Consider the following 51,909-nt stretch of genomic DNA (forward strand, 5'->3'; position numbering starts at 1 on the left):
GGTCGGCTCGTGGGACGAGAACGCCGAGCCGTCCACGGAGATCCAGTTCACGCCTGCGCGCGTGATCATGCAGGACTTCACGGGCGTGCCCTGTGTCGTCGACCTCGCCACGATGCGTGAGGCCGTCGCAGACCTCGGTGGCGACCCGGCCCGGATCAACCCGCTCGCCCCGGCCGAGCTCGTCATCGACCACTCCGTCATCATCGACGTCTTCGGTCGTGCCGACGCCTTCGAGCGCAACGTCGAGATCGAGTACCAGCGCAACCGCGAGCGCTACCAGTTCCTGCGCTGGGGACAGACTGCCTTCGACGACTTCAAGGTCGTCCCCCCGGGCACCGGCATCGTGCACCAGGTCAACATCGAGCACCTCGCCCGCACCGTCATGGTCCGCGAGATCGACGGCGAGCGCGTCGCCTACCCCGACACGTGCGTCGGCACGGACTCGCACACGACGATGGTCAACGGCCTCGGCGTGCTCGGCTGGGGCGTCGGCGGTATCGAGGCCGAGGCGGCCATGCTCGGCCAGCCCGTCTCGATGCTCATCCCGCGTGTCGTGGGCTTCAAGCTGAGCGGTGCGATCCCGACCGCGGCCACCGCCACCGACGTCGTCCTCACGATCACCGAGATGCTTCGCAAGCACGGTGTCGTCGGCAAGTTCGTCGAGTTCTACGGCGAGGGCGTCTCCCAGGTGCCGCTCGCAAACCGCGCCACGATCGGCAACATGAGCCCAGAGTTCGGCTCGACCTGCGCGATCTTCCCGATCGACGAGGTCACCCTCGACTACCTGCGCCTCACCGGCCGCTCCGACGAGAGCGTCGCCCTCGTCGAGGCGTACGCCAAGGAGCAGGGCATGTGGCTCAAGGCGGGTCCCGACCAGCCCGAGTCGCGCTACAGCGAGTACCTCGAGCTCGACCTGTCGACCGTCGTCCCCTCGATCGCCGGCCCGAAGCGTCCGCAGGACCGCATCGCCCTGACCGACGCCAAGGAGGCCTTCCGCAAGGTGCTGCCGACCTACGTCGCGCACGACGAGGGTGACGCGGGCGCCGCCTCGTCGTTCCCCGCCAGCGACCCGTCGCCCCAAGGCACGACCGACGGCACCAACGGCGGCTCGAAGCCCGCTGACGAGGGCGACGGCAACGGCCGCCCGTCCAAGAAGGTCTCGGTCACCGACGCCGAGGGGCGCGAGTTCGAGATCGACCACGGCATCGTCTCGATCGCCTCGATCACGAGCTGCACCAACACCTCGAACCCGTCGGTCATGATGGCCGCCGCGATGCTCGCCAAGAACGCTGTCGAGAAGGGCCTTTCGGTCGCCCCCTGGGTCAAGACGTCGATGGCGCCGGGCTCCAAGGTCGTCACCGGCTACTACGACAAGGCCGGCATGTGGCCCTACCTCGAGAAGCTCGGCTTCCACCTCGTCGGCTACGGCTGCACGACGTGCATCGGCAACTCGGGCCCCCTCAACGACGAGATCTCCAAGGCGATCAACGACAACGACCTCGCGGTCACCTCGGTCCTCTCGGGCAACCGCAACTTCGAGGGTCGCATCAACCCCGACGTCAAGATGAACTACCTCGCGAGCCCGCCGCTCGTCATCGCCTACGCCCTCGCCGGCACGATGGACTTCGACTTCGCGTCGCAGCCGCTCGGCCAGGACACCGACGGCAAGGACGTCTTCCTCGAGGACATCTGGCCCGCCCCGACCGACGTCGAGCGCGTCATCGCGAGCTCGATCAGCCAGGAGATGTTCACCGAGGACTACGCCGACGTCTTCGCCGGCGACGAGCGCTGGCAGTCGCTGCCGACCCCCGAGGGCGACACGTTCGCCTGGGACGGCGAGTCGACCTACGTGCGCAAGCCGCCGTACTTCGACGGCATGTCGATGGACACGACCCCGGTCGCGGACATCGAGGGCGCCCGTGTGCTCGCCAAGCTCGGCGACTCGGTCACGACCGACCACATCAGCCCGGCCGGCGCGATCAAGAACGACAGCCCCGCCGGCAAATACCTCGCCGACCACGGCATCGAGCGCAAGGACTTCAACTCCTACGGCTCGCGCCGCGGCAACCACGAGGTGATGATCCGTGGCACCTTCGCCAACATCCGACTGAAGAACCTCCTCCTCGACGGCGTCGAGGGCGGCTTCACGCGCGACTTCACCAAGGGTGGCGAGCAGTCGACGATCTACGACGCCGCGCAGAGTTACGCCGCGGCCGGCACCCCGCTCGTCATCCTGTCGGGCAAGGAGTACGGCTCGGGCAGCTCGCGTGACTGGGCGGCCAAGGGCACGAGCCTGCTCGGCGTCAAGGCCGTCATCGCCGAGAGCTACGAGCGCATCCACCGCTCCAACCTCATCGGCATGGGTGTCATCCCGCTGCAGTACCCGGCCGGCCAGAACGCCGACTCGCTCGGCCTCGACGGCACCGAGACCTTCGCGATCACCGGCATCACTGCCCTCAACGAGGGCACGACGCCCAGGACCGTCAAGGTCGTCGCCACCAAGGAGTCGGGCGAGACGGTCGAGTTCGACGCCGTCGTGCGCATCGACACCCCCGGTGAGGCCGACTACTACCGCAACGGCGGCATCCTGCAGTACGTCCTGCGCTCGCTCGTCTCGAGCTGAGGCCAGCTCGGACCTCCGGGCCCCGCACGCCGCATCACGCGGTGTGCGGGGCCCGTCGCTTCTGGCCGGACGCCGTCCGATGGCGTATGCCGTGCGCCCGGGTGGGGCGTGAACCAGCCCTTCCCGGCGCCGGGGCGCCTTCGGGACCCGGCCGGGCGGCATACGCAGGTGGGTGGCATGCTCGTCCGGTGACTGAGCGACGCAGCGTCCTGACCGTGTGGGAGACCGGCTTCGACTGGTCGCCGACGCCCGACGTCGTCTATGCGGACGTGCACGTCGACGGGGCCGAGCCGGCGGTCTACGCGGCGCGCGTGTGGGAGTCGCCGGTCGTCGAGTCGCCTTTCGCCGCAACGGAGCTCATCCCGTCGTGGAATGCTCGGACACCACCGGGAACATGGCTGCACATCGAGGGCCGTGTCGGCGAGGGGGATGGCTGGGAGCCGTGGTTCACGGTCGCCCGCTGGGCCGAGGACGACCCGACAGGGGAGTCGCCCATCACCCGCACGACGGTGCGCGACCAGGACTTCGACGCGGGGCACGTCGAGACGGACACGTGGCTGACGGAGGACGGTCACGGAGTCGACCGGTGGCAGCTGCGCGTGACCGCACTGGCCCGGCCGGGCGACGAGATCGCCTGGCCCGTGGTGACCCTCGTCGCCGCGGCGGCGTCGCGCTTTGCCATCGCGTCCGACGAGCCGACGAGCGCCCCGGCCGGCCGGGGGCACGAGGTCGCCGTCCCGCCGCACTCGCAGCGCCTGCACGTCGGCACCTTCCCCGAGTGGGACAACGGTGGGCAGTCCTGGTGCTCACCGACATCGACGACGATGGTGCTCCAGCACTGGGGCCTGGCCCCCAAGCCGGACGAGGTGGCCTGGGTCGGCCACGACGTCGACCCGGAGGTGGTCCACGCCGTGCGCCGCGTCTTCGACCGTTCCTACGGTGGGGCCGGCAACTGGGCCTTCAACACCGCCTATGCCGGCGCCCGCGACCTGCGTGCCTACGTGACGAGGCTGCGCGACCTCACCGAGGCGGAGTCGTTCGTCGAGGCCGGGGTGCCGCTCGTGGTGTCGGTGACGTTCCGCGAGGACGAGCTGGACGGTGCCGGCTACTCGACGCAGGGCCACCTGCTCACCGTGGTGGGCTTCACGCCGGAGGGCGACGTCGTCTCCAACGACCCGAACTCGCACCGGGTGGCGAGCAACGACGAGGTCCGGACCGTCTACCGTCGCGACCAGTTCGAACGGGTGTGGCTCGGCTCGAACGGCGGCCTCACCTACGTCATGCACCCGCGCGACGTGTCCCTCCCGGCCCCTCCGGCTGAGGCCAACTGGCGGTGACCTCGGTCAAGCGCACGTAAATTAACTGCGCGAGGTGTTCGTATCGCGAGAATATTTCACGTGAGCGCCCCATCGGCGGACGGCTCGGTGTTGACTGACCGCGCCCAGCCCCGACCGGAAGGTGTGTGTCATGTCGCGTCCCCCCGCCCCCGAAGCCTGCTCCCCGAGCCGTCGCCGCGTCCTCGGCTCGGCCGCCGGTGCCACCCTGGTCGCCGCGGCCGGCGTCGGGTCGGCGTCCGCCGCTCCGTCTGCCGCTTCGTCCGCGGCGCCGTCCGCACTCGAGTCGGCGTCCGACACCGGTGACCGCCACGTGTCCTACCGCGAGTGGAGCGGCCGCGACGTCGTCGTCGGTCGCTTCTCGGGCCGGCGGGACCACGTCGACCCGTTCGACGACACCGCGACCTCGCGCTCCTACGACGTCGCCACCTGGGTCTCGCCCGTCGTGCGCCCCGGGTTCGGCCTGACCGAGCTCGTCGCGTCGTGGAACGCGGACACCCCGGGGCGCTCGTGGGTCGAGGTCGCGGTCCGCGGGCGCACTGACGGCGTGGCCACCATGGAGTACGTCCTGGGCCGCTGGTGCCGCTACGACCCGACCCAGGGCGGCGGCATCCACCGCACGTCGGTCAAGGGGCAGGGGGACTCGGTGGCCACGGTCTACACCGACACCCTGGCGACCCGCTCGGGACATGTCCTCGACGAGTGGCAGCTCGTCGTCCGGCTGATGCGCCCCACGGGGACCCGCGAGACGCCGCGCCTGCGTTCGGTCGGGGCGATGGCCTCGGCACTTCCCGACACCGAGCGGGTGCCGCGCAGTCCCCAGGGGCGTGCCCGCGGACAGGTCCTCGACGTGCCGACGTTCTCGCAGGAGACCCACATCGGGCACTTCCCGCAGTGGGACAACGGGGGAGAGGCCTGGTGCTCACCGACCTCGACGTCGATGGTCCTGGCGTACTGGGGCGTCGGTCCTCGTCGTGACGAGACGGCGTGGGTGACCGAGGCGATGCCGTCCGAGGCCGACCCGCAGGTCGACTTCGCGGCGCGCAACGTCTACGACTACACCTATGACGGCGGGGGCAACTGGCCGTTCAACACCGCCTATGCCGCGACGCGCCCGCGGATGCGCGCCTTCGTCACCAGGCTGCGGTCGTTGACCGAGGCGGAGGAGTTCATCGCCGCCGGCATCCCGCTGATCACGTCCGTCTCCTTCGAGAAGGGGGAGCTCGACGGCGCGGGCTACGGCACGAACGGCCACCTCATGGTCGTCGTCGGCTTCACCCGCGACGGCGACGTCGTGTGCAACGACCCCGCGTCGCACCTGGTCCGGGACAACGGCGAGGTGCGGGTCGTCTACGACCGGGAGCAGTTCGAGAACGTCTGGGTGCCGCACAGCGGAGGCATCGTCTACGTCATCCACCCCGAGCGGCACCGACTGCCCCGGGCACCGCGCCGCGAGCCCAACTGGTGACGTCGGGTCCGGCCCGCGCACCCGGGGTCAGCGGCCGAGGCCCGAACGCGGGTCCCGGTCGGTGATGCAGTAGAGCGCGCCGGCGGGGTCGCGCAGCGTCGTCCAGCCACCGTGGTCGGCGACCACGGTCGCACCGAGTGCCTCGTGCCGCGACACCTCGGTGGGCCGGTCGTCGCAGGCCAGGTCGAGGTGGCCGGTCACGGGGCCGTCCGCCGAGGACTCGAGCCGCTGGAGCAGCAGCCGGATCGGGATGCCGTCCGGGCGCACGAGATGCCGGAACTCGGGCCGGCTCACCGAGCCCCGCACGGGCCATCCGGTCAGCCCCGACCAGAAGGCGCACTCGGTCTCGAAGCTCTCGGCCGGGATGTCGAGACACACCTGGTCGACGACGCTCTCGTGCTCCTGCGGCCACCGCGTGGGCCAGGGGCGCTCGGCGAGGACCTCGTGCACGAAGCAGAAGACGAACCCGCCGGGCGAACGGAGCACGACGAAGCCGTGCTCCGAACGGTGCGTGACCTGCGCTCCCAGGCTCTCGGCGCGAGCGGCCGAGTCGGCCGCCGAGGTGACGTGCAGGTCGAGGTGCAGGCCCGGTGGCCCCGACACGCTCGACGTCCGCTGGATCTTCAGGAACGGGTCCCCGACGGGAGGCAGCAGGGTCGTGAACTCGGCGTGCTCCCCACGGGGCGGGGACACGGCATACGCCGTCACCGCGGACCAGAAGCGCGTGCCCGCCTCGTGGACGGCAGGCGGAAGGTCGATGAAGGCCGTCACCCAGCTGACCGTCGTCATGGTCCGAGACTAGGCGAGGCAGACTGGGAGCATGCCGTCCCCGCCCCCTGCCGCTGCGACCGGGCACACCCCTCCCGGGTGGCCGCCGGGCGTCCCCCCGGCGCACACGCCGGGCTGGGAGGAGCGTGCGGTGCTCTGGCTGCTCGACCAGTGCCCGCCGGACTACCGGGCGTATGCCGGGTGGCGCCGTCACCCGATCGCGCTCGCCTGGCTGGCGGGCCGGCACATCGACGGCCAGGTCGTCGCGATGCGTGACGCGTGGCGCGAGGCCCGTGTCGCGATCGGCCCGCACGTCCCGGCGGATGCCCTCACCGAGATCCTCGGGCAGATCGAGGCAGAGGGGATCCGGCTCCTCGCCGCCTCACGGTCGGCGCGCCTGCTGCACGAGGCCATGCAGGGCAAGGTGTTCGCGCCCCGACTCTGAGGCGGCGGTGGGGTCGGAGTGTGAAGGTTGCGTGAGGAGGTCGGTGCGGCCGGCCTCGCACGGTTGGGACCGCCCGGACGTTGACCCGTAGACTCGACCGACCGACCGTGTGGGTCGAGGACCCACCACCGAGAGGACGACGCAGCGTGGCCCTGCTGGAGACGATCACGAGCCCCGCGGCGCTCAAGGCGCTGTCGGCGGACCAGCTGCCGGCGCTGGCGGAGGAGATCCGCACCTTCCTCGTCACCGAGGTCTCAAAGACCGGTGGACACCTCGGCCCCAACCTCGGGGTCGTCGAGCTGACGATCGCCCTGCACCGGGTCTTCGACTCGCCCCGCGACACGCTGGTCTTCGACACCGGCCACCAGTCGTACGTGCACAAGCTGCTCACGGGTCGTCAGGACTTCAGCAAGCTGAAGAAGCAGGGCGGTCTCTCGGGCTACCCGAGCCGCGCCGAGTCCGAGCACGACGTCGTGGAGAACTCGCACGCCTCGACGGCGCTCTCGTGGGCCGACGGCATCGCCAAGGGCCGCCGCCTGAACGGGGAGACAGACCGGCACACCGTCGCCGTCATCGGTGACGGCGCCCTGACCGGCGGCATGGCCTGGGAGGCGATCAACAACATCGCCGTCGACAAGACCCTGCCGCTCGTCATCGTCGTCAACGACAACGAGCGCTCCTACGCGCCGACGATCGGCGGCCTCGCCGACCACCTCGCGACCCTGCGCACGACCCGCGGCTACGAGCGGTTCCTCGACTGGGGCAAGCGGTCGCTCGCCCGGACCCCGGTCGTCGGTGGTGCGATGTTCGAGACGCTGCACGGCGTCAAGAAGGGCATCAAGGACATCGTCGCGCCCCAGGGCATGTTCGAGGACCTCGGCCTGAAGTACCTCGGCCCCGTCGACGGCCACGACGAGCAGGCCCTCGAGCGGGCGCTGCGCAAGGCCAAGGACTTCGGCGGTCCCGTCATCGTCCACGTCATCACCCAGAAGGGTCGCGGCTACCAGCCGGCCATCGACGACGACGCGGACCAGTTCCACAGCGTCGGCAAGATCAACCCGGAGACGGGTCTGCCGTTCGAGGTCGGCGGCCGCATCTGGACCGACGAGTTCAACGACGAGATGGTGGCGGTCGGGCGCGAGCGTCCGGACGTCGTCGCCCTCACGGCCGCCATGCTCATCCCGGTGGGCCTCGACGGGTTCGCAGCCGCCTACCCCGACCGGGTCTTCGACGTCGGGATCGCCGAGCAGCACGCGGTCACGATGGCGTCCGGCCTCGCCTACTCAGGCCTGCACCCGGTCGTCGCCGTCTATGCGACCTTCCTCAACCGCGCGTTCGACCAGCTCCTCATGGACTGCGCGCTGCATGGGGCGGGGATCACCTTCGTCCTCGACCGGGCCGGCGTGACGGGCAGCGACGGCGCCTCGCACAACGGCATGTGGGACATGACGCTCACCTCGATCGTGCCCGGCCTGCGCCTGGCCGCGCCCCGGGACGGCGAGCAGGTCCGCAAGCAGCTGCGCGAGGCCCTCGACGTCTCCGACGGCCCGACGGTCATCCGCTTCCCCAAGGGCGACGTCGCCGACCCGCTGACCGCCGTGCGCACCGTCGGTGACGTCGACGTGCTCTTCGAGAACGCCGGGGACGAGGTCGACCTGCTCGTCGTCGGGGTGGGCGCCTTCGCTGGACTCGCCATCGAGGCGGGCGAGAAGATCGCGGCGCACGGCCGCAGCGTCAGGGTCATCGACCCCCGCTGGGTGATCCCGGTCGGTGACGACGTGGTCGCCCTCGCCCGTCGAGCGGGCGCGGTCGCAGTCGTGGAGGACAACCTCGTCAGCGGCGGCGTCGGCGCAGCCGTGACGCTCGCCCTGCGGGAGGCCGGCGTCGACGTGCCGGTGCACACCTACGGCATCCCCAAGCGCTTCCTCGACCACGCGTCGCGCCTCCAGATCCTCGAGGAGCTCGGCCTGACCGCCGACCAGCTCGTGGTCGACCTCGAGAAGCGTCTCTGACCCCAAGGTCGCAGCCCCGGAGGGGGGTCGGGCGGCGTCGGGCTCCCGTCCAGTTCTCGCCCAGAACCCCTGCCTAGGATCGACCGCATGCAGCTTCGAGACGCAGCCGACGTGACGACCGCGCCCATCGCAGCCCTCGGGCTCGTCGGCGGCTACGTCGTCGCCCGTGAGAGCGGTGTGCGTCCGCTCGGCGGGGTCGTGCTCGGCGCGGCCGGGCTCTACGCGGGACGCACATGGGTCGCCAAGGCAGGGGGAGCCGCCGCCGCCGGTCTGGCGGCGGTCTACCTCGGCGGCTTCGGGGCCTCGCACGTGCTGGCGAGGAAGATCGGTGCGTGGCCCTCCGTCCTCGTCGTCTCGGCCGTCAGCGCCGCCGCCTCGTGGGCCGTGGCGGACCGGCGCTCACCCGCGCTGAAGCCGCGCTGACGGGGTCATGCTCGGCGCGAGCCGTCACCCGCGTGCGAGTCGCGGCTCAGACCCTCCAGCTCGTGCTCCATGCCGAGCAGCAGCAGCCCGAGCCCGTCGTGGAAGAGCCGCTCGCGGACGGCGGGGTCCGTGACGGAGTCCTCGGAGGCGAAGGTCGCCATCGTCCATCGGGCGCCCGCCTCGATGGTGCGCCGGGCCGGCTCACGGGGGACCCCTAACCTGATCAAGGCGGCCAGCTCGGGCGGCTCGAGCGTCTCGTCGCCGCCCCCGACGTCCTCCATGCGGGCATGGTCGACCACCGCGCGGGCCAGGCCGGGGTGGGAACGATAGAGGGCGCGCAGCCGGATGATGTCGTCCCGCACGACGACCGTCCACTCGGCCAGGGTCGAGACCCGCTCGTAGGCGCCTGGGGACCGGTCGAGTGACCTGAAGGCCGCGGCGGAGATGAGGTCGAGCAGGGCGGCCTTGTCACGCACGTGGTGGTAGAGGGTCGGCGCCTGGATGTCGAGCGCGCGGGCCAACCCTCGCATGGAGAGCTTGGCGACTCCGTCGGTGCGCACGATCTGCAGCGCCGCGTCGACGATGGCGCCCTGGGTGATGCCCACCGGGCGCCGGGAAGGACGGTGAGGCGTCGCGGCCGGTGAGATTCCGTCGTGGAGGGATTCGTGCACACAGGCACTCTAACAGTGTTAGAGTCCGGGTTCATGACCGCAGCAGAGATCCAGGACCTGACCATGGCCGAGCGGGACCGGCTCGTCGCCACCCTCGGCTCGCTCGCGGACGAGGCGTGGGGCGCTCCGAGCCTGTGCGCCGGATGGACCGTGCGCGACCTGACCGCGCACCTGCTCATGCCCTACGAGCTGTCCGCCCTCTCGCTGCTCGGCGGCCTGGCTCGCACACGCTTTCGCTTCGACCGGCTGGCTGACGAGTGGGCCCGCCGCGACTCGCGGTCGCCCGAGCAGCTGCTGACCGCCCTGGGCGGGATCGACGGCAGGCGCTTCGGTGCTCGGGGGGTCCCGCAGGTCGCGGGCCTGAGCCACCTCGTCGCCCACGCTGCCGATGTCTACCGACCGCTCGGCATCGACCACGTCATCGAGCCCGAGGTCGCGACCATCGCGCTCGACGAGCTGGTCGGGCGTGGCCGCAGCAGCCTCCCGGACGGTCTGCTCGAGGGGCGCCGCTTCACCGCCACGGACGTGGAGTGGAGTCACGGCGCCGGCGAGCAGGTGGCGGGGCCGGCTTCTGCCCTCATCCCCACGCTGCTCGGCCGCGACGTGGCCCTCGGCGAGCTGACGGGGCCAGGCGTCCCTGGCGTCGCCGAGCTCATCGCCGCCCGCTGACGCCGCCCGACCCTCCCGGGGAGGATCTCAGCTGCCGGGTCGAACGCCGCCCATCCGACGGATGAGGGCGTTGGCGTCGCCGACCGGGCCCAGGTGGACGAGCTTGTCCGGGTTGACGACCGCGCGGACGCCCGCGACCTGGCTGCCGCGGATGTCGAGAGCCCAGACGGCGAGCAGCCTGCCCTCGACGAGGAACGTCGCGCCGGGGTCACCGTTGACCTCGGTGAGCCGGATCTCCATCTCGGGCAGGCGGCTCAGCGCCCGCAGCCAGTTGGTGAGGGTGTGCGCGACCCGGCTGCGGCCGTGCTGCGAACGCGCGAGCGAGGGCGCCTTGCCCCCACCGTCTCCGACGAGCTCGACGTCGTGTGCGAGCAGGGACTCGAGGGCGGCAAGGTCGCCCGTCCTGGCTGCGGCGAAGAAGCGGCTCGCCAGCTCGCTCTGCTGCTCGGGAGTCGTCGTGAACCGTGGTCGCTGGTCCTCGACGTGTCGTCGGGCGCGCACCGCGAGCTGGCGCACGTTCGCCTCGCCCTTGCCGACGATCGCCGCGACCTCGCCGTAGCCGTAGCCGAACACGTCGTGGAGGAGCAGGACCGCCCGCTGCTCCGGCGACAGGCTCTCCAACAGCACCAGCAAGGCCATCGACAGGGAGTCGGCGGTCTCCGCCTCCCGGGCCGGGTCCTGCCCGGCCCCCTGGCCGTCGGTGAGGATCGGCTCGGGGAGCCAGTCCCCGACGTACCGCTCGCGGCGCACGCGCGCCGACCGCAGCTCGTCCATCGCGAGGCGCGTCGTCACGGTGGCCGTGAAGGCCCGCGGAGACTCGAGCTGCTCGCCCGACTCGAGCGCGCGGTGAACCCGGAGCAGCGCCTCCTGCACGACGTCCTCCGCCTCGGTGACGCTCCCCAGCATCCGGTACGCGATGCCGAAGGCCACGGGCCGCAGGGCCGCCAGCAGCTGCTCCCGGTCGGGAGCCCCTGCCGGCGAGCCCTTCTCGTCGGTCACGCCGCCGCACCGCTCTCGGCGCGCGCCTGCGCGCCCAGCTCCCGGAAGCCGTCACGCCACGTGGCGTGCGTCGGGGTCCAGTCCAGCTCGCGCCTGGCCTTGGCGTTGGATGCGCCCCGCAGCTCGGTCATCATCACGGTGCCAGTCTCGCCCGCCAGGAGCCTCCCGACCAGGCGTGGCACGCGCATCGGCGGCTTGGCGCCCAATGAGTCGGCGAGGACCGGCAGCCACGTCGCCACGGTCGCCGGCTCGTCGTCGACGACGTTGTAGACGCCGGCCGCGCCGTGCTCGATGGCGGCCACGGTCGCGTCGGCCGCATCGGCGATGTGGATGAACGACCACACCCCACCGCCGTCACCGACGACGGGGAACTTCCTCCGGCGGACGGCTTCGGTCTGTTCGCCACCGGCGCCGAGCGAGGTGTTCGGGCCGTAGAACCCGCCGTACCGCAGCACGATGCCCTGCGTCCACGACGCGGCGAGCACGCTGTCCTCGACGTGCCGGATGGCGCCCACGGTCTGCTCCATCCCAGCCGGCGGCTCGGTGCCGAACGGGTCGTCCTCGGACTTCACGGCATCGCCGACCCGGTCGTAGCCGGCGAAGAAGCTCTGGGCGACGAAACGCCCCACCCCGACCGCGCGGGCCGCCGAGAGCAGGTGGTCGGTGCCCTCGGTCCGTAGCCGGTTGGTCTGGGCGAACGCCCGGTCGAAGTGCCTCATGTCCATCGGCCCGATCGAGGTCAGCTGGTGCACGACAACCTCCGGGTGCGCCTCGGCGACCGCCCGCGCGACCTGGTCGGGGTCGAGCGCGTCAGCCACCACCGGCACCGCTCCCAGCCCGCGCAACAGCGCCTGCTTCGACTCGCTGCGGGTCATCCCGTGGACCTCGTGTCCGGCTCGCACCAGACGCGGCACCAGCTGCCGCCCCATCGCACCGGTCGCTCCCGCCACCAGAACCCTCATGGTCTCCTCCTTCGCTCGAATCCTGCGTACACCCATCCAGACGAGACAGCAGCCCGTCCTGTGACACCTCGCTGCCGAGCAGATGTGCCGCGGGAGAGACAGGGGGAGGCGCCGACTCCGGCGAGCGTTCCGCGCCGGACTGAGTGGCGGCGAGCCACATGCCGCCTGCGTCTTTGTGGTCTCCGGTCCCACCAACGTCCGTTCGAGGCTGAACTACTTTCGCCGAAACGGTTGGGCGTCAACGAATCTCGTTGCAGCAAAGGCGCGAGCGCCCGCCAGAGGTGGAGGACATCGGTGTCCAAGCGGTGGAGTCTCGCGCTCGCGAGCGTCATGATCACGCTGTCGGTCGCGGCCTGCGGCTCGCCCGGGCAGCCGGGAGCGCCGGCTGCCGATGGCGGCACGGGAGGCGCCACGGGCGGTTCCGGTGCGGCGTACAAGGTCGGGCTCGTCTACTCCAAGTCGGGCCCGCTCGCGAGCTACGGCGCGCAGTACCGCCAGGGCCTCACGGCCGGCATCGACTACGCCACCAAGGGGACCGGCGCGGTCGCCGGGCACACGATCCAGATCACCGAGCAGGACGACGCCGGCGACCCGGCCAAGGCCGTCGCGTCGGCGACCGACCTCATCGGCCAGGGCAACACGATCATCGCCGGTTCGACCTCGAGCGGCGTGGCACTGCAGGTGGCGCCGCTGGCCAAGGACAACAAGGTGCTCTTCATCTCGGGCCCGGCGGCGGCCGACGCGGTGACGGGCGCCAACCGCTACACCTTCCGCTCGGGTCGCCAGACCTACCAGGACGTCGCGACCGCCGGCAGCATCCTCGGGGACGTCAAGGGCAAGAAGGTGACGGTCCTCGCGCAGGACAGCGCGTTCGGCAAGGCCAACGTCGCTGCCGTCACCGCCGTCCTCGGTGCCAAGGGCGCGACGGTGAGCTCGGTCGAGGTGCCTGCCGCCGCCACCGACCTGACCCCGTTCGCGACCAAGGTCAAGGGCGCCGCCCCGGACCTGCTCTTCGTCGCCTGGGCCGGCGCCAACGCCACGGCGATGTGGACGACGCTGGGACAGCAGGGGGTCTTCGACTCCACGAAGGTCGTCACGGGACTCGACATCAAGGCGACGCATCCGCTCTTCGGCGAGGTCGCGACGAAGATCAACTTCCTCTCGCACTTCTTCGAGGGTGCCGCCGACAACGCGGCCTACCAGGCGCTCGACGCCGGACTGAAGAAGCAGGGTGCCACCGTCGACCTGTTCACCAACGACGGGTTCGTGGCCGGCCAGATGATCGTGCACGCCCTCGAGGCGGGCGGCGGCGACGTCGAGAAGATGGTGACCTCGCTCGAGGGCTGGAAGTTCGACGGTCCCAAGGGGTCGCTCGAGATCCGCGCCGAGGACCACGCGCTCCTGCAGCCGATGTTCACGGCGACGTTGAAGGACGGCGCCAACGTCGTCCCGCAGCTCGTGGACACGCTCGGTGCCGACGTCGTGGCACCGCCCGTCACCCCCTTCAAGTGATCGGACACCCTCCGTCGTGATCAGTGCAGAGGCGGTCGGCTGGAAGGTCGGCGGCGCCCATATCCTCGACGACGTGTCGTTGACGGTGGGGGCCGGTGAGCTGCTCGGCATCATCGGTCCCAACGGGGCGGGCAAGTCGTCGTTCGTCAACATCCTCAGCGGGGTGACTCGTCCGTCGAGTGGCCGGATCACGCTGCAGGACAGGGACGTCACGGGATCGAGCGCGACGCGCCGGGCCCGCATGGGTTTGGCGCGGTCGTTCCAGACGTCGGCCCTCTTCGACGGGCTCTCGGCGGGGGAGAACGTACGGCTGGCGGTGCAGGCGGCGGGGACGGCGCCGTTCTCGCCGTTCCGTGCCGCTGGTTCGGCCACCTCGACGGTGATCGAGTCGCTCCTCACGCGGGTGCGTATGCCGGGTCGCGTGCGGACGCTGGCCCGTGACCTCTCGCACGGCGACCGTCGCAAGCTCGAGCTCGCCATGGCCCTGGCGTCCGAGCCGGCGGTGCTGCTCCTCGACGAACCGATGGCGGGGGTGTCGGCCGAGGACGTGGACGGGCTGACCGAGATCATCGGCGAGGTGCGCGACTCGGGCGTCGCCGTGGCGATGGTCGAGCACCACATGCACGTCGTGCTCGGTCTCGCCGACCGCGTCGCGGTGCTGCACCACGGGCAGCTGCTCGCCGTCGGTGTGCCGACCGAGGTGACCGCCGACGAGCGGGTCCAGCAGGCCTACCTGGGAGAAGCACTGTGACCGAACAGAGCCCGTCGACCCGCAGCGCAACGGAGTCCCCTCCGGTCCTGGAGCTCGACGACGTCCACGTCCGCTACGGCGGGTCGCACATCCTGCAGGGTGTCTCGTTCGACGTGCCTGCGACCGGCGTCACCGCCCTTCTGGGACGCAACGGCGTCGGGAAGACCACGACCCTCAAGGCAATCATAGGTCTGGCTCCCAGGGCGGGCCGGATCCGATTGCAGGGCAGAGAGATCCAGAGCATGACAACGGCTCGGATCGTCCGGGGTGGCATCGGCTACGTCCCCGAGGACCGCGAGGTCTTCGGTGGCCTGACCGTCGACGAGAACCTCCGACTGGTCGCCCCCGACGAGGGCGTCGAGGCCCCGGTCGTCGGTCGGCTCTTCCCGGACCTCGTCGCGCGTCGTGGACAGCGAGCGGGCACCCTCTCGGGCGGCCAGCAGCAGATGGTCTCGCTGGCCCGGGTGCTGCTGCGCGAGAACGCGCTCCTGCTCATCGACGAACCGACCAAGGGCCTTGCGCCCAAGCTCGTCACGGAGGTCGCCGACGTGCTCGCGGAGGTGGCGCGGACCACCCCGGTCCTGCTCGTCGAGCAGAACCTGCCGCTGGTGCGACGGATCGCCGACCGGGTCGTCGTCCTCGACGCGGGCCAGGTCGTGCACCGCGGGGCGGCCGCCGAGCTCGTGGCCGACGTCGACCTGACGCGCGAGCTGCTCGGGGTCTCGATGCGGCGGGAGGGGGCGGCATGAGCGACCTCGTCCTGCTGCTCGCGACCGGACTCGGCCTGGGCGCCCTCTACTTCATCGCCGCGAGCGGGCTGAGCCTCATCTACGGCCTCATGGGCGTGCTGAACTTCGCTCACGGCGCGTTCATGACCGCAGGGGCGTATGCCGCCTGGCTGACGATGGGCGCCCTGCCCGCGGACTGGCCCGTGGTGGGGCGGCTCATCGTCGGGATCGTGGCGGCCGTCTGCGTCGGGGCCCTGGTGGGTCTCGTCGTCGAGGTGGTGCTCATCCGCCCCCTCTACCGTCACCACATCCAGCAGGTGCTCGTGACCGTCGGCCTGTCGCTGGCGGGAGTGGCTGCAGCACAGGGCATCTGGGGCGCCGATCCCAGAGCGATCGACAAGCCTGCCTGGATGAGCGGGACGACCGACGTGCTCGGCGCCCGGCTGCCGAACGACCGCTTCGTCTACGTTCTCGTCGCCGGTCTGCTCTTCGGCGGGCTCCTCGCCCTGCTGCACCTGACGCGCCTCGGACTCGTCATCCGGGCGGGCGTCGAGAACCGGACCATGGTCGAGGCACTCGGCATCAACGTCCACCGGACCTTCACCGTCGTCTTCGCCCTCGGTGGCGCCGCGGCAGGTCTGGCCGGAGTCCTCTACTCCCAGTACGCCGGGGCGGTGTCCCCGGCCCAGGGTGGCTCGCTCCTCATCTTCGCCTTCATCGTCGTCGTCATCGGCGGCATGGGCTCGCTGACGGGCACCGCCGTGGCTGCCGTGGCGGTGGGTCTCGTCCAGCAGCTGGCCAACTACTACGCGGCGAGCGGGGTCGGCGACCTCTCGGTCGTGCTGCTGCTCGCCGTGGTGCTCCTGCTCCGTCCCACCTCCCTGAAGGGAGCAACGGCATGACGCCGCCGACCGACCACGTGACCGAACGATCCACCGCACAGCCGAGCACCACGCATACACCCACCGACGTCGTCGTCGTGGGCAACACCACCGCCGCGCCACGGAACGAGGAGGTGGCGCGAGCCCGCGGGCCGCGTCGTCTGCTCGGCACCGTGCCGGTCCTCGTGGTCCTCGTGGTGCTCGGCTACCTGCCCTACGTGCCCGTCGAGCTGCCCGGCATCCTCCCCGGGCGGGTCAACGGCCCCGGCTCACTCCAGCTGCTCGCCACGTGCCTCGTCATCGGCGGCATCGCCCTCAGCTACGACGTCCTCTTCGGTCGCACCGGCCTGCTCAGCTTCGGGCACGCGCTGTTCGTCGCAGCCGGGAGCTACCTGCTGACCATCTCGCTCTCGACCTGGGCGCTGCCCCTCCCTCTGGCCCTTCTCGCGGCGCTCGGTCTGTCGACCCTGCTCGCGCTCGTCGTGGGTGCCGTCGCCCTCCGGGTCGGGGGCATCGCCTTCGCGATGGTGACCCTGGCCTTCGCGCAGGCCGCGTCGATCATCGTCATGCGCAACCCCGGGGGAGTCACCGGTGGTGAGGAGGGTCGCCCCCTCGACCGCGACGCCGTGCCCGACCTGCTCGTCGGGGTGGCCAACGCGCCCTACCGCTACTGGCTCGCCCTCGGCTTCGTCGTCGTCGCCTGGGTGGCCGTCACCGTGCTGGTGCACTCGCGGGCGGGCCACGCCATGGCGGCCGTCCGCGAGAACGAACAACGGGCCGCCGTGCTCGGCCTCGGCACCTACCGGGTCAAGCTGCTCGCGCTCGTCGTGGGATCGTTCCTCGGCGCTCTCGGTGGCGTCGTCCACGCCCTCGTGCTCGGTGGCTCGAACCCGCACCTGACCACCTCCGAGTTCACGCTCTCCCTCCTCGTCATGGTGGTGCTCGGCGGGGCCGGCAGCCGGTGGGGGGCCCTGCTGGGCGGGGTGCTCTACACCTACGCCGACGCGCGGCTCGTCGAGGTCAGCAACGCCGGCTTCCTCCAGGGGATGCCCGACGTCGTGCGTCAGGTGCTCTCGCAGCCGCTCTTCATCCTCGGCGTCTTCTTCATCGTCGTGGTCTACTTCGCTCCCTCGGGCCTGACCGGCCTCGGCGGGAGACTGATCAGGAGGTCAGGGTCCCGATGAGCACCACACCGTCCGCCTTCGTGATCGAGCTGCCGGAGGGCAGCCTCGCCATCCACGACCTCAGCCTCGGGACACCCGCCTCCGACGCGCCCGTCGTGCTTGCCGTCCACGGCATCACCGCCAACGGCCTCTCGTGGGGGCGGGTCGCCGACGAGATCGGCCGGCGCCACGGCCCCGGGGCGGTTCGCTTCCTCGCCCCCGACCTGCGCGGCCGCGGTGACAGCCGCTCGGCTCCCGGCCCGTACGGTCTCGGCGTGCACGTGGACGACCTGACCTCGATCGCCACGGTCTTCGGATCGGCACCAGTGCTCCTCGGCCACTCGATGGGCGCGTTCATCACGGCGCTCGCTGCGGCCCGGCACCCCGACCGTTTCCCCGCCACCGTTCTCGTCGACGGCGGACTCGCCTTCCCGGTACCGGAGGACCTCGACGTCGACGCCGCGCTCCGGTCCGTGATCGGACCAGCCATGGACCGGCTGTCGATGCGCTTCGCCGACCCCGCGGCATACCTCGCCTTCTGGTCGGCCCACCCCGCGCTCGGGCCGGTCCTGACCGGACCCGGCGGCGACGCTGCGCGTGCCTACATCGAGCACGACCTCGTGCAGGACCCGTCCGACGGTCAGTGGCACAGCACGTGCGTGCTCGAGGCGATCCGAGCCGACGGCGCCGACGTCATGGCCGACCGGGAGACCCACTCGGGGCTGCGAACGGCCGTGTCGCTCGGAGTCCGGGCCGAGCTGGTCTGGGCCCGGCGCGGGCTGCTCGACGAGCCGCAGGGGCTCTACGACGAGGGACGGTTGGCGGCACTCGAGCTGCCGAACGGCGTGCGCACGACCGAGGTCGACGCCAACCACTACGACGTGATCCTGGGCGACCGCGGGGTCGCTGCCGTGGCGGACGCGCTCGACCGTCTGCTCGCGGGCTGAGGGAGGGCTCACCGGTTCACCGTCAGCGGGTGATGCCGGGGGGTGGTCTCTCTTCCGAGACTGCCCTCATGAGCGACCAACACGTCAACGCAGACACCTTCGTCAGGGCCGAGACCGACCGGATGTTCGCCGCCGTGCTCGCGGACGCCGGCGGCGTCAACCAGCCCGGCGACCACGAGCTGACGACCGATCGCTACGACACCGAGGACGTCGCGGCGGTGAACGCGCTTCAGGACCGCATCGCGCTGTCGGCGGCGGCGGCCCGGCCGTTCACGTTCCCGGACTACGACGCCGCGTCTCTGGACCGGACGCGCTCGGGGTTGCTCGCGCTCGCGAAGGGCTACCGCGGGTTCGACAGGGCGTTCGGCCCCCGCCAGGACGTCGACCCGGTGCGGCACCTCGTCGACCCGGCTGCCGGTTGGGGTGGGCTCCCCTCGAGTGAGGCCACCTACGTCAACGTCGACCCCGGCCCGTCCGTGGGGGAGTACCAGCTGACGGTTCGCGACGTCCCCGTCGACGGGTTCTGGTCCATCTCGCTCTACAACTCGCACGGCTACTTCGACGACGACGGCAGCGTCGTGAGTGTCAACAACCTGACGGCGCAGCGGGACCCGGACCGGGCTGTCACCGTTCACTTCGGCGGGTGCGACGACGGACGCCCCAACTGCCTCGGCATCAAGAAGGGGTGGAACTACCTCGTGCGGCTCTACCGCCCCCGAAGCGAGATCCTCGACGGGACGTGGAGCTTCCCGTCGGTGACGCGCGTGCCCTGAGGCCCGTGCGCTCGTCCGTGCGCGCGCCGGTGCCCAGACGGCTCGGCGGGCTCAGGCCGGGGCCTGCAGCGCCCGGAGGCGGAGCGCGATCTGCAGCTCGAGGGACTGGTCGGGCTGCTGCCACGACTCCCCGAGCAGAGCCGTGATCCGCTCGAGCCGCTGCGACACGGTGTTGACGTGCACGTGCAGCGTGCCGGCCGCGTGACGTGGGCTGCCGCCCGCCGCGAAGTATGCGGAGAGCGTGCCGACGAGGTCGGTGCCACGTCGCTCGTCGTAGTCGAGGACGGGACCGAGCAGCTTGCGCACGTAGTCGTCGACGTCAGGGTCGGACCCCACGATGAGCCCGGCGAAGCCGAGCTGGGTCGCGGCGGCGCCCTTGCCGCGGTGACCGAGTGCGATGAGGGCACCGACCGTGCGGTGTGCCTCCTCGTGCGCCTCGGCGATGCCGTCGACGTCGCGCACCGGGCCGGCACCGGCGACCGTGACGCAGGTGCGCTTGCCGATGCGCGCGGCCACCGCCCGTGCCAACCCGTCGGCATCGGTGCCGGGCACGAGCGCGACGACGTCGCCGTCGTGCGCACCGACCAGCGAGGACTCGCCCGTGGCCGCGCTCGCCGAGATGAGCAGGGCCCGGTGACCGCCGGGCTCCTCGCCGCGGAGGACGAGCAGCGAGAATGGTTTCTGCGGGTCGAAGCCGACCGCCCGGGCCAGCGACAGCCGTTCCTCGCGCGACCCACGCCTGCTGACGAGGTCGCTGACGAGGCGGTTGCGGGCCGACTGTCGGGCATCCGCAGCCTGACGCTCGAAGAGCAGCACCAGCGCGGTCACGACCCCGGCCCGTTCGACCGTGCGCTGGTCGGAGTCGCCGAGGATCAGGCCACCGACGTAGATCGTGCCCAGCCGCTCGCGTGCGGCTGTCACGGCCACGGCGTAGATGCCGTCGCGTTCGACGAGGCGGCCGGTGCCGAGACCCGGAAGGGCATCGAGGGCCGCGACCGGGTCGTGACCGGACGCGTCGGGCTCCGGGGCCGGCCCCGCCGCGCTGTGTCGGCTGCCGTTCTCGTCGACGAGGACCGCCCAGCCGCCGAGCAGCTCGGCCAGGGCGTGCGTGATGTCGTCCACCCCGCCGCCACCGAGCACGAGTGAGGCGAAGCGGTCGTGGGCGGCGGCCGCCTTCTCGACACCGTCCGCGTAGTGGCGCACCGTCTCGTGCGCGTCGGAGAGCGCGGCGAGCGCGTTCTCCGCATCGGCGAGCGCTCGCGTCTGCACCAGGGTGACGGCGGCGAGGGTCGCCAGGTTGCCGAGCAGCCCCACCTCCTCACGCGTGAACGGACGCGACGAGCGGTTGGCGGCGAAGAGGACCCCGACGAAGTGCTTCTCGACGATGAGCGGCGTCCCACAGATCGCGATGATGCCTTCCTCGCCCACCGCGCCGTCGATGTCGGACGTGTGCCGGAACCGCTCGTCCGCCCAGTAGTCGGCGGTCCAGTAGGGCTTGTGCGTCGAGGCGACCAGGCCTCCCAGACCGGCTCCGAGCGCGAGGCGCACCGACTGGAAGACCGCCGACACGGAGCCGTCGGTGGCGCGCATGAAGGTGTCGCCGGCCTCGGGGTCGTAGAGGGTGAGGTAGGCGAGGTCGGTGCCGACGAGCCGGCGGGCTCGGCGCACGATGGCGTCGAGGACCGATCCCGGGTCGCTCTCGGTCGCCAGCTCCCGGGCGGTGTCGAGCAGGGCCGCCAGTCCGGCCTCGCGGTGCTGGTGGACCTCGCGGGCACCGGTGATCCGCAACGCGAGATCGCGTGCTTCGGCCGGTGCCTCCGCGGCCGCGATCTCGGCGACCGGGGCGTCGGCCGCCAGCAGCTGGAGCAGGTGGATGACCTGGTCGGCTGTCGACGTCTCGCTGCGGGTGACCACGGGCAGATCCTAGGCGGGTGGAGTCGGTGGCGGTGCGTGGCGCTCGCGCTCAGTGCGCGGTCCAGCCACCGTCCATCGAGAAGGAGGTCCCGCTCACCGAGCCCGACGCGGGGCCGCACAGGAAGAGTGCCAGGGCCGCGACCTCGTCGGGCTCGACGAGGCGCTTGACGGCGACCGGAGCCAGCATGACCTTCTCCACGACCTCGGACTCCGGGATGCCGTGGCTGCGGGCCTGGTCGGCGATCTGCTTCTCCACGAGAGGCGTGCGGACGTAGGCCGGGTTGATGCAGGTCGAGGTCACGCCGTGTGGGCCGCCCTCGAGCGCGACGACCTTGGACAGGCCCTCGAGGCCGTGCTTGGCGGTGACGTAGGCCGACTTGAACGCGCTCGCCCGAAGGCCGTGGACGCTCGAGATGTTGATGACCCGGCCCCAGCCGCGGTCGTACATGTGGGGGAGGCTCTGGCGGATCAGCCGGAACGGGGAGACGAGCATGAGGTCGAGGATGAACTCGAACCTCTCGAGCGGGAACTCCTCGACAGGGCTGACGTGCTGGATGCCGGCGTTGTTGACGAGGATGTCCACCTCGGTCGGCAGGTCGGCCAGGCCGTCCAGGTCGGCGAGGTCCGCGGTGATCGTCGCGATGTCGCAACCCTCGGCCATCGCGGCGAGACCGTCGGCGTCCCGGTCGACGGCGTGCACCTTGGCCCCGGCGCCGGCGAGTGCGCGCGCGACACTGGCGCCGATGCCGCTCGCGGCTCCGGTGACGAGGGCCGTCCGCCCGGTGAGGTCGATGGGTCGGTTGGCCGGCGTCGGGACGCCGAGGGAGTCCGGGTCGTCGGCGCGGGCGTCGTTGCGGGCGTCGGGCATGCGGGAAGACTAGGGAGAGGTGTTCGAGCCACCTGTGTGGTGGCCGAACACAAAACCCCCGATCCCATGTGGACCGCGCTCACCACCGGGTCTCACCGCCGGCGCCCGTTGAGCCTGCCTGCGCCGGTCAGATGTCGCGGAAGACCTCGATGGTGGCGCCCAGGGCGTTGAGTCGCTCGGCGAGGTCCTCGTAGCCGCGGTTGATGACGTAGACGTTGCGCAGGACCGACGTTCCGGGAGCCGCGAGCATCGCGAGCAGCACGACGACCCCGGGACGCAGGGCCGGGGGGCACACGACCTCGGCCGCGCGCCAGCGGGTCGGCCCCTCGACGATGACGCGGTGCGGGTCGAGCAGCTGCACCTTCGCGCCGACCTTGGTCAGCTCGGTGAGGTAGATCGCGCGGTTCTCGTAGACCCAGTCGTGGATCATCGTGCTGCCCTCGGCGACGGCCCCGATGAGCGCGAAGAAGGGCAGGTTGTCGATGTTGAGGCCGGGGAACGGCATCGGGTGGATCTTGTCCGTGGGGGCCTGCAGCGGCCCGGGGATCGTCGTGAGGTCGACGAGGCGGGTCTTGCCGTTGGCCGAGGTGTACTCCGGCGTCAGGTCGTACTTCATGCCCATGCCGTCGAGGGTCGCGAGCTCGATCTCGATGAACTCGATCGGCACGCGGCGGATCGTGATCGAGCTGTCGGTGACGACCGCGGCCGCGATGAGGCTCATCGCCTCGATCGGGTCCTCGCTGGGGGAGTACTCGACGTCGACGTCGATCTCCGCCACGCCGTGCACCGTCAGGGTGGTCGTGCCGATGCCCTCGATGCGGACGCCGAGCTTCTCGAGGAAGAAGCAGAGGTCCTGGACCATGTAGTTGGGGCTGGCGTTGCGGATCACCGTGGTGCCGGCATGGCGGGCAGCCGCCATGAGGACGTTCTCGGTGACGGTGTCGCCGCGCTCGGTGAGGACGATGGGACGCTGGGGGTTGACCGACCGGTCCGAGCGCGCCTCGTAGAAGCCGTGCGTCGCCGCGACCTCGAGGCCGAACGAGCGCAGTGCGCTGAGGTGGGGCTCGACGGTGCGGGTGCCGAGGTCGCAGCCACCGGCATACGGCAGCTGGAAGCTCTCGAGCTCGTGGAGCAGCGGGCCGAGGAACATGATGACGGTCCGGGTGCGGCGGGCGGCCGCGACGTCGATCTCGTCGAGGTTGAGCTGGGCCGGGGGGATGATCTCGAGGTCGCTGCTGTCGGGCAGCCAGCGCGTGCGGACGCCGATGGAGGCGAGCACCTCGAGGATGCGGTTGACCTCCTCGATGCGGGCGAGGTTGCGCAGGGTCGTGCGGCCGCGGTTGAGCAGCGCGGCGCAGAGGAGCGCGACGGCCGCGTTCTTGGAGGTCTTGACGTCGATCGAGCCGGTGAGCTTCTGGCCGCCGACGATGCGCAGGTGCTGGGGGCCGGAGTGGCCGAGCGAGACGAACTCGGAGTCGAGGGCGTCACCGATCTTGGCGAGCATGTCGAGGCTGAGGTTCTGCTTGCCCTGCTCGATGCGGGTCACGGCGCCCTGGGACGTCCCGAGCAGCTCCGCGAGGTCCGACTGGGTCATGCCCTTGTGGCGTCGCGCGTCGCGGATGAGTCCGCCGATCCGGGTCAGGTAGGTCTGAGGCACCCGTCGAGGCTAACTCATATATGAGTTATGGCAAATCGCCCCGCGCGGCCGGATGCTGGGCCGTTCCGGTCAGCGATATGGGTCCGTGCGGACGGCTCCCGCCATGGCCGCGAAGACGGCGTCGATGTCGGGACCGCCCGGCTCCACCGGCGCGGCATACATGCGGGCGCTGGTGATCAGCCCGTCGGCGACGGCGGCGATGAAGACCGTGCGCATCTCCAGGTGCATGCCGTCCCGTCGGTTCCCGACCTGGGAGGCCTCGAGCCAGAAGCCCGTGTCCGTGACGACGTGGTCCTGCACGTCGAGGTGGACGTCGGGCACGGCTGTGAACATCGTCGTCCAGTTCTTGCGCACCTGCGCCGACCCGGTGAACGACCGCGCCGGGTGGACCGGATCCGTCAGGTCGTAGTCGTCGGCGAAGCAGTCGACGAGCCGGTCGACATCGTGGTCGTTGGTCGCTGCGACCAGCTCGTCGAAGAGCTCGGAGGGAGTGCGAGTCGAGTCCATGATGACTCCCCTTCTATTCGATACAGTTTGCTGTATCTGATTGAAAGGGTGCTCCTGATGTCGGCTTCCGTCAAGGGCCCGAGCGCTGACCGGCCTCGTCGCCGCTACGACGCGTCGCGCCGTCGGGCCCGTGCGGACGAGCGTCGTGGCGCCGTCATCGAGGCTGCCAGGGCGCGCTTCCTCGCGCACGGTTTCAGCGCGACGACCGTCGCTGCGGTGGCGGCTGATGCCGATGTCTCCGTCGAGAGCGTCTACAAGTGGTTCGGCTCGAAGGCCGGCCTGCTCAAGGCGGTCTGGGACCGGTCGCTGGCCGGCACCGGGTCGACCCATGCCGAGCTCCGGAGCGATGCCGGCTCTCGGGCGGCGACCGACGGCGTCACCATCATCCGGAACTGGGCCCGCCTCGCCGCCGAGGTGGGCGCGGTCGGCGATCCCGTCCACCGACTCATCGAGAAGGCGGCAGCCGTCGACCACGAGGCCGCCGAGCTGTACGCCCGGATCGAGGGCGAGCGGGCGTCTCGTATGGCGCACAACGCGGCCTACCTCGTCGACGGCGGCTACCTGCGAGAGGACGTGTCCGCGGACCAGGCCCGCGACGTGCTGCTGCTCTACACGACGTTCTACGAGAGACTCGTGACCGTGGCCGGGTGGACGCCCGAGCAGCTCAGCGCCTTCGTCGAACGTGGGCTCACCGCCCATCTGCTGGCCTGACCGGCCGGCGGCCGCCAGGCCCGCCCCCTGCGCGCGTCGAGTGCGTGCGACTGCGAGGGCGGACCGAGCGGCAGGCGTCCCGGGTCGGCGGCGGGTCAGCGCCGGGCGTTGGCGACGCCGTCAGGCAGGAATCGCGCGCCCGTCACCGCCTCGGCGACACCGGTGCGGTCCAGCAGAGGCGTGATGCCGCCGTTCCAGAACTGGAAGCCGGCGCCGGTCATCATCGCGAGGTCGATGTCCATCGGAGCCTGCGCGACGCCCTCGTCGAGCATGCGGCGGGCCTCGTCGGCGAGGACCGTCAGCACGCGCTGACGCACCTGCGCGAGGTCGAGCACGACCGGCTCGGCCGGCTTCTCGATGAGCTCGGCGACCTCGGGGTCGAGGACCGGGCGACCAGAGCTGAGGTCGTAGAAGCCACGCTTGCCCGCGGCCACGATCCGCTGGAGCGTCGGCGAGGCGTAGAAGCGGTCGGGGAACGCCCGCACGAGCGTCTCGCCGTTGTGCAGGGCGATGGCCGGCCCGACGAGCCCTATGAGGACGAAGGGCGGCATCGGCGCGAGCCCGGCGAAGGCGCGGTCGACGACCTCGATCGGCGTGCCCTCGTCGAGGATCTTCGCGGCCTCGCCCATGAACCGGCCGAGGAGCCGGTTGACGATGAAGGACGGGCGGTCCGCGGCCCGGATGCACGTCTTCTTCAGCGACCTCCCGACTGCGAACGCCGTTGCGAGAGTGGCGTCGTCGGTGCGCTCACCCGGGATGATCTCGAGCAGCGGCATGACGGCGACGGGGTTGAAGAAGTGGAAGCCGACGACCCGCTCCGGGTGCTCGAGCGTCGAGGCCATCTCGGCGATCGACAGGCTCGAGGTGTTCGTGGCGAGCACGCACTCCGCCGAGACGACGGCCTCGACCTCTGCGAACACCTGCTGCTTGACCGACATCTCCTCGAAGACGGCCTCGATGACGAAGTCGGCGTCGGCGAAGCCGTCCTTGCTCGTCGACCCGCTGACGAGGGCCTTGTAGCGGTTCAGCCTGTCGGGGTTGAGCCGTCCCTTGCCGGCGAGCTTGTCGAGCTCGGCGTGGACGTAGCCGACACCCTTGGCGACGCGCTCGTCGTCGATGTCGGTGAGCACGACCGGCACCTGCAGGCGCTGGATGAAGAGCAGTGCGAGCTGGCTGGCCATGAGGCCGGCACCGACGATGCCGACCTTCGTCACAGGACGGGCCAAGGTCTTGTCGGGCGCCCCGGCGGGACGCTTGGCGCGCTTCTGCAGGAGGTCGAACGCGTAGAGCCCGGCGCGGAGCTCGTCGCTCATGAGCAGGTCGGCGAGCACCTCGTCCTCGGCGGCGAAGCCTTCCTCGCGTGTCGCGGTGCGCGCGGCGGCGAGCAGGTCGAGCGCGGCATACGGGCTCTTGGCCTGTCGTCCGGTCTTGACGTCGGCGAGGCCCCTGGCCTTCGCGATCGCCGCGTCCCACGCCGTCTCGTCGCGGTCGACCTCGGGGCGCTCGACGGTGACCTCGCCGGAGAGGACCCGGGCGGCCCAAGCGACCGACTCCTCGAGGAAGTCGGCCGGCTCGAGGAGCGCGTCGGCCATCCCGAGCCTGTAGGCGTCGACACCCTTCAGCATCCGGTTCTGGCTCAGCGGGTTGTCGATGACGACGGTGAGGGCCTTGTCGATGCCGACGAGGTTGGGCAGCATCCAGCAGCCGCCCCAGCCGGGGACGAGGCCGAGGAAGACCTCGGGCAGCGCGACGGCCGGGACGCCCGCGCTCATGGTGCGGTAGGTCGCCGACAGCGCCAGCTCGACGCCGCCGCCCATGGCCGCGCCGTTGACGAACGCGAACGTCGGGACCGGCAGGTCGGAGAAGGCTGCGTATGCCGCGTGGCCGGCTCGGGCGATCTCGAGCGCCTGGTCGCGTGAGCCGATGAACGGCACGCCCGTGAGGTCGGCGCCCACGGCGAAGATGAACGGCTTGCCGGTGACGGCGACGGCGACGATCTCGCCGGCCTCGGCGCGCTCCCGGAGACGGCTGATCGTCGCGGTCAGGCCCGCGATCGACTGCGGCCCGAACGTGTTGGGCTTGGTGTGGTCGAAGCCGTTGTCCAGCGTGATGAGGGCCAGGGTCCCGGCGTGACCCGGGAGCGCGACGTCGTGCACCGGTGTGCGCGTCACGACCTCGGTCGCGAAGTCGGCTGCGGTCCTTGTCTTCTCTGTGGTGGCGGTCATGCGACCTCCTCCTTCTCGGCCGAGGCCACGTAGTCGGCGTGGTGCGGGTTCTCCCAGATGACGGCGCCGCCCATGCCGATGCCGATGCACATGGCGGTCAGGCCGTAGCGGACCTCGGGGTGCTCCTCGAACTGGCGAGAGAGCTGGGTCATGAGGCGGACCCCGGAGCTGGCGAGCGGGTGTCCGGTTGCGATGGCGCCGCCGTACTCGTTGACGCGCGGGTCGTCGTCGGCGATGCCGAAGTGGTCGAGGAAGGCGAGCACCTGCACGGCGAAGGCCTCGTTGAGCTCGAAGAGGCCGATGTCGTCGATGGAGAGGCCGGCCTTGGTGAGGGCCTTCTCCGTGGCGGGGACCGGACCGACACCCATGACCTCGGGCTCGACGCCGACGAAGGAGAAGGACACCAGACGCATCCGGACCGGCAGGCCGAGATCCGTCGCGGCCTGCTCGGACGCGAGCAGGCAGGCCGTCGCACCGTCGTTGAGGCCGGCGGCGTTGCCCGCGGTGACGTTGCCGTGGGCGCGGAACGGGGTCTTGAGCTGCCCGAGGTCGTCGACGGTCGTGCCGGGCCGCGGCGGCTCGTCGGCGGTTGCGAGCCCCCAGCCGAGCTCGGCGTGACGGGTCGCCACGGTGACGAGGTCGCGCTGGATCTTGCCGTCGGCATACGCCTGCGCGAGCTTGTCCTGGCTGCCCACGGCAAAGGCGTCGGAGCGCTGCTTCGTCAGCTGCGGGAAGCGGTCGTGCAGGTTCTCGGCCGTCTTGCCCATGACGAGCGCGTCGGGGTCGACGATCTTCTCGGCGACGATGCGCGGGTTGGGGTCGACGCCCTCGCCCATCGGGTGGCGGCCCATGTGCTCGACGCCGCCGGCGATGGCGATGTCGTAGGCGCCGAAGGCGATCGAGCTCGCGGTGTTGGTCACGGCCGTCATGGCGCCGGCGCACATGCGGTCGACGGAGTATCCCGGCGTGGTGTTCGGCAGGCCCGAGAGGAGGGCGGCGGTTCGGCCGAGCGTCAGGCCCTGGTCGCCGATCTGGGTCGTCGCCGCGATGGCGACCTCCTCGACCTTGTCCTTGGGCAGGTTGGGGTTGCGGTGCAGCAGCTCGCGGATGCACCGGATGACGAGGTCGTCGGCCCGGGTCTGGGCGTACATGCCCTTGTCGCCGGCCTTGCCGAAGGGCGTGCGGACGCCGTCGACGAAGACGACCTCATTGAGTGCGCGGGGCACAGTGCCTCCTGATGTGGTTCTGGGGCGGTCACACCGAGACTACTGCCGGGTAACTTCAGGGCCAACGGGCCCATGGGTGACCATCCTCACCACCGCCGCGCCAGTGGTCGCGCAACCCGTGGGCCCGAGCCCGGTGCCTCACCGGGGTGAGGTGGAGCCACCCGACGGAGTGGCTGGGTCAGGCGGGTGGGTTCTCGCCGCACGCGAGCGAGATGAGCGGCGCGGTGATCGTCGTCTGCCAGCGTCGGGCGCCCATCGCGGCGAGGGCGTCAGCCACATCGGCGGTCGTCGGGGCGGCCGGACCCTCCCAGAGATAACGGCGCAGCAGGTCGGGAGTCAGGAGGTTCTCGACGGGCACGGCGAGCTCCTCGGAGACCGCGCCGAGCAGCTCTCGGGCCCGGGCCAGACGGGCAGCAGCGACGGGGTCGCGGTCGGCCCACGCCTTGGGCGGCGGTGGCCCGCTCGGCGGCAGGGACAGCACGGGCAGGTCGGTCTCGGGCAGCTCGAGTGCCCGGGCGACGACCTCGATGATGGCCTCCTGGTGACGCCGCACCGACCGGGCGAGCCGTGGCTCGGCGGACCCCACCGTGCGCGGCGGCTTGGTCGCCCGCTGGTTGGCGATGGCGATCTCGCTGATGGCTGCATCGGGCAGGACTCGTCCGGGCGAGGTGTCGCGCTGCTGGGCCACGGCGTCACGCCACAGCCACAGCTCACGCACGATGGCCAGCCCGCGCCGACCGCGCACCTTGTGCATGCCGGACGTGCGTCTCCACGGGTCGACCCGTGGCTCGGGTCCGGCGAAGTCGAGCAGGTGCTCGAACTCCTGCCTGGCCCAGGCGATCTTGCCCTGCGACGTCAGCTCGGCCGCCACGGCGTCACGCAGGTCGACCAGCACCTCGACGTCGAGGGCGGCATAGCGCAGCCAGGGCTCGGGGAGCGGTCGCACCGACCAGTCGACCGCGGAGTGCTCCTTGGCGAGCTGGAGGCCGAGGTAGTGCTCGACCATCGCCCCGAGGCCGACGCGGGGGAGCCCGGCGAGGCGGCCGCCGAGCTCGGTGTCGAAGAGCGACCTCGGCCGCAGGCCGACCTCGGCCAGGCAGGGGAGGTCCTGGGTCGCCGCGTGCAGGATCCACTCGGCGTCGCCGATCGCCTCGCCGACGGGGGAGAGGTCGGGACACGCGATCGGGTCGATGAGCCAGGACCCGGAGCCCTCGCGGCGGATCTGGACGAGGTAGGCACGCTGGCCGTAGCGGTAGCCCGACGCCCGCTCGGCGTCGATGCCGACCGGGCCGGTGCCTGCCCCGATGGCCTCGGCAGCCCGCAGAAGCATGCGCTCGTCGACGACGACGTCGGGCACCCCGTCGCGGGGGTGGGTCAGCGGGACGAGCTCCGGGGCGAGATCTGGGGCGAGATCTGGTGCGAGGTCGGCGGCAGCGGCGTCGAGGTCGTCGGTGGGCTCGTGCGGCTCTGCCGTCACCGTCGCTGCCCCGGCAGGGGGACGACGCCGTCGGGCAGGGGAGGGATGCCGGCGATGGTGCACAGCATGTCTGCCCAGGCGCGCAGGTGCTCGGCGGCGTCTCCGCCCACCGGCGTCCACGAGGCGCGGATCTCCATCTCGACGCTCGCCTCCCGGTCGGCCAGGCCGGCGAAGCTCTCGCTGACGACGCGGGTCACCGTGCCCGCCTCCGCCGTCCAACCGAGGCCGCGGTTGGTCAGCGAGTCGGTGAGCCAGGACCAGCCGACGGCGCCGAGCATCGGGTCACCGGCCAGCTCGGGCTCGAGCTCGGCCCGCGCGAACGTGACGATGCGCCACTGCCCGTCCCAGGTGTCAGGGGCCGCCGGGTCGTGCAGCACGACGAACCGACCGGTGGCCAGGTCGTCCTCGGGGTCGGCGATGTCGATCACGTCGGCGGTCAGGGCTGCGGCATACGGGGCGATGCGCGTGGGCGCCGGCACCTCCGTCAGGCGCACCTCCGAGCGCAGACGGACGTCTCGCAGGGCGCTGAGCGTCCGTGCGAATACCGCGCCGTGGTTGCCCGGCAACGTTCGCGTGTGCACCAGATGAGGGTATGCCGGACTCGGTCGTTCTGTCCTCAGGGCGCGCCGGACGCGCGTGGCGCGGCCACCCCCGGCCGTCGTGGCAGGATTGACCGGTGCCGACCACCGCCCCGCCAGCCACCCGCCAGAGCGACCTCGTCCGCGCTGCGCGCCGCGAGTCGGTCACCCGGACTCCGGTGTGGTTCATGCGCCAGGCGGGTCGCTCCCTCCCCGAGTACCGCGCCGTGCGCGAGGGCATCCCGATGCTCGAGTCGTGCATGCGCCCCGACCTCGTCACGGAGATCACCCTGCAGCCGGTGCGTCGGCACGGCGTCGACGCGGCCATCTTCTTCAGCGACATCGTCGTGCCGCTCAAGGCCATCGGCGTCGACCTCGACATCGTTCCGGGCGTCGGGCCGGTCGTGGCCCGACCGATCCGCACGGCCGCGGACCTCGACCAGCTCGTCCCGCTGACGCCCGAGCACGTTCCCTTCGTCACCGAGGCCGTGCAGCAGCTGGTCCGTGAGCTCGGCGACATCCCGCTCATCGGGTTCGCCGGTGCGCCGTTCACCCTCGCCTCCTACCTCGTCGAGGGCGGCCCCTCGAAGAACCACGAGAAGACCAAGGCGCTGATGCACGGCGACCCCGAGCTGTGGGACGCCCTGTGCGCCAGGCTCGCCCAGATCTCCGGTGCGTTCCTGCGCGTGCAGGCACAGGCCGGCGCGAGCGCCGTGCAGCTGTTCGACTCGTGGGCCGGCGCGCTGTCCAAGGCGGACTACGCCGCGCGCGCGATGCCGCACTCCGCGGTCGCCCTCGCAGCCGTCGAGGACCTCGACGTCCCCCGCATCCACTTCGGTGTCGGCACGGGCGAGCTGCTGGCCCTCATGGGTGCTGCAGGGGCCGAGGTGGTCGGCGTCGACTACCGCGTGTCGCTCACCGACGCCGTGGAGCGTCTCGGGCCGACGTATGCCGTGCAGGGCAACCTCGACCCGGCCCTGCTGTTCGCGCCGTGGGACGCCCTCGAGCGCCGCGTCCGCGAGATCGTCGAGGAGGGCCGGCACGCACCGGGGCACATCTTCAACCTCGGCCACGGCGTGCTGCCCAACGTGGACCCCGACGTCCTCACCAGGGTCACTGCGCTCGTCCACGAGTGCTCGAGCCGCCGATGACGACAGCGGCTCCGTCGGTCGCTCGCTCCAGCCTCACCATGCTCGGTGGGTCTGTGGCGTCTCGCGTCCTCGGGGTGGTGCGCAACGGCCTCATCACCGCCATCATCGGTGCCCAGCTGGCCGGTGACGCGTTCTCCCTGGCGAACACCCTCCCCAACGTGCTCTACGTGCTGGCAGCGGGCGGCATCCTCAACGCGGTGCTCATCCCGTCGCTCGCGCGCGCCATGAAGCTCGAGGACGGTGGGCAGGAGTTCACCGACCGCGTCATCACGGTCGCCCTGGCGGGGATGGCGCTCATCACCGTCCTCGTCATGGCCGGTGCCGGTGGGTTCGTGTGGCTGCTGGCGCGCAGCTCCTCGCCCGACTTCAAGGACCTCGCGCTCGCCTTCTCACTCATCTGCCTCCCGCAGATCTTCTTCTACGGCCTCTTCGCCCTGCTCGGGCAGATCCTCAACGCGCGGGGGCGGTTCGGTGCCTTCGCGTGGGCGCCGTTCATCGCCAACGTCGTCGCGGTGGCCGGCCTCGTGCTCTTCCTCATCGTCTTCGGAAGGGGGGACCGCGACGGACCGGGTGGGCACCAGAGCCCGCGCGCCCCGACGGAGTGGACGGGGCCGATGATCTGGCTCTTCGCGGGATCGGCGACCCTGGCGGTCGTCGTGCAGGCCGTCTCGCTCGTGCCGGCCCTGCGTCGCACCGGGTTCCACTACCGGCCGCGGTGGGGCCTGCGCGGTGTCGGCCTGGGCGGCGTCAGCAGGCTCGCCCTCTGGGCCTTCAGCGGTCTGGCCGTGTCGCAGGTCGGCTTCTTCATCAGCCAGGGCGTGCTCAACAACGCCACGGCCCAGGCCAACGAGCTCGGCCTGGAGGGCGCGGCACGAGGACCGATGGCCTACAGCATCGCCTTCACGCTCTTCATGCTGCCGCACGCCTTCATCACCGTCTCGATCATCACGGCCCTCTTCCCGCGCTTCTCGGCGGCTGCCGCGGCCGGGGACAAGGCCGGCCTGCGACGGGACTTCCGCACGGGCCTGGCGATGCCGCTCGTGGCCAACGTGCCGATCATGGTCGCGGTCATCGTGCTCGCCAACCCGATCGTGGCCCTGCTCAACCCCGGCATCGACACCCGCTCCGTCGAGGTGTCGGCCAGCGTGCTCATCATCATGATCCTCGGGCTCGTGCCGTTCGGTCTCGACCTGCTCTGCTACCGGATGTTCTTCGCCCTCGAGGACGGCAAGCCGACGGTCGTCATGCAGGTCCTGCTCACGGGGATCAGTGCCCTGGCCGGTGCCGTGACGCTCTTCATCAACCCGGTCTGGGCCATCGGCATCATGGCGATGGGCCAGACGGTCGGCAACGTCGTCAGCTCGGGAGTGGGCCTCCTCCTGCTGCGGCGACGCGTCGGGCCCCTCGGCCTCGCCAGCGGTCTCGTCACCGCATCGCGCGTGGGCGTCGCCGCCGCGGTGGCCGGTCTCGTCGCCTGGGGGGTCACGCTCGTGCTGCATCCGATCACCGGGGCCGCCATCGACAGCTCGTCCTCCGCCCTCAAGCGGATGTTCGCCAGCGCCCTGGAGATCGGCCTCGTCGGCCTCGTCTTCGGCGTCATCTACCTCGGCATCGCCCACGCGCTCCACGTGCGCGAGGTCCGCCAGGTGGCAGACCTGGTCCGCCAGCGGCTCGGTCGCTGACCGAGCCGCTGACGCACGCGAGGGCCGTCAGTCGCCCGACGACGGGGCCCCGGGACCGGCCGGCGAGGACCCGGCGGTCGGCGGCTCAGGCACCGGTCCGGCAGGGACCGTCGCGGCAGGGGTTGCGGGGACTCCGTGCGTCGGGGAGGCCGCCGGCGGTATACCTGCGCTGCGGCGACGCCAGATCCGCAGGCCCAGCAGGGTGAGCGGGACGAGGAGGACGAGCCAGGGCAGGAGTGCGGCGAGCCCGGTCAGGATGACCGTGAGCGAGCCCAGCAGGCTCTCCCACGCCGTGCGCAAACCACCGGTGAATCCGTTGTCGGTCTGGACGGGCGTCGTCGCATCGGTCCAGAGGGTGACCGTGACGTCGCTCATCGTCGTCATCGCGTCCAGCTTCGCCAGGCGCTGCTCCAGCGAGTCCAAGTCGGCCTGGCGGCGGCTCAGCTCGCTCTCGAGCGTGATGACCTGCTGCAGGTCCGTCGTCTTGGCGAGCAGGGCACGCACGCGCTCGATCCCGTCGCGCATCGGTTGGATGCGCGACTTGGTGTCGATGTAGGTGTCGGTGACGTCCTGCGACTGGGACGAGCGATAGCTGACCGTCCCGACCGCGGACAGGCGGGTCAGCACGTCGTCCAGGGCCTTGGCCGGAACGCTCAGCACGAGACGCGCCTCGTCCACCCCGATGTCCGGCACCGTCGTCCCTGACTCGAAGCGCGGGTCGACGCCGCCCGACCCGCTGGGGCCGCCGGTCGGGTCGGCAGACGTGACGACGTTCTCGGACGTCACCTGCCCACCGGCGTCGGTGGCGACGACGCGGACGCGGGCCGCCGAGCCCGCGAGGTCGCTGACCTTGATCCCGAGCCACGCGGAGCGGGCGATCTTGGACTCGATGACGGCGACCGAGCTCCCGAGCCCGGTGCCCTGCGGCGCTCCGGCATCGGCCGAGGGAGCCTTGGCGCCGGCGTTGGCGTCGGGTTGCGGGCTGACGACGGTCCCGGCGACACCGTTGCCGGTGACGGCACCGCGGTCACCCGCACCGGCTGATGACCCGGAGGACCCGGCTGACCGCGCCTCCGAGCTGGAGGACGACGACCCGTGGAGGGCCTTGAGGCCCAACGGAACCGAGAGGGCGAGCACGGCCACGACCAGTACGAGGACGGCGATGAGCCGGCGCCGTCCGGGAGGACGGGACGTGAGGCCTGGCAGCTGGGGCAGGTGGGACGCTGCGGTCATGGCATACCTTCCGACGGGTCACCCTCCGCTCCGAACCTGATGGTGGTGCCCGGGTGCGTGCGGCGATCATGGCGACGTGCTTGTCTCCAGAGACACGCAGGACGAGCCGATCGTTGCGATGACCCAGTCCGCTCACCCGGGGTGACGGCAGCAGCTGCCGAGGACGCAGGTCAGCCGCGGCGGATGCGCCGCAGCACCAGCCACCCGACGAGGGCGACCACGGCGCCCCTGACGACCCAGTCGAGGACCGACGAGTACTGGTCGACGAGCTCGTAGCGGGAGCCGAGCGCCCAGCCGAGACCGATGAGCAGCCCGTTCCACAGGGCGCTCCCGGCGACGGTGAAGACCGTGAAGCGGGGGAGCGGCATGCGGATGGCGCCGGCCGGCAGGGAGACGAGGCTGCGCACACCCGGGACGAGCCGGCCGCCGAAGACGGAACGCCTGCCGTGCTCGGTGAACCACACGGTCGCGCGCTCGAAGTCGTCACGGTCGACGAGGGGCAACCGGGCCATGACGCCGATGGCGCGCTCCTGCCCGAGCCTGGCCGCCATGAGGTAGAGCGTGAGGGCTCCCAGGTAGGAGCCCAGCGTGCTCGTCACGAGGAGCAGGGTCAGTTCGAGCCCTCCCTGCCGCGCGATGAAGCCGGCGAGCGGGAGCACGACCTCGCTGGGGATGGGCGGGACGACCGTCTCGAGGAACGTCAGGGCACCCACACCCCACTCACCGAGCCTCTGGATGACGCGGTAGGCGATGCCGACGAGCCCGGACATCTCCGTGCCGGGCGGCACGGCTGGCTGGGCGACGAGCAGCGCGGGTGTACCCATGCGTTCAACCCTCGCTCATCGCCCGGCCCACGGACAAACCGCCGCAGGCGGGGTGGGAGAGTGGCGACATGGTCAGGACGGTCGCAGTCATCGGTGGTGGGATCAGCGGACTCGCGGCCGCCTGGGAGCTGGGCCGCGTCGACGGCGACGTCTCCGTCACGCTCCTCGAAGGCTCCGACCGCCTCGGCGGCAAGCTGCGCCTCGAGGAGGTCGGGGGCACCCGCATCGATGTCGGGGCCGAGTCGGTCCTGGCGCGCAGACCGGAGGCGCTGACGCTCTTCGAGCAGCTCGGCGTCGACGACCTCGTCACGCACCCCGGCCCCGCCGGCGCCGCGATCGTCTCGAGGGGCCGGCGGTGGCCGATGCCGCGGGGCACGCTCATGGGTGTGCCCTCCGACCCCGAGTCGGTGCGTGGCCTCCTGACGGACGCCGAGGTCGAGCGCCTCTCCCACGAGACCGTCGGGGACCCCGTCGTGGGCGACATCTCGGTGGGAGAGCTCGTCGACGCCCGACTCGGCGCCGCCGTGACCGACAGGCTCGTCGAGCCGCTGCTGGCCGGCGTCTACGCCGGTCACGCCCGTGAGATCTCCGCGGAGCAGGCGGTGCCCGCGCTGGCGGCCGCGGCGCACGAGGGCCGTCCACTGCTCGAGGTGGCCCGGTGCGCGGCCCCGGCCGGGACGAGCGGGCCCCTGGTGGGGCGCCCCGTCTTCGCCTCGCTCACCGGTGGTCTCGGCACGCTGCCGGAGGTGCTGGAGCGTGCGCTCGCGACCGCCGGCGTCCGGGTCCGCACGGGTGCGATGGCCCGGGCTCTGCGCCGCGACGGTGCGGGCTGGGTCGTGTCGACCGGGCCGACGACCGACGTCGTCGACGAGCGGTTCGACGCCGTCGTCGTGGCCGTCCCCGCCGCTCCGGCCTCCCGCCTGCTGAAGGACGTCGCTCCGGCGGCAGCCGTGGCGCTCGCGGGCGTCGAGTACGCCTCCATGGCCATCGTGACCCTGGCGCTCGAGGGTCCGCCGCCCCCGGTTCTCGACGGGAGCGGCTTCCTCGTCCCGCCGACCGAGCCGCTCACCATCAAGGCGTCGACCTTCAGCTCGGTCAAGTGGCCGTGGCTCGCCGCCGCGCATCCGGAGCGCACCTTCCTCCGGGCCTCGGTGGGTCGCCACCGCGAGGAGGCGACCCTGCAACGCTCCGACGAGGAGCTCGTCGCTGTCGCGCTCGCCGACCTGCACACCGTCCTCGGCCCGGGGCTTCCGCCTCCCGTCGCGACGCACGTGCAGCGGTGGGGAGGAGGACTGCCGCAGTATGCCGTGGGCCACCGTTCGCGTCTCGCGCCCACCCGCGAGCTGCCGCCGGGGCTCGCCCTGTGCGGGGCGGCCTACGACGGCGTCGGGATCCCGGCGTGCATCGCGTCGGGGCTGGCGGCAGCCCGATCCGTCCTGAGCCGGTGACCCGCTGACCTGCTGACCCGCCGACCCGCTGACGGGGCGTCGAGCGCCGCGGGGGATGATGGACCCATGAGTGAGCGCCTGTCCCCGTCCCAGATGCGAGAGATCAACGACACCATCCGCTACTGCATGTGGTCGGTGTTCAGCAGCGGCGCACCTCTCGGCGACGACCGGGGCAAGGTGACTGCCGAGCTGGAGTCGTTCCTGGCGGACATCGCCGAGGAGGGCGTCGTCGTGCGCGGTCTCTACGACGTCGCCGGCCTGCGCGGCGACGCGGACTTCATGGTCTGGTGGCACGCCGAGACCATCGAGCAGCTCCAGTCGGCCTACCACCGGCTCCTGCGCACGGAGCTCGGCCAGCACCTCGAGCCCGTCTGGAGCAATGCGGCGCTGCACCGGCCGGCGGAGTTCAACAAGAGCCACATCCCGGCGTTCATGGCCGACGAGGTCGCCCGCAAGTACATCTGCGTCTACCCCTTCGTCCGCTCCTACGAGTGGTACCTCCTCGAGGAAGGCGAGCGTCGCGACATGCTGCGCGAGCACGGCCAGATGGCGCGCGACTTCCCTGACGTCCGTGCCAACACGATCGCGTCGTTCGCGCTCGGTGACTACGAGTGGCTGCTGGCCTTCGAGGCCGATGAGCTGCACCGCATCGTGGACCTGATGCGCGAGCTGCGGGCATCGCGGGCTCGGCGCCACGTGCGCGAGGAGATCCCGTTCTTCACCGGGCCCCGGGTCGAGGCGGCGGAGCTCGTCGCCAACCTGCGCTGACGGCCTCCGGCGCCGGTCAGTCGTCGAGCGCCCTCGCCAGGATGGCGATGACCGGGATGAGCAGGAAGGCCAGCCAGCTCCGGGTGAGGAAGAAGGCCGCGATGGCGATGAACGGCGACAGGCTGACGAGGGTGCGCGCCACCTTGCTCTGGGTCATCGAGCTCTTGCTCCGAGGCCGCGCCACGCCTGCTCCCGCGGCGGGTCGGAACGTGGGCCGCGGCTCGGGGAGGTCGGTGAAGAGCGAGGTCAGGTCGCGGCGGACGATGGCGTCCGTGGCCTTTCCGCGCCGGTCCTCGTAGTCGTTGGCGTCGAGGCGACCGGCCGCGTGGTGCTCAGCCAGCGCCGCCAGGGCCTCCTCGCGCTCGGCACTTCCGATGCGGATGTCGCCATCGTCGTCCATAGGACGAATCTAGGCGAGGAGACCCCGGACGGGGCAGCCGGCCGGGAACTCAGGCCGGGAACTCAGGCCTGGAACTCAGGCGGGGAGCTCAGGCCTGAGGACGGGCGCCCTCGTCCGGCTCGAGGCGCAGGGAGATCGAGTTGATGCAGTAGCGCTGGTCGGTCGGGGTGTCGTAGCCCTCTCCTTCGAACACGTGGCCGAGGTGCGACCCGCAGTTGGCGCAGCGGACCTCGACCCGCTTCATCCCGAAGGCCCGGTCCTCGATGTACTCGACGGTGTCGCCGGCCAGCGGGGAGTAGAAGGACGGCCAGCCGCAGTGCGACTCGAACTTCGTGTCGCTGCGGAAGAGCTCGCTGCCACAGGCGCGACACGAGTAGACGCCCTGGGTCTTGGTGTCGGTGTACTCGCCGCGGAAGGCGGGCTCGGTGCCGGCCTGGCGCAGCACCTTGTACTCGGCGGGCGTCAGGACGGCGCGCCACTCCTCGTCGGTGCGCTGGACGGCATACGGCTTGTCTGAGGTGCTGGAGGTGTCGCGGTGGCTCATGTCCTGACCAACGCCACGTCGCCGCGGTTTGTGCCCGGCGGTGGGGCGTCGGCCCTTACGACGCGCTTACGGGTGACGCCTCCTGCGCAGCGACGAGGGACCCCGGACTCTGCCGGGGCCCCTCGCGGTGCTCAGGCCCTCATGGGCCGGACCAGCGTCACTTCTTGTTCGGCGGGACCGTGCAGGTCGCCGTGGCGGTGTTGCCCGCCGCGTCGGTGGCCGTCACGAGCAGGTCACCGCGAACCGTCACGTGCCGATCGACCATGCCCTCGAAGGGCACCGAAGACGGCGTCGCCCCGAGCGCCTGCGTCAGCTTGACGTACGTCCCCGGGGCGTAGGGTCCGAAGCTCGCACCCGTCGCGGTGTCCGACACGGTCACGGTCGTGCCCGGCAGGTTGTCGGTCGCCACGAGCTGGTAGAAGCCCGCCTTCTTGTAGCCGGGAGGGGTGACCCCGTCCGGGTTGACGCCGGGACCGCAGGCGACGGTCGGCGGGGTCACGTCGTTGACCTTGATGGTCACGGTCTGGACGAACTCCGGGCCCGCCTCGGCGCCGTTGACGAGGAAGGTGGTGGTGCACGTCAGGGTCGCGCCCTGCGTCGCGCCGGAGGCGACCGTGATCGCCTCGTCGAGCACGACGTCCTCGCCGCTCGTCACCGTCTGCGGCAGGGTGGGGGCGAAGGCGATCGACAGACCCGGGTCGCACGAGATGTTTGCGGTGACCTCGGCGGGCAGGTTGCCGAGACCGGCCAGGATCGCGTCGGCGACGCCGGCCTCGGCGACGTTGGCGAAGAACTGGCCGCCGGTGGCACCGGTGATGGCCGTCGCCTGGCCGCCGTTGTCGAGCCCGTTGCCGGAGCCGGAGTCGACGTTGATCGCGATGACCTTGGCCGAGACGCCCTGGAGCGAGGCGATCGCGTCCGCGAGGGTGTGTCCCTCGCTCGGGTCGTGCCCGTTCGAGTCGCCGAACCAGGCCACGGCGCGGGTGGACCCCGAGCGGAACGCGATCTGGTCGCCCCCGGACCCGATCTGCCACAGCGCGTCGAGCTGGGCCTCAGGGGTGTCGCCGCCGTTGCACAGGACGATGCTGTTGACGGCGTTGACGGCGTCGGTCCTGCTCGACGTGAGCTGCTGGACGAGGCTGAACGGCGTCTCGCCGGAGTCGCAGTACGCGACGACGGCGAACTCGGCGTCGGGCTGGGCGGCCTGGACCGCGTCGATGACGGCGCCCATCTTGGCCTTGACGTCGTCGATGGCCCCGCCCATGCTGCCCGTGCGGTCGACGACGAGGACGATGTCCGGCTTCGGTGGGATCTCCGGCGTGGTGACGGTCTTGGTGACGTGCACGGTGGCACCGGGATCGACGGACGCGTCGTAGGTCGCCGGGCTGACCCCGGCTCCCATCGCGAGTGCCGGTGTGGCGACGAGCGCCCCGGCCGCCGCGATGCTGAGCGCGCTGCGGCGCATGGCTGTGAACACGGTGGTCCCCTTTCGTGGGACGAGATGGTGAGAAGCGGTGCGCGGTTGCTCCTCGCACCCCGAGACAGCCGCGTGTGGCCGTGGCAACGAACGGCCCGGCGCCGGCTGCGACCGGCCCGGGGACCTCCCGGGCCGGGGAACGGTCGGGTGTGGCGGCTCCCGCCGCTCGTGGTCCCCCCGAGGCTCCCGATGGACGGAGGGGCGGGACGTCCGTTTTGATACGTCTGTGGGGGTGGGCGCGGATCCGGCGCGGCGCGCCCGACCACCTGACCTGCCGGGGAGCGGTCCTTTGCGACGATGAGGCCGTGCAGGTGCGCCGACTCGTCTCGCGTCCGGTGCTCGCGGCGGCCGCCGCGAGCACCGGATCGGTGCTGGGCGTGGCCGGCGGAACGGTGGCCGCGGCGGCCTACTTCGCCCGCAAGGTGACCACCCCGGACGAGCTGCAGCCCGACGACGTCGAGATCGTGCGCCACGATGCCGAGACGGTCACCCTCGCCGCGACCCCCGACACGGTCGTGCCCGGCCGGTACGGGGTGTGGCTCGACGGGGGAGCGGGCCACGCCCGCGTGGGCGACATCGTCGACACGGATGCCACGTCGGTCACTCGAAGGCTGCTCGCCGTCGACCGCGGCCAGGTCGAGGTCGGCCCGGCGCGGTGGAACCAGTACTACTACTGGGACCGGCCCTCGGTCTGCCTCGGTCTGCCCGACGAGGAAGTCAGCATCCTGTCCGACGTCGGGCCCCTGCCCGGTTGGGTGGTCCGTCCCGAGGGCGGCTCCGCCGGGGGCGACTGGGCGGTCCTCGTCCACGGCCGCGGCGCCCGCAGGGAGGAGACGCTCCGCGCCGTCCCGGTGCTGCGGGCGGCGGGCTGGACGAGCCTCGTGGCCTCCTACCGCAACGACCGCGACGCGCCGCGGGGGCCGGACGGCCGCTACAACCTCGGGCTGTCGGAGTGGCGCGACGTCGAGGCGGCCATGGGGTATGCCGTGTCGCACGGTGCGCTGCGCATCCTCCTCCTCGGGTGGTCCATGGGTGGAGCGATCGTGCTGCAGACGCTCGACCGGTCACCCCTGTCGGGCTATGTCGTCGGAGTCGCGCTCGACTCGCCCGTCATCGACTGGGGGGTCGTGCTGCGTCACCACGGACGGCTGCACCGGATGCCCGGACCGCTCGTGCGGGTGGCCACCGACCTGATGGGCTCGCGGCGCAGCCGACGGCTCGTCGGGGTCCGCGAGCCGATCGACGTGGCCCGCACCGACTGGGTGGCCCGAGCGGACGAGCTGCGCCACCCGATGCTCGTCATCGCCTCCGACGGCGACGACTTCGTGCCGATCGGTCCGGCGGTGGCGCTCGCCGGACGCCGCCCCGACCTCGTGCGCTTCGAGCGCTGGGACACGGCGCGGCACTGCCGCGAGTGGAACTACGACTCAGAGCGCTGGGAGCGCGTGCTGCGCGAGTTCGTCCTGGGTCGCTGATCCGCGGCGTCCGGTCGACCCGGTCGAGGGTCAGCGGCGGACGACCCAGCGGCCCATGAGGGTGCCGTCCTCCTCGACGAGGAGCTCGACGTCGAGGTCGGCTGGCGTCCCGCCAGTGCCGACCGGACGCGGGTGCTCGCCCCCGACGACCCGGGGGCTGATCGTGAAACAGAGCTCGTCGAGCTGGCCCGCCGCGAGGAACGAGCCGAGCAGGCGTGGTCCGCCCTCGGTGAGGACCTGGCTCCAGCCGCGCTCGTGCAACGTGGCGACGAGGGCCGCCACGTCGAGCTCGTCGTCGCCGCAGACGAGGACGTGGTCCGCACCCAGCTCCCGGCGTGCGCCTGCGAGGCCGGGCGCCGACGCCGGCACCGCCAGCAGGACCCGGCCGTCGCGGCTGCCGTGCAGGGTGGGAGGCACGTCGCCACGGTTGCTGACGGCGACGAGCGGCAGCTCGTCCGGGAGGCCGTGCTGACGCCGGAGGTCGACGAGTGGATCGGCAACGGACAGTGGGGGATAGCCCTCCGAGCGGATCGTCCCTGCGCCGACCACGACGACGTGGCTGAGGGCGCGCAGCACGTCGAAGACCACGTGGTCGGCATCGCTGTTGATCGACCCGGACCGCCCGTCGGTGCCCGTCGCGGCCCCGTCCAGCGAGGTCACCATGTTGCAGCGCACCCACGGCGCCCGCGGGGCGGCATACGCAGTGAAGAGCGCAGCCGTGTCGAGATCGGTCAGGACGGGCAGGCCGGAGCGGCCGGGAACGAGCAGGCGCATGCGGCCCAGTATCGGCGACGGCCCGGGGACACCGGGGGATCGGCGGGGCCGCATCCCGTCGTGGAGGGCGCCGTTCGGGCAGGATGACGCCATGGGCAAGGGCGCGAAGGGCAAAGGCAAGAAGTCCGAGAAGAAGTCCGGCACGAAGGCGAGCAAGGCTGCCGTCGAAGAGGTGAAGCAGCAGGCCAGCCAGGACGAGGCGATCGCCGAGCACGAGGCCGAGGCCGTCGAGGAGATCAAGGACGTCGCCAACGCGCTCCGCGTCGGCAAGGGCTTCGTGCTGGCCGACGTCGACACCTCGGGGACTCCGGGTTTCACCGGTGACAAGCTCGCGGGCAAGGCCGCCCTCAAGGCGTGCGAGGCCGAGCTGTCCGACCTGCTCGAGCGGCTCTTCGCCGAGTCCACCGCCGGCGCCAGACGGTCGGTCCTCCTCGTCGTCCAGGGCATGGACACCTCGGGCAAGGGCGGCATCATGCGCCATGTCATCTCCGTCAACCCGCAGGGCGTCAAGGCGACCGCCTTCAAGGCGCCGACCAAGGAGGAGCTCGCCCACGACTTCCTCTGGCGCATCGAGAAGGCACTGCCCGGCGCAGGCGAGCTCGGCGTCTTCGACCGGTCGCAGTACGAGGACGTGCTGGCAGTCCGGGTGCACGAGCTGGTCCCTGAGGCGGTGTGGTCCAAGCGCTACGCCCAGATCAACGCCTTCGAGCGCCGGGCCATCGCCGCGGGCACCACCGTCGTCAAGGTCATGACGCACATCTCCAAGGACGAGCAGAGGGCACGGCTCATGGAGCGTCTCGACCGTCCTGACAAGTACTACAAGTACAACCCCGGTGACGTCGACGAGCGCAACCACTGGGGGGCCTACATGGAGGCCTACCAGGCAGTCCTCGACAAGACCTCAACGGTCGGCGCCCCGTGGCACGTCGTGCCCGCCGACCGCAAGTGGTACGCGCGGCTCGCCGTGCAGCAGCTCCTCCTGGAGGCCCTTCGGGGCCTCAACCTCCAGTGGCCGCAGGCCGACTTCGACGTCGAGGCGGAGAAGAAGCGGCTGTCAGCGAGCTGACGCGAGGGCGTATGCCGCACTTCGGGATTCGCGCGGCACGCTGAGTCAGCCTGCGCGGTCGATGACGGCCGAGGTGGCACCGGCGAGGTCCACGTCGAGCGAGCCGAAGGAGTGCCCACGACGTCCCGCGATGCGGCTCGCGACGAACGCGTCGGCGACGGGCCCGGGGGAGTGCTGCACGAGGAGGCTCGCCTGCAGGGCGAGCGCGAGCCCCTCGACGAGGGCGCGGGCTCCGAAGGCGGCCGCCGCAGACGTCGGGTCGAGCGAGCGGGCCCCCGCCAGAGCCGAGTCCACGTGAGCGTCGAGCTCCCGGCTGCGTCCGCGAACCTCGTGCAGCTCCTTGGTCAGGGCCTCGAGGCTGGACGGCTCTCGTGTCACTGCGCGCAGGACGTCGAGGGCGTTGACGTTGCCGGACCCTTCCCAGATCGAGTTGAGCGGGGCCTCGCGGTACAGGCGCGCCAGACCGTTCTCCTCGACGTAGCCGTTGCCGCCGAGGCACTCGAGGGCCTCGGCCACCATCGGGGCGGTGCGCTTGCACACCCAGAACTTGCCGAGCGCCACGCCGATCCGGGCGAGCTCGGTCTCGCCGGTGTCGACGGCGTGGGCGAGGCGCAGCCCCAGGACGGTGGCCGCCTCGGCCTCGAGAGCGAGGTCGGCGAGCACGTTGCGCATGAGCGGCTGGTCGACGAGCAGAGCCCCGAAGGCCTCGCGGTGGCGCGCGTGGTGCAGGGCGCGCGAGACGGCGTCACGCATCGTCGCGGTCGAGCCGAGGACGCAGTCGAGGCGCGTCGCCCCCACCATGTCGATGATGGTGCGGACGCCGCGCCCCTCGTCGCCGAGACGGCTGCCCCACGTGCCGTCGAGCTCCACCTCGCTCGAGGCGTTGGAGTGGTTGCCGAGCTTGTCCTTGAGCCGCTGGAGCGCGAAGGCGTTGCGCGTCCCGTCGTCGAGGGCCCGCGGCACGACGAAGCAGGTCAGGCCTCCCGGCGCCTGCGCCAGCACGAGGAAGACGTCGCTCATCGGTGCCGAGCAGAACCACTTGTGGCCCGTCAGTCGGTAGGTGTCACCGGTCAGCGGGCCACCCGGGCTCGGCACCGCACGAGTCGTGTTGGCGCGCACGTCCGAGCCGCCCTGCTTCTCGGTCATGCCCATCCCCGAGATCGCACCGGCCTTCTGCGACACGGGCCGGATGCCGAAGTCGTAGCCGCGGCTCGCGAGGGCCGGGAGCCAGCGCGCACCCAAGGAGGGGTCGTGCCGCAGGGCCGAGCCCGCGGCATACGTCATCGAGACGGGGCAGCCGTGTCCGGCCTCGACACGGGACCACACGACGAAGCCCGCGGCGCGGCGCACGTGCGCCCCGGTCCCCGCGGGCGACGTCCACGGCTCGGCGGTGAGGCCGGCTCCGACTGCCTGGGTCATGAGCCAGTGCCACGACGGATGGAACTCGACCTCGTCGACCCGGTTGCCGCGGGCGTCGTGGGTGCGCAGGACCGGGACGTTGCCGTCGGCGAGCCGCGCATGCTCCTGCGCCTCCGCCGACCCGGCCAGGGCTCCGAGCGGGGCGAGGTCGGCAAGCGCGTCCGGTCCTGCCCAGCGGTCCACGGACTCGTGCAACGCGATGTCGTCGGCAAGGAAGTCGTGGCCGAGGAACGGCGGCACCTGGTTGGTCACCTCGTGTGTGCTCACCCCGCCGAGACTAGGCGGCAAGCAGCCTGCGCGGGCCGGGGCACGGGTGTCGCGAAGGTCACCGGTGCTGCGTGCCGCCTCCGCCCGACTAGCCTCGGAGGCGATGAGCGCACGGACGAGGATGCGGGCAGTGCTGGAGCGGGTGCCGTGGGGCATCCCGCTGGCGCGGCTGACCCTGGAGACGATCCGGGTGTGCCTGCGCTACCGCGTCACCGGGCTGGCCGCCGAGGGCGCGTTCTTCATGCTGCTGAGCCTTCCGCCACTGGTCCTCGGACTCTTCGGCGGCCTCGGCTTCGTGGGCGGCTGGATCGGGGCGAACACGATCAACAGCATCGTGTCCGCGATCCAGGTGTATGCGTCGCGCTTCCTCACCGAGTCCAGCATCAACGAACTGCTCCTGCCGACCATCGGCAACGTGCTCCGCGACGGACGCGTCGACATCATCTCGGTGGGCTTCATCCTCGCTCTGTGGTCCGGCTCGCGGGCCCTCAACGTCTTCGTCGACACCGTGTCGATCATGTACGGGCAGAAGGACGCCCGCGGCATCGTGCACATGCGCGCCTTCAGCCTGCTGCTCTACACGTTCGGCATCCTGTCGGCCGTCGTCGTGCTGCCGCTCATGCTGCTCGGTCCGGGGCTGTTGGCCTCCTGGCTGCCGGACCCGGCGGCGACCGTGACCAAGGCGCTCTACTGGCCGACGCTCATCGTCTTCAGCGTGCTGCTGCTCGCCTCGATGTACCACGTCTCGACGCCCCGACGGAGTCCGTGGCGGCGCAACCTCCCCGGCGCGCTGCTTGCCATGGCCATCTGGATCGGTGCGTCCTTCGTCGTGCGCATCTCGCTGGAGGCGTCGATGGGCGGCTCGACGATCTACGGTCCGCTGAGCACTCCCATCGTCCTGCTCATCTGGTTGTATGCGTTGGCCGTGGCCATCCTCATCGGCGCCGGCCTCAACGCGGCCGTGCGCACGCTCTGGCCCGTCGACCTCCACGAGGGCGCCGACGTCCGCCTCGTCAACTGGGCCATGGAAGGAGCCGGCGGGCTGCTGGCGCGCACCGAGGTCGATGCGGAGGCGCACGTCGACACGCCCACCGTCTCCGAAGGCGTCGACGACAGGGCCGGCGGCGTTCATCGCGGACGCGACCAGCAGTTCGAGAGCACGGACGCGGGGCCCATCAAGGCGGCCATCCGGCGAGGTGTCGGCGAGGGTGCGCGAGCTGCCGATGAGGCGTCCGGTCGGGCCTCCGATCGTGCTGCCGGACGGCAGTGACGAGGTGGTCGGAGCCGGTTTTGTATCTCGTGGATCGATCGGCTAATGTCTACCAAGCACCGAGCGGGAAGTTACAACGCTGGTGTTCCGCGGACGTAGCTCAGTTGGTAGAGCGCAACCTTGCCAAGGTTGAGGTCGCCGGTTCGAGCCCGGTCGTCCGCTCGGAGGCAAAGATCCACTTGCCTTCCACGGTGGAGTGGCCGAGAGGCGAGGCAGCGGCCTGCAAAGCCGCGTACACGGGTTCAAATCCCGTCTCCACCTCGGTGAGACACCACGAAGTACCCAGCAGGACAGCACGACCCACGGGCGATTGGCGCAGCGGTAGCGCGCTTCCTTGACACGGAAGAGGTCACTGGTTCAAACCCAGTATCGCCCACCAACACGAGACAGCCCCTGACCAGCGGACACGCCGGTCAGGGGCTGTCATGTTGTGTGGGCTAGGTCGCCCAGATCCCGGGCTGAGTGACCACGTGAGTGACTATCGATCACGGCGCAGGCCTTGGCGCCGCATCGTGACGGGAGGCGGAGCGTGCGACGCGAGAGCTTCGTCCTTCTCCACCGCAGGGTGGATGGTCGCCGTCTCGGACCCCGGATCGACGTGGGAGCGAGTGACCTGCCTTGGCTGGTGCTGAAAGCCCGAGGCCACCAGGCTGCGACCTGATCGCGAGCAGCCATGGAGGTGTGCGAGGCCCCTCACCACCGACCCGCTGTTCCGGGGCGCGCCGTGCCGCCCGCCCGTGGACAGCGACGGCTGACGGGCGGGGGTAGCCGCCCTCAACCCGTTATGAGCGTGGCCTGCCACCATCCGTTTTCTCCTTCCATCACCACCGAGCTCAAGATCTCCGCGACCCAGATGGAGGGTTTCGACTACGCGAGGTCATGAGGGACTTCCGCAAGCTCTCGCCATCACTCGACGCAGTTGTCGGGCGCACCCGGGACTCGAAGGGCCGTCGCGGTTCACACACCAGTTGGGTCTTCACGGGGTCATGTGGGCCGGTCCTTCGGATGATCCAGGCGACGGTTCGTCTTGGGCGCCGTCATCGTTCGCAACTTCCTGAGAGATCGTCGACGGACCCCGGGGGCACAGACGACCACGGTAGGGTCGCGGGAGCCTCACTTCGGGGCGCATGCCCCCTCGCCTGCGAGGGGAGTTAGCTGGATCCCTCGATGGAGACCTACCCGAAGTCCGCGAGTGACTCGGCCCCTGGCGCCGACAACGTGTCTGAGGTCCACAACCCGTCTGTCGACGAGGGCGCAGCAGGGCAGGGTGCCTGCGCACAGGTACATCTGCCGACAGGCGCGATGTGCATCATGCGACACGGGCACGAGGAGTCGTGCGAGTTCAGCCCGGCCGGGCAGGTCGACATCCTCCTTGCCGAGCGCAAGGCCGCCGAAGACTGGTGACGTGACCGCCCCAGAACTCGAGGTGCCGCCTACCCAGCATGCATCGAGCTCCGGGAGTGTTCCTCAGCGTGCGCCAGCCGTGCGTGTTCGAACCGGCGGTAGGGGAGGCGTTCGGATAGTCGGCACGGGCGCTCGACCGCAGTCGCCGCCTAGTCGCAGAGGGTTTTGTCGGCGAGGTTGTTGGCCATCGAGTTGTTGTCGGAGTTGACCATGGCGACGACGGCGCGGTTGTGGTCTGGCGTCGCCCAGGCGACGACGTTGAAGCCTCGGATGGAGCCGCCGTGGCCGATGACCGACCCGCAGCTCAGGGTGCCGATCCATGGGCCGAGGCCGTAGTCGCCGGACCCGAACGGGCTTGTGCCGGTGGGCTTCTCCATCTCGCGGACGAAGCGGACCGGCAGGAGGCCGCCGGAGAAGAGCTTGGTGTAGAAGCGGTCGACGTCCTGCGCGGTGGACACCACTCCGCCGCTGGCCCAGAAGTCGCCCAAGTCGGGTGGATCGGCCAGCTGCCCGATCCGGTAGGCGGAGTAGCCGAGCACCGTGGGCGTGCCCGCGAGCGTCGTGGATGACATTCCGGCCGGTGCGAACACCCCTGCTGCAGCGCCTTCGCCAGCGTCGTGCCGCTCGGCTTCTCGATGAGCAGCCCGAGGACGGTGTAGCCCTGGTTGGGGTAGACGCCGAAGGCGCCGGGTTGGAAGTCGAGGCGTGCAGCTGCCGCCTTCAGCAGCGCCTGGTAGGTCAGAGGCCGGACCGCGGCCACGTCTGCATCTGTCAGATCGTGCAGCCCTGATCGGTGGCTGAGCAGCTGCCGGATGGTGATCTGGTTCGAGGGCACGATGCCCGGTAGGTAGCGGTTGACCGGGTCGTCCAGGGCAACTCGCCCGGAGGCGACGAACTGGAGGACCGCCGTCGCCACCATGGACTTCGTGAGGCTCGCCACGGGGAAGCGGTCCTGGGCCGTGAGTGCCCGGTTGCCGCCGACGTCGGCCAGACCGTGGGTGAGCACCGCAGTGTCCTTGCCGTCCCGGACGAGAACGACGGCGCCCGAGCCGTCCCCGACAGAGGAGGCGAACGCCGTGCGCACCGCAGCCTCCGCACTGGCCAGGGATCCGGTGCGGGTGGCCCTGCGGGCCGCCAGGTTGTCCCGCAGGTGCGACGAGCCCCCCATCCGACCGACGCCACCGAACCGCCGGCACTGCTGGGTCCGCTGTCGGTGCCAATCGAATCACAGCGCAAAGCGCTCGGGCGGGCCGTCGGCCGACGCGCCAGCGTGTTCAGGCGAAGCCGCCCAGCCCTCCACCGCGAACCCTCCGGTGCCGAGGCCCCCGGCAGCAAGGAAGACCGCAGGGGCGGTGAGACCCGATGCGATGACGGCTCCGCCGTCATGTGCGTCGTGGTCCGGGTGGATCGAGGCGTTGAAGCGGTGGGCGCCGCAGTGGACGCAGACTTGTTCGTGCATGCCCGCGACCGGGGTGGGCTGCCAGTGGTGTCGGCCGATGGTGCAGCTCATGCTCTTGGTGGTGTTCATGCCACGAGGGTGCGCCGCAGGGGCGGTGCTGTCTGTGCGCTGACTGACACAACGACGCAACAGTTGCGTCGATCCCTGAGTCTGGACGCCGCAGAGCGAAATGGTTCCCCTGGGGCGTCCTAGCGACCCCTAGTCAGCTGTCGACACCGCGATCGAGCCCCTCGCGTCCGGCCGGCACGTCCGCGCCACGCTCCGGTGCGCGAGGTTTGCGGGCGGCAAACCACGGCCGACGCGGGTCGCCGCCTGCCGCCTGGGGAACCAAGGTCGCCGCCGTCCGGATGTGACCTGATGTCGGTCTCGCCGTCACGTTCATCTCAGCCCCCTTTCCGCGGCTACCACAGGCCGTAGACCGGCCCGAAGAAGAAGAACCAAGTGAATCCGAGGGTGTCGTCGAAGCCGTGCGCAAGCACCGGCGCCCACAACGTGCGGCACCGGTACCGGAGCACGCTGAACACCACGCCGCCGAGGGCGGCGACGACAACGCCGACGGGACCTTGCTCGGTGTGGAGCAGCCCGAACAGCACCGAAGATCCAAGCACCGCGACGGCGACGTGCAGGCGTCCGTGTCCCAACACGTCAGTGAGTCGGGTCAGGAGGTAACCGCGGAACGCGGCCTCTTCGCAGAACGCGGCGAGCACCCAGGATGCCGCCAAGTACGTCGCGAGCAACCGGAGGTCGCCGTGAAGGCCGGCGAAGGCGCTGACGTCCTGCCGGGTCCCGGTGAGGTGGTTGGTGACCGGGATCAGCACCGCGACGTTGAACAGCGTCCACGCGACCGCGAACACCGCCATCTGACCAACCAGCCTCCATGGGTGGGCGGGTCGATGGAAGCCGAGGGAGCTAGGCCCGCGGCGGCGCACGAGCAGCGACAATGCGGCGAGCGCGACGAGTACGAGGGAGGGGATCAACCAGTCCACGAGTACCGCGACTGCGGCGGCCACGACCTCGAGGGCGGCCACGAAGCGCCACACGTTGCTGGCGCGGTCCCGCGGCCGGACCACGGCGGTCGTGGCGCCCTGGTCGTCAACGTGCGGGACGGATGCACTGGTGTGCCGAGCGTCCATCATCGGTCACCGCCTTCCGCCGCTCGTCTCCGCGGGACTGGCTGGGCCGCAGGTGCGGCCTCAGACGCCCAGCAGCGTCCGACGCAGGATCGCGAAACCCCCCGCCCACCAGCAGCCCCGACAGGACGCCGGTGGCCCGGCGCCAGCCGTAGCGGCTTCGGATCCGCGCCGGCGGCCACGTGCGGACGTCATCGGGGCCGTCACTGGCGAACGCCAACCTCAGCCACGACCAGTGACTGCCGGCCGCGAGAAGGGAGACTTCGCCCAGGATTCGAATGGTGAACACGGTCCTTGCCTCCAGCTCCGACGATAGGACTGGCCCAACCGCCTCGGTCAGGGTCCTTTGACCCAAGAGCCCGTGATCTGGCCCACGGCCGCGGGTCCCCCCATCTCCTCGCTGAGCGACGCGGCGCCCCACGAGGGGTGGTCGTAAACCCGTACCTCGCGCAGCCTCGACCATCACCGGCGGGTCGCGCGCGGCTGCCACCGGTGCAAACGACGCGCACCGTCTGCATGCCGGACGTCCCGTCCTCAACGACGCGTGAGCGTGCGACGGGAACGGGACACGCCTGAACACCAGCTACACCCGGACCGTCGTCCCGCTCAAACCCGTTCGACGCGGTCGGCCTGTGGTCCTCGATCGCTCTGTCGCACCTGGTATCGGACGCGATCGCCCGGGTAGAGCGCCTCGGCGCCACGAAGAACCGACACGTGCACGAACAGGTCCGCGCCCCCCGCGTCCGGGGCGATGAAGCCGAACCCCCGCTCCGCGTCGTAGCGCGCGACCACTCCCTCACCGCCTCGCGCCGGGACGCCGGATGCCTCCCGGTGTCCCGACCGAGCGCGGGTCGTCGACGTCGCGAACGCGCCCCGCGGTGTCGAGCTGCGCGCGAGGCGCACGTCGCGCGCCTGCGGGCCCTTCTCGCTTTCGACGACGTCGTATGTCACCCGGTCCCCCTCGCCCAGCTCGGGAAGCCCGTCGGCGAGCGCCCGGACATGGACGAAGACATCGGGGCCGCCCGACTCGGGGGTGATGAACCCGAAGCCCTTGTCACCGTCGTACCAGGACACGGTGCCGTCCGCCCCGTCGGATGCCACATCCTGCTGGGCGGCTCGAGCTCCCAAGGGGATCAGATGGTCAGCCTGTGGTCCCTTCTCCCCGTCGACCACGAGGAATGCCACCCGCTGCCCCTCCGAGACCACGCCGCCCCCCACGATGGCCGAACTGTGCACGAAGATCTCGGCACCACCGCCGTCGGGCGTGATGAAGCCGTACCCCTTGGCCGGCTCGTACCAGGAGACGGTACCGAGCAGGCCCAGCGGTGTGTCGGCGCCCTGGTCGGCAGTGACCCGGACGCGGCGTGCCTGCGGGCCGCGGTCCCCCTCGCCGATCTCGAACTCGACCACCTGCCCCTCCCGGAGCAGCTTCGTCGCGTCGTCACTGACGATCTCGGACGCATGCACGTACAGGTCCTCTGTGTCCTGCCCGAGGGCGATGAAGCCGAACCCCCGGTCGGTATCGAACCAGCGGACGGTTCCCTCGGTCACGGCTGACTCCTTGTCGAAGTTGCGGTCGGTGTTCCCCCAGTGTCCCCGACGGGACTGTGACATCGCCCGGCGCCGGGCGCCCGACAGTGCTCGCACCGTCGTGACACGTGCCCGACTGCGACATCCACGGCACTCGGCCCTGCGCTGACAGCGGCTACTTGTTTCATTGACGGTAGGACCGGTGCCTGCGCAGGCTCGGTTCAGGTGCCCGGGTTGGTCGCTCACATCAGCGGCTGTCCTTCCTTCGGGTCGTGACTCTCATTTGGCATGCGCCG

General features: G+C 71.2%; 46 protein-coding genes, 3 tRNA genes and 1 pseudogene (1 of these 50 running past the window's edge). 26 read left to right on the forward strand and 24 right to left on the reverse strand.

From position 1 onward, the window contains the following. The 3 genes from acnA to ABD831_RS19495 form a co-directional block, all read left to right on the forward strand. Positions 1–2,623: the 3' portion of an aconitate hydratase AcnA gene (gene acnA, locus ABD831_RS19485; protein ID WP_344950707.1), read on the forward strand. The gene continues 182 nt to the left of window position 1, outside the view; 2,623 of the gene's 2,805 nt are visible here — the last part of the coding sequence; its start codon lies beyond the left edge, outside the window; the stop codon is at positions 2,621–2,623. A gap of 188 nt (positions 2,624–2,811) precedes the next feature. Then, complete coding sequence (locus ABD831_RS19490) at positions 2,812–3,960, forward strand: peptidase C39 family protein (RefSeq protein WP_344950709.1); 1,149 nt, start codon at positions 2,812–2,814, stop codon at positions 3,958–3,960. Between the two features lie 130 nt (positions 3,961–4,090). Beyond that, positions 4,091–5,425 carry a peptidase C39 family protein gene (locus tag ABD831_RS19495; RefSeq protein WP_344950711.1) on the forward strand — a complete coding sequence of 445 codons (1,335 nt, stop codon included), beginning with the start codon at positions 4,091–4,093 and terminating at the stop codon, positions 5,423–5,425. A gap of 27 nt (positions 5,426–5,452) precedes the next feature. Here the strand turns inward: ABD831_RS19495 and ABD831_RS19500 are convergent, their stop codons facing one another. Next, the gene (locus tag ABD831_RS19500) at positions 5,453–6,214 is read right to left on the reverse strand and encodes a VOC family protein (protein WP_344950714.1); all 762 of its coding nucleotides are present in this window, start codon (positions 6,212–6,214) and stop codon (positions 5,453–5,455) included. Between the two features lie 31 nt (positions 6,215–6,245). Here ABD831_RS19500 and ABD831_RS19505 point away from each other — a divergent pair, with 31 nt between their 5' ends. From ABD831_RS19505 to ABD831_RS19515, 3 genes are all read left to right on the forward strand, one after another. Beyond that, complete coding sequence (locus ABD831_RS19505; RefSeq protein WP_344950717.1) at positions 6,246–6,638, forward strand: hypothetical protein; 393 nt, start codon at positions 6,246–6,248, stop codon at positions 6,636–6,638. Between the two features lie 146 nt (positions 6,639–6,784). After that, positions 6,785–8,650 (forward strand): 1-deoxy-D-xylulose-5-phosphate synthase, encoded by a 1,866-nt coding sequence (gene dxs / locus ABD831_RS19510; protein ID WP_344950720.1) that lies wholly within the window; start codon positions 6,785–6,787, stop codon positions 8,648–8,650. 87 nt (positions 8,651–8,737) lie between these two features. After that, positions 8,738–9,073: a hypothetical protein gene (locus ABD831_RS19515; protein ID WP_344950723.1), complete on the forward strand. Its 336-nt coding sequence runs from the start codon at positions 8,738–8,740 to the stop codon at positions 9,071–9,073. Positions 9,074–9,078: 5 nt separating this feature from the next. Here the strand turns inward: ABD831_RS19515 and ABD831_RS19520 are convergent, their stop codons facing one another. Next, a complete protein-coding gene (locus ABD831_RS19520; RefSeq protein WP_344950726.1) occupies positions 9,079–9,744 on the reverse strand; it encodes a TetR/AcrR family transcriptional regulator in 666 nt (221 codons plus the stop codon). A 33-nt stretch (positions 9,745–9,777) separates the two neighbouring features. On the opposite strand from ABD831_RS19520, the gene ABD831_RS19525 reads away from it, so the two are divergent. Beyond that, positions 9,778–10,413, forward strand: a complete 636-nt coding sequence (locus tag ABD831_RS19525; protein ID WP_344950729.1) for a maleylpyruvate isomerase family mycothiol-dependent enzyme — start codon at positions 9,778–9,780, stop codon at positions 10,411–10,413. Positions 10,414–10,440: 27 nt separating this feature from the next. Here ABD831_RS19525 and sigJ read toward each other — a convergent pair whose 3' ends face one another. Beyond that, positions 10,441–11,412 (reverse strand): RNA polymerase sigma factor SigJ, encoded by a 972-nt coding sequence (sigJ, locus tag ABD831_RS19530; protein ID WP_344950732.1) that lies wholly within the window; start codon positions 11,410–11,412, stop codon positions 10,441–10,443. Then, the gene (locus tag ABD831_RS19535) at positions 11,409–12,374 is read right to left on the reverse strand and encodes an NAD-dependent epimerase/dehydratase family protein (protein ID WP_344950735.1); all 966 of its coding nucleotides are present in this window, start codon (positions 12,372–12,374) and stop codon (positions 11,409–11,411) included. Before ABD831_RS19535 ends, sigJ begins: the two co-directional genes overlap by 4 nt. A gap of 294 nt (positions 12,375–12,668) precedes the next feature. Here ABD831_RS19535 and ABD831_RS19540 point away from each other — a divergent pair, with 294 nt between their 5' ends. The 7 genes from ABD831_RS19540 (at position 12,669) to ABD831_RS19570 (ending at position 19,129) form a co-directional block, all read left to right on the forward strand. Continuing rightward, on the forward strand, positions 12,669–13,886 hold the full coding sequence (locus ABD831_RS19540) for a substrate-binding domain-containing protein (protein ID WP_344950740.1): 1,218 nt from the start codon (positions 12,669–12,671) through the stop codon (positions 13,884–13,886). Between the two features lie 16 nt (positions 13,887–13,902). After that, on the forward strand, positions 13,903–14,637 hold the full coding sequence (locus tag ABD831_RS19545; RefSeq protein WP_344950743.1) for an ABC transporter ATP-binding protein: 735 nt from the start codon (positions 13,903–13,905) through the stop codon (positions 14,635–14,637). Further along, positions 14,634–15,386: an ABC transporter ATP-binding protein gene (locus ABD831_RS19550; protein WP_344950746.1), complete on the forward strand. Its 753-nt coding sequence runs from the start codon at positions 14,634–14,636 to the stop codon at positions 15,384–15,386. The genes ABD831_RS19545 and ABD831_RS19550 overlap by 4 nt, the downstream gene beginning before the upstream one ends. Further along, complete coding sequence (locus ABD831_RS19555) at positions 15,383–16,267, forward strand: branched-chain amino acid ABC transporter permease (protein ID WP_344950749.1); 885 nt, start codon at positions 15,383–15,385, stop codon at positions 16,265–16,267. The genes ABD831_RS19550 and ABD831_RS19555 overlap by 4 nt, the downstream gene beginning before the upstream one ends. Next, positions 16,264–17,430 (forward strand): branched-chain amino acid ABC transporter permease, encoded by a 1,167-nt coding sequence (locus tag ABD831_RS19560; RefSeq protein WP_344950754.1) that lies wholly within the window; start codon positions 16,264–16,266, stop codon positions 17,428–17,430. Before ABD831_RS19555 ends, ABD831_RS19560 begins: the two co-directional genes overlap by 4 nt. After that, on the forward strand, positions 17,427–18,356 hold the full coding sequence (locus ABD831_RS19565; RefSeq protein ID WP_344950757.1) for an alpha/beta fold hydrolase: 930 nt from the start codon (positions 17,427–17,429) through the stop codon (positions 18,354–18,356). The genes ABD831_RS19560 and ABD831_RS19565 overlap by 4 nt, the downstream gene beginning before the upstream one ends. 68 nt (positions 18,357–18,424) lie before the next feature. Then, positions 18,425–19,129: a DUF1214 domain-containing protein gene (locus ABD831_RS19570; protein WP_344950760.1), complete on the forward strand. Its 705-nt coding sequence runs from the start codon at positions 18,425–18,427 to the stop codon at positions 19,127–19,129. 51 nt (positions 19,130–19,180) lie between these two features. Here ABD831_RS19570 and ABD831_RS19575 read toward each other — a convergent pair whose 3' ends face one another. From ABD831_RS19575 to ABD831_RS19590, 4 genes are all read right to left on the reverse strand, one after another. Continuing rightward, entirely contained in the window at positions 19,181–21,043 is a 1,863-nt protein-coding gene (locus ABD831_RS19575; protein WP_344950763.1) for a helix-turn-helix domain-containing protein, read from the reverse strand. A gap of 49 nt (positions 21,044–21,092) precedes the next feature. Then, complete coding sequence (locus ABD831_RS19580; protein WP_344950766.1) at positions 21,093–21,911, reverse strand: 3-hydroxybutyrate dehydrogenase; 819 nt, start codon at positions 21,909–21,911, stop codon at positions 21,093–21,095. 127 nt (positions 21,912–22,038) lie between these two features. Next, entirely contained in the window at positions 22,039–23,568 is a 1,530-nt protein-coding gene (locus ABD831_RS19585) for a UDP-N-acetylglucosamine 1-carboxyvinyltransferase (RefSeq protein ID WP_142177789.1), read from the reverse strand. Between the two features lie 69 nt (positions 23,569–23,637). Next, positions 23,638–24,075 (reverse strand): nuclear transport factor 2 family protein, encoded by a 438-nt coding sequence (locus ABD831_RS19590; protein ID WP_344950772.1) that lies wholly within the window; start codon positions 24,073–24,075, stop codon positions 23,638–23,640. Positions 24,076–24,132: 57 nt separating this feature from the next. On the opposite strand from ABD831_RS19590, the gene ABD831_RS19595 reads away from it, so the two are divergent. Beyond that, entirely contained in the window at positions 24,133–24,786 is a 654-nt protein-coding gene (locus ABD831_RS19595) for a TetR family transcriptional regulator (protein WP_344950775.1), read from the forward strand. A gap of 95 nt (positions 24,787–24,881) precedes the next feature. On the opposite strand, the gene ABD831_RS19600 is transcribed toward ABD831_RS19595, so the two are convergent. The 4 genes from ABD831_RS19600 to ABD831_RS19615 form a co-directional block, all read right to left on the reverse strand. Beyond that, on the reverse strand, positions 24,882–27,011 hold the full coding sequence (locus ABD831_RS19600) for a 3-hydroxyacyl-CoA dehydrogenase NAD-binding domain-containing protein (protein WP_344950778.1): 2,130 nt from the start codon (positions 27,009–27,011) through the stop codon (positions 24,882–24,884). Continuing rightward, entirely contained in the window at positions 27,008–28,237 is a 1,230-nt protein-coding gene (locus ABD831_RS19605) for a thiolase family protein (protein ID WP_344950781.1), read from the reverse strand. Before ABD831_RS19605 ends, ABD831_RS19600 begins: the two co-directional genes overlap by 4 nt. Positions 28,238–28,415: 178 nt before the next feature. Then, positions 28,416–29,714, reverse strand: coding sequence for an HRDC domain-containing protein (locus ABD831_RS19610; RefSeq protein WP_344950784.1), 1,299 nt, complete (start codon positions 29,712–29,714; stop codon positions 28,416–28,418). Then, a complete protein-coding gene (locus ABD831_RS19615; protein ID WP_344950787.1) occupies positions 29,711–30,295 on the reverse strand; it encodes a DUF3000 domain-containing protein in 585 nt (194 codons plus the stop codon). Before ABD831_RS19615 ends, ABD831_RS19610 begins: the two co-directional genes overlap by 4 nt. A 95-nt stretch (positions 30,296–30,390) precedes the next feature. On the opposite strand from ABD831_RS19615, the gene hemE reads away from it, so the two are divergent. Next, positions 30,391–31,443: a uroporphyrinogen decarboxylase gene (gene hemE, locus ABD831_RS19620; protein WP_142177796.1), complete on the forward strand. Its 1,053-nt coding sequence runs from the start codon at positions 30,391–30,393 to the stop codon at positions 31,441–31,443. Between the two features lie 53 nt (positions 31,444–31,496). After that, on the forward strand, positions 31,497–33,125 hold the full coding sequence (gene murJ, locus ABD831_RS19625; protein ID WP_344950792.1) for a murein biosynthesis integral membrane protein MurJ: 1,629 nt from the start codon (positions 31,497–31,499) through the stop codon (positions 33,123–33,125). Positions 33,126–33,152: 27 nt separating this feature from the next. Here murJ and ABD831_RS19630 read toward each other — a convergent pair whose 3' ends face one another. Both ABD831_RS19630 and ABD831_RS19635 read right to left on the reverse strand, forming a co-directional pair. Further along, entirely contained in the window at positions 33,153–34,358 is a 1,206-nt protein-coding gene (locus tag ABD831_RS19630) for a DUF4349 domain-containing protein (RefSeq protein WP_344950795.1), read from the reverse strand. A 170-nt stretch (positions 34,359–34,528) separates the two neighbouring features. Beyond that, positions 34,529–35,182, reverse strand: a complete 654-nt coding sequence (locus tag ABD831_RS19635) for a DedA family protein (RefSeq protein WP_344950798.1) — start codon at positions 35,180–35,182, stop codon at positions 34,529–34,531. A 68-nt stretch (positions 35,183–35,250) separates the two neighbouring features. On the opposite strand from ABD831_RS19635, the gene hemG reads away from it, so the two are divergent. Next, positions 35,251–36,630 (forward strand): protoporphyrinogen oxidase, encoded by a 1,380-nt coding sequence (gene hemG, locus ABD831_RS19640; protein WP_344950801.1) that lies wholly within the window; start codon positions 35,251–35,253, stop codon positions 36,628–36,630. A 66-nt stretch (positions 36,631–36,696) separates the two neighbouring features. Next, positions 36,697–37,398 (forward strand): hydrogen peroxide-dependent heme synthase, encoded by a 702-nt coding sequence (gene hemQ / locus ABD831_RS19645; protein ID WP_344950804.1) that lies wholly within the window; start codon positions 36,697–36,699, stop codon positions 37,396–37,398. 16 nt (positions 37,399–37,414) lie between these two features. Here hemQ and ABD831_RS19650 read toward each other — a convergent pair whose 3' ends face one another. The 3 genes from ABD831_RS19650 to ABD831_RS19660 all read right to left on the reverse strand — a co-directional run bounded on the left by ABD831_RS19650 (position 37,415) and on the right by ABD831_RS19660 (position 39,819). Then, entirely contained in the window at positions 37,415–37,798 is a 384-nt protein-coding gene (locus ABD831_RS19650; protein WP_344950807.1) for a DUF1707 domain-containing protein, read from the reverse strand. 88 nt (positions 37,799–37,886) lie between these two features. After that, complete coding sequence (msrB, locus tag ABD831_RS19655) at positions 37,887–38,342, reverse strand: peptide-methionine (R)-S-oxide reductase MsrB (RefSeq protein ID WP_142177803.1); 456 nt, start codon at positions 38,340–38,342, stop codon at positions 37,887–37,889. Between the two features lie 157 nt (positions 38,343–38,499). Then, the gene (locus ABD831_RS19660; RefSeq protein WP_344950811.1) at positions 38,500–39,819 is read right to left on the reverse strand and encodes a vWA domain-containing protein; all 1,320 of its coding nucleotides are present in this window, start codon (positions 39,817–39,819) and stop codon (positions 38,500–38,502) included. Between the two features lie 305 nt (positions 39,820–40,124). Between ABD831_RS19660 and ABD831_RS19665 the strand changes: the two genes are divergently transcribed. Further along, a complete protein-coding gene (locus tag ABD831_RS19665) occupies positions 40,125–41,294 on the forward strand; it encodes an alpha/beta hydrolase family protein (RefSeq protein ID WP_344950815.1) in 1,170 nt (389 codons plus the stop codon). A gap of 30 nt (positions 41,295–41,324) precedes the next feature. On the opposite strand, the gene ABD831_RS19670 is transcribed toward ABD831_RS19665, so the two are convergent. After that, complete coding sequence (locus ABD831_RS19670) at positions 41,325–42,068, reverse strand: dihydrofolate reductase family protein (RefSeq protein WP_344950818.1); 744 nt, start codon at positions 42,066–42,068, stop codon at positions 41,325–41,327. A gap of 91 nt (positions 42,069–42,159) precedes the next feature. Here ABD831_RS19670 and ABD831_RS19675 point away from each other — a divergent pair, with 91 nt between their 5' ends. Further along, entirely contained in the window at positions 42,160–43,134 is a 975-nt protein-coding gene (locus ABD831_RS19675; protein ID WP_344950821.1) for a polyphosphate kinase 2 family protein, read from the forward strand. 45 nt (positions 43,135–43,179) lie between these two features. Here ABD831_RS19675 and ABD831_RS19680 read toward each other — a convergent pair whose 3' ends face one another. Further along, the gene (locus tag ABD831_RS19680) at positions 43,180–44,820 is read right to left on the reverse strand and encodes an acyl-CoA dehydrogenase family protein (RefSeq protein WP_344950823.1); all 1,641 of its coding nucleotides are present in this window, start codon (positions 44,818–44,820) and stop codon (positions 43,180–43,182) included. A 103-nt stretch (positions 44,821–44,923) separates the two neighbouring features. Here ABD831_RS19680 and ABD831_RS19685 point away from each other — a divergent pair, with 103 nt between their 5' ends. From ABD831_RS19685 to ABD831_RS19705, 5 genes are all read left to right on the forward strand, one after another. Next, entirely contained in the window at positions 44,924–46,090 is a 1,167-nt protein-coding gene (locus ABD831_RS19685; protein ID WP_344950826.1) for a YihY/virulence factor BrkB family protein, read from the forward strand. An 89-nt stretch (positions 46,091–46,179) separates the two neighbouring features. Continuing rightward, positions 46,180–46,252: transfer RNA gene (locus ABD831_RS19690), tRNA-Gly, on the forward strand. Between the two features lie 28 nt (positions 46,253–46,280). After that, a tRNA-Cys gene (locus tag ABD831_RS19695) sits at positions 46,281–46,351 on the forward strand. Positions 46,352–46,394: 43 nt separating this feature from the next. Beyond that, positions 46,395–46,469: transfer RNA gene (locus ABD831_RS19700), tRNA-Val, on the forward strand. 788 nt (positions 46,470–47,257) lie between these two features. Then, positions 47,258–47,494, forward strand: coding sequence for a hypothetical protein (locus ABD831_RS19705; protein WP_344950829.1), 237 nt, complete (start codon positions 47,258–47,260; stop codon positions 47,492–47,494). A gap of 149 nt (positions 47,495–47,643) precedes the next feature. Here the strand turns inward: ABD831_RS19705 and ABD831_RS22290 are convergent, their stop codons facing one another. The 5 genes and pseudogenes from ABD831_RS22290 to ABD831_RS19725 all read right to left on the reverse strand — a co-directional run bounded on the left by ABD831_RS22290 (position 47,644) and on the right by ABD831_RS19725 (position 51,634). Beyond that, positions 47,644–48,084, reverse strand: coding sequence for a serine hydrolase domain-containing protein (locus ABD831_RS22290; RefSeq protein ID WP_425582859.1), 441 nt, complete (start codon positions 48,082–48,084; stop codon positions 47,644–47,646). Between the two features lie 14 nt (positions 48,085–48,098). Continuing rightward, positions 48,099–48,662 (reverse strand): annotated as a pseudogene (locus ABD831_RS22295) (serine hydrolase domain-containing protein); the annotation flags it as partial. Positions 48,663–48,719: 57 nt separating this feature from the next. Beyond that, a complete protein-coding gene (locus tag ABD831_RS19715; RefSeq protein WP_344950834.1) occupies positions 48,720–49,022 on the reverse strand; it encodes a hypothetical protein in 303 nt (100 codons plus the stop codon). Positions 49,023–49,354: 332 nt separating this feature from the next. Beyond that, positions 49,355–50,089, reverse strand: a complete 735-nt coding sequence (locus ABD831_RS19720) for a CPBP family intramembrane glutamic endopeptidase (RefSeq protein WP_344950837.1) — start codon at positions 50,087–50,089, stop codon at positions 49,355–49,357. A 600-nt stretch (positions 50,090–50,689) separates the two neighbouring features. Next, positions 50,690–51,634 (reverse strand): cold-shock protein, encoded by a 945-nt coding sequence (locus ABD831_RS19725; RefSeq protein ID WP_344950840.1) that lies wholly within the window; start codon positions 51,632–51,634, stop codon positions 50,690–50,692. Positions 51,635–51,909: the final 275 nt, after the last annotated feature.

The sequence above is a fragment of the Terrabacter ginsenosidimutans genome, assembly GCF_039539425.1.
In the GTDB taxonomy this organism is placed as follows: Bacteria; Actinomycetota; Actinomycetes; order Actinomycetales; family Dermatophilaceae; genus Terrabacter; species Terrabacter ginsenosidimutans.

Excerpts from the sequence above, each read along its gene's own strand:
- ABD831_RS19495 (WP_344950711.1), top strand. The coding sequence starts at position 4,091 with ATGTCGCGTCCCCCCGCCCCCGAAGCCTGCTCCCCGAGCCGTCGCCGC.
- ABD831_RS19500 (WP_344950714.1), bottom strand. The coding sequence starts at position 6,214 with ATGACGACGGTCAGCTGGGTGACGGCCTTCATCGACCTTCCGCCTGCC.
- ABD831_RS19505 (WP_344950717.1), top strand. The coding sequence starts at position 6,246 with ATGCCGTCCCCGCCCCCTGCCGCTGCGACCGGGCACACCCCTCCCGGG.
- ABD831_RS19515 (WP_344950723.1), top strand. The coding sequence starts at position 8,738 with ATGCAGCTTCGAGACGCAGCCGACGTGACGACCGCGCCCATCGCAGCC.
- ABD831_RS19525 (WP_344950729.1), top strand. The coding sequence starts at position 9,778 with ATGACCGCAGCAGAGATCCAGGACCTGACCATGGCCGAGCGGGACCGG.
- ABD831_RS19535 (WP_344950735.1), bottom strand. The coding sequence starts at position 12,374 with ATGAGGGTTCTGGTGGCGGGAGCGACCGGTGCGATGGGGCGGCAGCTG.
- ABD831_RS19555 (WP_344950749.1), top strand. The coding sequence starts at position 15,383 with ATGAGCGACCTCGTCCTGCTGCTCGCGACCGGACTCGGCCTGGGCGCC.
- ABD831_RS19560 (WP_344950754.1), top strand. The coding sequence starts at position 16,264 with ATGACGCCGCCGACCGACCACGTGACCGAACGATCCACCGCACAGCCG.
- ABD831_RS19565 (WP_344950757.1), top strand. The coding sequence starts at position 17,427 with ATGAGCACCACACCGTCCGCCTTCGTGATCGAGCTGCCGGAGGGCAGC.
- ABD831_RS19570 (WP_344950760.1), top strand. The coding sequence starts at position 18,425 with ATGAGCGACCAACACGTCAACGCAGACACCTTCGTCAGGGCCGAGACC.
- ABD831_RS19580 (WP_344950766.1), bottom strand. The coding sequence starts at position 21,911 with ATGCCCGACGCCCGCAACGACGCCCGCGCCGACGACCCGGACTCCCTC.
- ABD831_RS19590 (WP_344950772.1), bottom strand. The coding sequence starts at position 24,075 with ATGGACTCGACTCGCACTCCCTCCGAGCTCTTCGACGAGCTGGTCGCA.
- ABD831_RS19595 (WP_344950775.1), top strand. The coding sequence starts at position 24,133 with ATGTCGGCTTCCGTCAAGGGCCCGAGCGCTGACCGGCCTCGTCGCCGC.
- ABD831_RS19600 (WP_344950778.1), bottom strand. The coding sequence starts at position 27,011 with ATGACCGCCACCACAGAGAAGACAAGGACCGCAGCCGACTTCGCGACC.
- ABD831_RS19630 (WP_344950795.1), bottom strand. The coding sequence starts at position 34,358 with ATGACCGCAGCGTCCCACCTGCCCCAGCTGCCAGGCCTCACGTCCCGT.
- ABD831_RS19635 (WP_344950798.1), bottom strand. The coding sequence starts at position 35,182 with ATGGGTACACCCGCGCTGCTCGTCGCCCAGCCAGCCGTGCCGCCCGGC.
- hemG (WP_344950801.1), top strand. The coding sequence starts at position 35,251 with ATGGTCAGGACGGTCGCAGTCATCGGTGGTGGGATCAGCGGACTCGCG.
- hemQ (WP_344950804.1), top strand. The coding sequence starts at position 36,697 with ATGAGTGAGCGCCTGTCCCCGTCCCAGATGCGAGAGATCAACGACACC.
- ABD831_RS19650 (WP_344950807.1), bottom strand. The coding sequence starts at position 37,798 with ATGGACGACGATGGCGACATCCGCATCGGAAGTGCCGAGCGCGAGGAG.
- msrB (WP_142177803.1), bottom strand. The coding sequence starts at position 38,342 with ATGAGCCACCGCGACACCTCCAGCACCTCAGACAAGCCGTATGCCGTC.
- ABD831_RS19670 (WP_344950818.1), bottom strand. The coding sequence starts at position 42,068 with ATGCGCCTGCTCGTTCCCGGCCGCTCCGGCCTGCCCGTCCTGACCGAT.
- ABD831_RS19675 (WP_344950821.1), top strand. The coding sequence starts at position 42,160 with ATGGGCAAGGGCGCGAAGGGCAAAGGCAAGAAGTCCGAGAAGAAGTCC.
- ABD831_RS19685 (WP_344950826.1), top strand. The coding sequence starts at position 44,924 with ATGAGCGCACGGACGAGGATGCGGGCAGTGCTGGAGCGGGTGCCGTGG.
- ABD831_RS19705 (WP_344950829.1), top strand. The coding sequence starts at position 47,258 with ATGGAGACCTACCCGAAGTCCGCGAGTGACTCGGCCCCTGGCGCCGAC.
- ABD831_RS19715 (WP_344950834.1), bottom strand. The coding sequence starts at position 49,022 with ATGAACACCACCAAGAGCATGAGCTGCACCATCGGCCGACACCACTGG.
- ABD831_RS19720 (WP_344950837.1), bottom strand. The coding sequence starts at position 50,089 with ATGATGGACGCTCGGCACACCAGTGCATCCGTCCCGCACGTTGACGAC.